The sequence below is a fragment of the Aggregicoccus sp. 17bor-14 genome (genome assembly GCF_009659535.1).
Lineage (GTDB): Bacteria > Myxococcota > Myxococcia > Myxococcales > Myxococcaceae > Aggregicoccus.
Genome location: NZ_VJZZ01000021.1, coordinates 53,016 through 97,190, shown reverse-complemented (window position 1 = coordinate 97,190; position 44,175 = coordinate 53,016). Strand labels below are relative to the sequence as shown.

The window sequence follows — 44,175 nt, the reverse complement described above, 5'->3', positions numbered from 1 at the left end:
CGCGGCGCCTCCTTTCTCGCTCGCAGAGTTAGGTCTAGACACCCCAACCCTACGGGAGACTGCGCGCCGCGCGGCTCTTACTTTCCTCCCCCCCTCGCGCCGCCCAAAAGGGCGAAACACGAGCCAGAGGGAGAGGGGACATTCAGCGCGGCTTCATGCCCTTCGCGTCGAGCTGGTACTTCTTCACCAGGCGCTCGATGGACTTGCGGTGCAGGCCGCTCTCGCGCGCGGCGCGGGAGAGGTTGCCCTCGCAGCGGCGCAGCACGCTGGTGATGTACTCGCGCTCGAAGTTCTCGAGCAGCTGCTCCTTCGCGTCCTTGAAGGAGAGGTGCTCGTTGAAGGGCAGCGGGCCCTCCTTCACCTGGCCGAGCACGCGCGGCGGCAGGTTCGCCGGGGTGACCTCCTCGCCCTCGCTGAAGGTGAGCACGTGGCTGAGCACGTTCATCAGCTCGCGCACGTTGCCCGGCCACGGGTAGGCCATCAACACCGCGAGCGCCTCGGGGCTGAAGCGCTTGCGCCCGTGCTTCTCCACCAGCTCGGGGTCCGAGAGCGCGCGGCGCAGGATGTGCGGGATGTCGTCGCGGCGCTGGCGCAGCGCGGGCAGCTGGATGTTGATGACGCTGAGGCGGAAGTAGAGGTCCTCGCGGAAGTTGCCCGCGCTCACCTCCTTCATCAAGTCCCGGTGCGTGGCGGCGATGACCCGGCAGTTCACGCCGATGACGTCGTTGCCGCCCACGCGCCGCACCTCGCGGTTCTCCAGCACGCGCAGCAGCTTGGGCTGCAGGTCGAGCCGCAGCTCGCCCAGCTCGTCCAGGAAGATGGTGCCGCCCTGCGCGCGCTCGAAGGCGCCGGGGCGGCTCGCGAGCGCGCCGGTGAAGGCGCCCTTCTCGTGCCCGAACAGCTCGCTCTCGATGAGGTTGGGCGGAATCGCGCCGCAGTCGAGCACCACCAGCGGGCCCTTCGAGCGCGGGGAGAGCTCGTGGATGGCCTGCGCCACCAGCTCCTTCCCGGTGCCCGTCTCGCCGCCGATGATGACGCTCACGTCCATGGGGGCGATCTTCTTGATGAGCCCGAAGATCTGCCGCATCTTCACGCTCTGCCCCACCATGCCGCACAGCTCACCGTCGCGGTCCGGCTCGACGGTGACCTCCTCGTCGATCGGCGCGAAGAGCATGGTGCTGGTGCCCGCGCGGATCTGCGAGCCGCTGGTGAGGTAGGCGCGCTCGATGCGCCGGCCGTCCAGGAAGGTGCCGTTGGTGGAGTTGAGGTCCACCAGCAGGTAGCCGCGCTCGGTGTACTGGATCTCGAAGTGGTGGCGGCTCGCGGTGCGGTCCTCCACCAGCACCAGGTCGTTGCTGCCGTGCGCGCCCACGCGCAGGCGCTCCTTGTCGCTCACCACCGAGCGCCCCTCGTCCGGGCCCAGCGTCACCTGGAGGCGACACTTGCGCAGCTTGAGCGTGGTGCGCGGCTCCACGACCTGGGTGGCTGGCTCCACCCCGTGGGGGTGGGCGAGCGCATCCAGGGAGAGGTCGCCTGGGTTGGTGAGGATCTCGTCCGGGTGGGCTTGGGCCTTGGCGTGCGTCATCAGCGTGGCCGAAGCGTAACAGAAGCGGCCCTCCTGCTCGCCTCCCCTCCGGGTCCAGAAGCCGTCCGGTGCAGGACGCTTTCGCACGGCGAACGCAGCGCTTCGCGGGGCTGTCGCGCTGTTCCGGAGTCGTGCGTGCGCGCGGGCGCTGCGGAAGGGACAGGGGCGCGAACGGTGCGTGTTACGGTGTTCGACCCCCTATGGCTGCGAAGAAGCCCAAGTCCCTGCGCAAGAAGTCGCCTGCGCCCGCGCGGCGCGCGGCGAAGAAGACCGTGGTCATCCTCAGCCGCAAGCGCTCGCTCTACAGCACGAGCCGGCTGGTCGAGGCGATCAAGGCGCGCGGCCACCGCCCGCTGGTGCTGGACACGCTGCGCTGCAGCATGATCCTCGCGCGCGGGCAGCCGCGCATGCTGTACCGCGGCGTGGAGATCCGCGGCGTGGACGTGGTCATCCCGCGCATCGGCGCGTCCATCACGGCGTACGGGCTCGCGGTGGTGAACCACTTCGACATGATGGGCGTGCCCGTGGTGAACAACTCGGTGCCCATCGCGCGCAGCCGCGACAAGCTGCGCTGCCTGCAGCTGCTCAGCCGCTTCGACATCGACATCCCGCGCACCGTGATGGCGCACGACCGCAGCAACGTGGGGCGCCTCGTGGAGGAGGTGGGCGGGTTGCCCGTCATCATCAAGCTCATCCGCGGCACGCAGGGCGTGGGCGTGATGATCGCGAGCACGCTGGCCGAGGTGCAGACCATCGTGGACACCTTCTGGGACCTGGGCCAGGAGATCGTGCTGCAGGAGTTCATCGCGGAGAGCAAGGGGCGCGACATCCGCGCGCTCGTGGTGGGCGACCGCGTGGTGGGCGCGATGCGCCGGCAGGCGAAGAAGGGCGAGTTCCGCAGCAACCTGCACCGCGGCGGCGAGGGCACCCCGGTGAAGCTCTCCCCCGAGTACGTGGAGACGGCGGTGAAGGCGGCCCACATCATCGGGCTGGAGATCGCCGGCGTGGACATGCTCGAGGGGCACGCGGGCCCCAAGCTGATGGAGATCAACTCCAGCCCCGGCTTCGAGGGGCTGGAGGGCGCCACGGGCGAGGACATCGCCGGCAGCATCGTGGACCACGCCCTCGCCTTCGCCGGGGCGCAGGCGGCCGGCTGGAGCAAGCGCCGCGTCATCTAGGGGAGGTGCTAGGGGAGAACCCGCTGATGCAGTGCGTGCGGCGCGGCTCCACTCCCGGTGAGCAGCCGTCCAGCCGAGCCCTGCGCCTCGTGGGTCGATGTGGCAGAGGGCATGGGCGCGCAGTGTCAGGGGGGATTGTTAGCGCGGCCCGAGCGCACTTACTCTCGGCGCCCGCCGATGAATTCCCTGCCCAAGCCGTTGCCGCTGATGCCGAAGCCGCTGCAGATCACGGTCTACCAGGACGTGCTGTGCGCGTGGAGCTACCTCGCGGACTCGCGACTCGACGTGCTGCGACAGGAGTTCCGCGACATCGTCCGCTTCCGCGTGCGGCCCTTCCCGCTGCGCGTGAACGACGTGCTGCCCACCGACAAGGAGCGCCGTGCGCTCGTGAAGGAGGTGGAGCGGGCGCAGGAGGAGCTGGACCCGGCCGCGCGCCTCATCACTCCCGAGCTGTGGAAGGGCTCGGATGCGCCGCGCAGCAGCGTGCCCGCGCTCGCGGCGCTGGAGGCCGCGCGGCTGCAGGGCCCCACCGCCCGCGCGCTGCTCGCCCGCGCCATGCAGCGCGCCGCGCTCGAGCAGGGCGTGAACGTCACCCGCAACGACGTCATCTTCGAGCTCGCCAGCCGCGTGGGGCTCTCCATGAACGCGTTCGCCGCCGCCTTCGCCAGCCCCCAGACGCGCCAGCTGGTGATGGACGAGCACCGGCTCGCCGCCGGCCGCGGCGTGCGCGGCGTGCCCACGCTCGTCATCGGCGGGCGCTGGATGGTGTGCGGCCTGCGCGAGGTGAGCGAGTACCGCGAGCACATCCTCGCCTGCCTCGGCAAGCTGCACCTGCCCAAGGCGGGCGAGACCGAGCGCCTCTTCCACTAGCGGCAGCGCGCGCCGTGGCCGCCGCGCCCTATGGACGCTCGACGTCCGCACCGTGGCGCAGCGCGAGGTACAGCCCGCCCATCAGCAGCTGCATCGCGGCCAACGCGGGGACCACGCCCACGCAGCAGGCCACCACCCCCGCGAGCATCAGGCCCGACGAGATGAACATGGCGGCCAGCGTCGGAAGGCGCTGTCCGTCGACCACCCGGTAGCAGTTGCGCAGCGGCTGCAGCATGCCCGGGTGCGCGCACAGCACCGTCTCGGGCACCAGGAAGTAGAGCGGCAGGGTGGCGTAGACGAACAGCACGAAGAGGCCCAGGCCCAGCAGCCCCAGGAAGGCCAGGGTGCCCCAGTTCCAGGCGAAGAGGCCCTGCAGGTACGCGAAGTAGCCCGCGCCCGCGAGCGCTCCCAGCGGTACCAGCATCGCGAGCATCGCCACGATCGTGAGGAAGAGGTAGCGCGGCGCCTGGCGCACCTGGCCGAAGAGCTGCCCGAGCTCCACCGGGGCGCCCCGCAGCGCCTGCAGCGCCATGGCCATCAGCCCCAGCGTGAGCGCGCTCTGCACCGCGAACTGCAGCAGCGCCTGCACCACCGTGATGGGGAGCACGAGCGCCTGGCTCAGCTGCCCTGCGATGGCCCCCGCGAGCATCCCGACCAACGAGACGCCGTACGGAATCAGCATCGTGAGCAGCGCGCCTACGCTCAAGAGGAGCCAGTCGCGCCGGAAGGCGTCCATGCACGCGTCCAGCAGCGCGCTGAAGTTCCAGCTGTCCCGCGTGAGCGCGAAGGCCTGTGCCCGCACGCCCGAGTCGTTGCCCTGATCCATCATCTCTCTCGTTTTCCTCGCGCCCTGGACGTCCGCCTCTGGAGCGGAGCGTGCCGACACGAGCCTACCTCAGCTCGCCCTGCCCCCTCGCGCGGAGACCCCGCAGCCTGGGTTAGGCTCACGCCAGGCGTGAATTTATTTCCTGCCTGCCCGTCTGCCCCCGCGACGTGATCGTGGCCGCTGCTCCCCAGCGCGGCCGGGAGATCCACACATGCGCCGCCTCCTCACCCTCCTCGTCCCGCTCGCCTTCTCCGCTGGCGCGAGCGGCTGCGTGGCCCACACCCACGCGTACTACCCCGCCGAGCCCGCGGCCTACGAGTACTCGTACTCGGGCATGCACCCGGTGCCCTACGACTCGGGCGGCGGCTGGTGCACCGAGTCGCACGTGCACGTGCACGCGTACGCGCCCAGCGCCCAGTACGTCTACACGGACAACGTCTACGCGTACCGCGGGCCCACCGTCGTCTGGTACGTCGACGTCCACCCCGACAACCACGGCGGCTACTGCAGCCTGCACGGGCGCCACTCGCACGACTACTTCCCGACCCGCGACTACAGCTGGGACCGCGGCCGCGATGTCTACGTCTACAACCGCCCGATCCCCGCCAACTACGGCGGCGGGAACGGCAGCAGCTACACCCCGCCCCCCACCGGCGTGGGTCATGGGTCCACGCCTCCCTCCTCCGGCGGCGGCTGGGGCAATGGCGGCGGGCATGGCAACGGCGGCGGCTACAACCCGCCCCCCGGCCACGGCGGCACGCCCCCGGGGCACGGTGGCACGCCTCCGGGCCACAACGGCGGCGGCTGGGGCAACGACGACGATGACGACGGGCATGGCCACGGCAGCGGCGGCCCCTGGGGTCACGGCAACGACGACGATGACGACGGCCACGGCAACGGCCATGGCAACGGCGGCGGGCACGGCAACGGCGGCGGCTGGGGCAATGGCGGCGGGCACGGCAACGGCGGCGGGAACGGCCACGGCAACGACGACGGTGACGATGACGACGACGATGGCCACGGCAATGGCGGCGGCTGGGGTCACGGCGGCGGCCAGGGCAATGGCAATGGCGGCGGCTGGGGGCACGGCGGTGGCCAGGGCAATGGCGGGGGCGTCGGCAACGGCGGCGGCTGGGGTCAGGGCAGCGGCGGTGGTCAGGGCCACGGCAACAGCGGCAACGGCGGTGGCAGCAGCGGCAATGGCGGCGGCAACGACAATGGCGGCGGTTGGGGCAACGGCGGCAATGGCGGCGGCAACGACAATGGCGGCGGTTGGGGCAACGGCGGTGGCCACGGCAACAGCGGCAACGGTGGCGGCAGCAGCGGTGGTGGCAACAGCGGCAACGGCGGTGGCAGCAGCGGTGGTGGCAACAGCGGTAACGGTGGCGGCAACAGCGGTGGGGGGAGCAGCAGCGGTGGTGGGTGGGGCAACGGCGGCGGCCACGGCAACAGCGGCAATGGCGGTGGCAGCAGCGGCAGCGGTGGCGGGAGCAGCAGCGGTGGTGGCTGGGGCAGCGGCGGCGGCAGCAGCGGCAGCGGTGGCGGCCATGGCAACAGCGGCAGTGGTGGCGGCAGCAGCGGTGGCGGTTGGGGGAGCGGTGGCAACAGCGGCGGTGGCAGTGGCCACGGCGGCGGCAACGGCGGTGGTGGTGGGCATGGCAACGGCGGCGGGTCCGGCGGCAGCTCGCGCCCGGCCTCGCACTCCGCGGGTCGCTCGTCCTCGGGTCGCGGGTGGCGTTAGGCACCCCGGGCTGAGCGCCCTCCCCTCACCCTGACGCTCTCGCACAGAGGGCAACAAAGGGGTCCCCAGCCATCGGCTCGGGACCCCTCGTCGTTTCTGGAGCACGGCTGCTCGCCTGCTGCCTACCTCCACTCCGTCGGGCACGGGACGATCCGTGCGCGAGGGTGGATTGCCAGCGCCCGCACCCGTGCCGATCTTGCCGCCAGGTCGGAGCCGGCGCTGGGACGGGAGGGGGCACCCAGCAGGCTGGCCCGCACAGCAGCACACCTCCACCCTTCACGCCCCGATCTCCATGACGCGCGCTGCCCTGCTCGCCACCTGTGTCCTCGCCACGCTCTGGGGGGGCTGCGGCTCCGATGGTCCTGGCGCCAGCCAGGCCGGAGTCGAGGAGGTGGACAGTGAGGATCTGCTCATCACCGTGAGTGGCCAGGCCGCGGTCTTCCCCGAGGCCGCGCAGTACCTGCGCGCGCGCAGCATCGACCTGCCCGCGCTCGATGGCCTCCCGGTGCGCATCGAGGAGCCCCTGCGCGTCGCCGTGAACGATCCCGACGCGCCGCTCGCCACCGGCAGCCTCGCCACCGACGGCGCCTACCGCGTCTCCGAGGTCCCGGTGCGCAACGTGCTGCTCAGCCTCGGCGCCGGCGTGGGCGACGGGAGCTTCAGCGGCAACCTGATGCACACCAGCACCATCGTCTTCGACACCGCGCTCACCCAGACGCGCCCGCGCCGCGACCTGGTGGACACGCGCGCCTACGTGCTGCCGATGCGCTACGTGCAGGCGCTCTCGTACCTCGTGGGCGAGCCGCGCATCCGCGCGCTGAGCAACGGCCTGCTCGCAGACCTGCAGGAGACCGGCTTCGTGCTCGGCCGCGTGGTGGACGCCGCCGGGATGCCCGTCGCCGGCGCCCGCATCTCCGCGGTGGACCGCCCCGACCTCGCGGGCCACGTCTTCTACCCGAGCGGCGACGCCGGCACGCTCGGCACCGAGGCCACCGACGCCTCCGGCCTCTTCCTCTACGTGCACTCGGGCGGCAACGTGGAGACCTTCCGGCTCGCCGTGGAGGGCGCCGCCGGCACCTATGTGCCGCGCAACGCAGGCGCCGCGCGCGGCCTCGGCGTGCTGATGATGATCTCGCCCAAGACGTAGCGCTGAGGCATACCGGCGAGGTGAAGCGCCTCGTCCTGCTCGGCCCCGGTCACCCCCACCTGCTGCTGCTCGCGCACCTCGCACGCGCGCGGCCTTCCGGCGTGGAGGTGGTGCTCGTCTCGCAGGGCCCCGCGCAGCTCTACAGCGGGATGCTCAGCGGCTGCCTCGCCGGGATGTATCCGCCCGCGGCGCTGCAGGTGGACCTGCCTGCGCTTGCCCGCGCCGCCGGCGCGCGCCTCGAGCAGAGCGGGGCGCAGGGACTCGAGGCCTCGGCCCGGCGCGTGCGGCTCGGCGATGGACGCGTGCTCGACTACGACGTGGCCAGCGTGGACGTGGGCAGTGCGCCGGCGCACGACGAGGTGCCGGGAGTTCACGCGCTCGCCGTGCCCCTCAAGCCGCTCGCTGGGGCGCTCACGAGGCTGCGCAGGTTGTCCGCAGGCCCCCTGCTCGTGGTGGGTGCGGGGGCTGCGGGCGTGGAGCTCGCGCTGTGCCTGCAGGCGCGGGCGCAGGTGCCCACGGCCCTGGTGGAGCGCGGCCCGTGCGCACTGCCCGAGCAGTCCGCACGGGCCCAGCGGCTCGCGGCCCGCGTGCTCGCTCGCCGCGGCATCGCCGTGCATGCGGGAGAGAGCGTCGCCGCGCTGGAGCCGGGAGAGGAAGGACTGCAGCGGGCGCGGCTCGGCTCCGGACGCACTCTGCCCTTCGCGACGTGCGTCTGGGCCACGGGGCCGCGGCCGCATCCGCTGCTCGCGAGCTGCGGGGCGGCGCTCGATGCGCAGGGCTATCTCGCCGTGCACGACACGTTGGAGAGCACCTCGCATCCGGGGCTGTTCGCCGCGGGTGACTGCGCGGGCTTCGTCAGTGGCCAGCATGTGCCGCGGGCCGGCGTGTACGCGGTGCGCGAGGCGCCCGTGCTGATTCACAACGTGAGCGCGCGGCTCACGGGCACCGAGGTGCTGCGGCGCTACCGCGCGCAGTCGGGCTACCTCGCGCTGCTGAACGCCGGCGACGGTACGGCGCTGGGAGCCTGGCGGGGCTGGGCTGCGGAGGGACGCGTGCTGCTGCGCCTCAAGGACCGCATCGACCGGCGCTTCATGGCCCGGTTTCCGCGCCGCTCGTCGGACTGAGCAAGGCACTCGTCCCTCACCTGCCCTCACTGGGAGCGAACATGAAGGTTGGCAGCGGGCGCGTATGAGGTAGAGGAGGTGCATGCGCCTCTTCGCAATCGGCGACACGCACCTTCCCTCCACGCGCAACAAGGACATGCACCGCTTCGGCTGGGACGAGCATCCCCTGCCCCTGCAGCGCGCATGGGACGAGAAGGTGCGCCCCGACGACGTGGTCATCGTCGCGGGCGACATCTCCTGGGCCACCCGCGCTACCGAGGTGCTCGACGACCTCAAGTGGCTCGACTCCCGCCCCGGCCGCAAGGTGCTGGTGCGCGGCAACCACGACTACTGGTGGGGCGACAGCGCGAGCAAGCTGCGCCGCCTGCTCGAGCCCTTCCCCACCCTCGAGGGCTTCCTCCACAACAGCGCCGTCGTGATGGGCCCCTGGGTCATCGCCGGCAGCCGCCTGTGGACCGCGCCCGAGGCCCCGCCCATGCCCGGCGGCGAGATGGGCGACGAGCCCGCTGACCTCGGCTACGTCGAGCGCGAGACGCGCCGGCTCGCCACCTCCTTCGAGGACGCGAAGAAGAAGGAGGCCGCGAGCCCCACGCCCCTCACCCGCGTCGTCGCCGTGCACTTCCCGCCGCTGTACGCGAACGAGAAGCCCACCGCCTTCACCGGCCCCATCGAGGCCTTCGCCCCCAAGGTGTGCGTCTACGGCCACCTGCACGCGGCCGGCATCGCCGCGGGCTTCACCGGCGAGCACGGCGGCGTGCGCTACGTGCTCGCCTCCTGCGACGCGGCGAAGTTCAGCCCCGTGCTGCTCGACGAGCAGTGACGCTCAGGCCTGCGGCGTGCGGGCGCGGGCCGCCTGCAGGTCCTCGCGCAGCTGCGATGGGCTCACCGGGTAGCCCTGCCCGTCCGGCGTGTTGAAGATGCCCAGCATCAGGCCTCCCGCCTCCAGCTCGGGCAGGAGCACGCTCTCCAGCTCCGCGAGCGTGATGGGGTGCGGCGCGTAGCCCTCCCACAGCCGCGTCGCGCACAGCACCGCGTACTCGGGCGCGGGCCACAGGGTGAAGACGTCGCGCCCCTCGGCGTCCACCGCCAGCGCCCAGCCGTCCTCCTGCAGCCCCCACACCTCGCCCGTGCGCAGCGCCTGCTCGAGGAAGTGCCGGTAGCGGCGGATGGCAGGCAGCTGCAGGACGGCGTCGACGGACACGGCATGGCTCCCAGGAGGCAGAGGTCCGGTCTCGCAGAGTCGAGGCGCCTTGCCCAGCGCAAGCTGTGCAATCCACCCGCGCCGCGCAAGAGGCAGCGGGCCATGCGGTTGATGAGGATTTCGTGAAGAAGCGGTGCGGAGCACATGCAACGCGCCCACCCGCAGAGGCGCAGGCTCGGGAGCATGAGAAGCGCCTGCGTGCTCATCACCCTCCTGGTGGCCTCGGCGGTCCAGGCCCAGTCTGGAGCCCTCCTGGGCAGCGTGCGCGACCGCCGCACGGACGCTGCCCTCCCGAGGGTGCGCGTCACCGTGCGTGCCTCCACCCTGCCCGCGCCGCTCGAGGTGCACACGGACGCGGAGGGCAACTACCGGCTCGCCTCCCTGCGCCCCGGCTCCTACCTCGTCACCCTGGAGCGCGAGGGCTTTGCCACCGCCACGCGCGCCGAGCTGCACGTGCGCGACGGCCGGGTGCTGCGCGTGAACGTGGCGCTCGAGCCGCTCGGTGAGGAGCGGGCGCAGGAGCACGACCTGCCCCACCCAGGGCGCCTCTGCGGCGGAGAGCGACGGCTCGCTCCGAGCCCTCCCGCGCGCGGCTTCGAGTCCCTCGTCGAGCTCGCGCCTCCCTCGGTGAGCGAGGCCTACGCGCTGTCGATCGGACCAGCCGCCTCCGAGCAGGGCTGGGTGCTGGAGGGCGTGGTCGAGCCGCCGGCGAGCGACGGATTCCGCCCCTCCACTCGCAGCGAGCCTCTGCACCTGCGCACCGTCCCCGTGCGCGAGGACGCCGGGTGGTGAGGAGGCGATGGTGCGCACGCGGAGCCATCGTTCCACGACCGGAGCGGGCCCCCGTCGCCGCGGTGGACTTCGGCCACCCTCCCCGGTTGAAGTAGCGCCTTCGCCCTCTCGCGCATGCTCCGCAGGCTCCTACCCACCCTCGTGCTGCTGTCGCTCGGACTGCTCGTCCTGGGCTGGGGCCTCTTCCGGCTGCAGCGCATCTTCGCCGCGGAGGCAGACAGGGCGCGCGCCTCGCTCTCCGCGCGCCGGGAGGCGCTCGCGCAGTACGCCTCCGAGTCCCTGCGCCACACGCTGCGCCAGGCCTACGAGCGCGTGACGCCGATGATGGAGGCCGCGCGCCAGGACCCGCTCGCGCCCGCGGAGGGCCTGTACCTGCACGAGCGCGGCGAGCAGGTGCTGCCGCGCGTGGCCCGCTGGGACCTCGAGGCCGAGGGCAAGGCGCGCAGCGCGTACGCGGCGCTGCGCGAGGGCAGCGTGCAGCCCGGGGACAAGTCCAAGGAGGGCCCCTGGGCCGAGCGCCTCGCGCTGCTCGCACAGCTGGGGCGCGCGCTGGAGCGCCACGACGTGGCGCGCACCGACCACCTCTTCTCCCAGGTGCTCCTGCACCGCGGCGCCTTCCGCGTCGCCACGCTCGAGGACCTGCCCTACATGGTGGTGCTGCTCGAGCGCCTCTACGAGGGCACCGAGCCCTTCCCCGACCTGATGCGCGGCCTCCTGCGCGACGGCGTCTCGGACGGCCAGGGCGGCCGCGTGGAGGGGCTGCAGCGCCAGCTGCTGCTGCAGCGCACGCGCTTCGGCCCGCGCGACTTCGACTTCCTGCGCGAGCACATCGCGCGCCTCAGCGAGCGCGCGGGCGCCCCGTACGCGGACTTCGAGGCGCGGGCGCGCGAGCTCGCTGACGCGCCCCTGCCGCTGCCGGGCGCGCTGAGCGAGGCGGTGGTGAACGGAGACTGGTACCTCGCGCCCTACCCGGACGGCTCGGTGCGCGGCGTGGCCATCGACCTGCCCTCGCTGGTGCAGGACCTCACCGAGGAGATGCGCGGGCGGGGGCTGATCGGCCCCGAGGGCGAGGTGGTGTCTCCGGCGGCGAACATGCCCCTGCGCCGCTTCGCCACGCTGCGGCTGCCGGTGGAGTCGCCCGAGTGGGAGCGCGACAGCGCGGACATCGCGCAGCACTACCGGCTGAAGACGGCGCTGCTCGCGGGCTGCGCGCTGCTGGGGCTCGCGCTCTTCGCGCTGCTCTTCCTCGCGCAGCTGCGCAAGTGGCGCTTCGTGGAGCTCAAGAGCGACTTCGTCGCCGCGGTGAGCCACGAGCTGCGCACGCCGCTCGCCTCCATCCGCCTCATGGCCGAGACGCTGGAGCGCAAGCTCTCGGGCGCGCCGGGCGCGAAGGACTACCCGCAGCGCATCGTGCGCGAGGCGGACGGCCTGAGCTTCCTCGTGGAGAACCTGCTGTCCTTCCACCGCATCGACAAGGGGCGCTGGGTGCCGCGCCGCTCGCGCGTGCGGCTGGAGGAGCTGGTGGGCGCGCTGCGCCAGGACCTCGCCGCGTGGAGCGAGCGCCCGGTGCAGCTGCGCGCGAGCGTGGGCAGCATGGAACTGGACGCGGATGCGCCGCTCCTGCGGCTGCTCTTCAGCAACCTCGGCCGCAATGCCTGCGCGTACAACACGCGCCAGCCGGTGGAGCTGGACATCGAGGCGCAAGCCGGCGGCCGCGTGCTGTTCCGCGACAACGGCGTGGGCATTCCGAAGGGCGAGTGGGAGCGCGTCTTCGAGGAGTTCCACCGCCTGCGCGGCAGCGGCCCCGAGGTGCACGGCAGCGGGCTGGGGCTCGCGCTGTGCCGCCGCATCATGGCCCTGCACGGGGGCACCCTGCGCATCGCCGAGTCCAGCCCCGCGGGCACCACCTTCGAGCTCACCTTCCCGGAGACCGCCTCATGAGCAACCCCTCCATCCTCATCGTGGAAGACGACACCAACCTGCGCCTCACCCTCACCGACAACCTGCAGGACGAGGGCTACCAGGTGCAGGGGGCCGCGAGCGCGAAGGAGGCGCAGGCGCTGCTCGCCCAGCGCACGTTCGACCTGCTCATCCTGGACGTGATGCTGCCAGACGGGGACGGGTACAGCCTGTGCCGCAGCCTCAGGGCCAAGGGCGTGAAGAGCATGGTGCTGATGCTCACCGCGCGCACGCTGGAGGACGACCTCGTGCGCGGCTTCGAGGCGGGGGCGCAGGACTACCTCGCGAAGCCGTACCGGCTGCGGGAGCTGCTCGCGCGCGTGGGCGCGCTCTTGCGGCGCGGCGGCGTGGCGCCGGTGCAGCAGAGTGTCGCGTTCGGCGGGTTCACGCTGGACCTCGCGAAGCGGCAGCTGAGCTCGCCCGCGGGCACGGGCATCGAGCTCACGCGCAAGGAGTTCGACCTGCTCGCGTTCCTCTTGAGCCACCGCGACCGCGCGCTCACGCGGGATGAGATCCTGGACGCCGTGTGGGGACAGGACGTGGTGGTGGACCCGCACACCGTGGACAACTTCGTGAGCAGCCTGCGCAAGAAGCTCAACTGGACGAGCGAGGCCGGCTTCGCCATCCACACCATCCGCGGCGTGGGCTTCCGGATGGAAGTCGCGTGACCGCCCCCTCTCCCCCTGGGAGAGGGTCGGGGTGAGGGATTGCCGAATGCGCGTGACCGTGAGGACGTGGGCAGTGGCGCTGCTCTTTTCATTCGGCTGCGCACATGCGCCAGCTCACAGAGCCGCGGAGCAGGACGACATCCAAGAGGCAGCGATTCGCAGGCTGACTGCCGGCTACACGGAAGTAGACCCGGTCCTTTGCATCGAAGCGTGTGACCAAGGTTCCTGGAGTTGCAGCCCAGTCCCCATGCCGTTCGTTCAGCGATTCGCCAAGGACAAGGCTCGCTTCGCACGCGGCAGCGACTGCGGGATGCGCAACGGGCGGCCTGTGGTTCAGAAGAGTGTAACCGCACCTGGAAAGACCCTCCACGCCCGGTGGGTCCTCGTCGAGCCGGTCGTGTTCGCCTCGGAGCACAGTGCATCTGTGAAGGTGCTCGTCAGCTCGGCGTTCCTCTCCTGCTCTCAACGGGTCGTTCACCTCGAACGTCAGGAGAAGCGATGGATCGCCATCTCCGACGAGGACACAGGCCTCGAGTGCTGAGCCAGGTCACGTGAGACGGCGCACATCCCTCAGGGGAGAGGGCACGGGCGCGTAGTACCAGCGGAGGAGAACGGCACTGTGCAGCCCGCGTGTTGACCGGAGCAGAACCCGGTCGTCACGCGAGGGCGCCATGAGTGAAGAGCCGGCAGGTGTTCTGGTGCTGGGTGCAGGCGGACACGGCAAGTCGGTGCTCGGCGTGCTCGTGGCCATGGGACGTCGCGTGCTCGGGGTGCTCGACGATGCGTCCGGGCTGTGGGGCACACGCGTGTGCGGCGTGCCCGTGCTCGGCGGGCTCGAGGAGCTTCGGCGGTTTCCCGATGCCGAGGCCGTGATTGCGCTCGGGGAGAATGCGGCCCGTCGCGATGCGGCGCGGAGATTTCCGGAAGCCCGCTGGGCCCAGGTGCTCTACCCCGGCGCGTACATCAACCCGCTCGCTCGCGTGGGCACAGGGTGCGTCGTGTTCCCCGGCGCGGTCATCGGCTCCGAGGCCTTCATCGGCGACCACGTCATCGTCAGCGCGCACACCACCGTGGGCCATGACGTGCGCATCGAGGACTTCGCCCAGGTCGCGCCCGGTGTGCAGATTGCCGGAGGCGCGCTGATTGGCGCAGGCGCGATGCTCGGCATCGGGAGCATCGTGTGCCCGGGCGTGCGCATCGGGGCCGGGGCCACGCTCGGCGCGGGGGCCTGTGCCGTGCGGGATGTGCCTCCGGGGGCCCGGGCCTTTGGTGTTCCGGCGCGCGTGGTGGGGGCGCAGTAGGGAACCTGGCTCCCTCACCCCGACCCTCTCCCAGAGGGAGAGGGAGGACACGGTCGGGCAGGTGGGGCTTCTTCAACCCTACTTGAGCGGGAACTCCGCTCGGCCTTCCACGCACTCCACGGCCACCGTGTTCGGCGGCGCGCGGCGCACGCTGTCGTCCTCGCGGAACTCCTTCATCGGGAAGTTGTTCTTCATCCCCTGCCCGATGACTGCCACGCGCACCGCCTTGTTCCCGTCGGCGATCACCGTGCACTCACTCCACGACTCGCGGTCCGCGTTGAAGATCGCCACGCTCTTGGAGAAGGCCCCCTCCAGCTTCGCGCGGCCCACCAGCTTGCGCGGCTGCGCAGCGGCCGGTGCGGGAGCCGCCGGCACGGGCGCCGCAGCGACCGGCGCGGGCGCAGGTGCTGCGGGACGCGCCGGCTCGGTGCCGCTCGCCAGCTGCGTGCCTCCCGCAGGCGCCGTCTCCGGCTGCGGACGGGTGCGCTTGCGCGGCGTCTTCGGCGCGGCGGCCACCGGCGCCGCGGGCTTCTCCGCAGGCGGCGCCTCCGTCACCGTCGGCTTCTCCTCTGTCGGCTTTGCGTCCGATGCAGGGGCTGCGGGAGGCGTCGCGGCTGCCTGCTCCTCGGGCTTCGGCGCCGTCTCGGCAGGCGGCGAGGTCGCGGCGACGCCCGTGGGCGTGGGCGCTGCCACCTTGTCCGCGAGCGCGGGCGGCGTCTTCGGCCCCGGCGCCACCACCGTGCCCGGCTTCACCGGGGACGGGGCCCCGCGCGAGTCCCAGTAGCGCAGGCCCGCGAGCGTGAGGCCGAACACCGCCACCGCCAGCGCCACCGTGAGGAGCGTGCGGCTCTTGCGCGGTGCGGCCACGGGCGCAGGCTGCGGCGCCACTTGCTGCGTCGGCGCAGCAACGGCGGGAATCCCCCCGTGCGGCGTGGAGGCTCCCGGCACGAGGTCGCGGAAAGAGGCGCGGCGCAGCAGCGTGGCGTCCATCCCGGGGTCCTGCGCACCGGGCGCAGGCGTCGTCAGCTTGATGGGCGCAGGCGACGCCGGGCTGCGGTGGTAGCCCGTGCTGCTGCTCAGGCGCGAGAGCAGGCGGCGCTGCGCGGCGAAGGCCTCGGGGCAGAGGTGGCGCACGAAGTTACCCACCTCCTCGGCGCCGAGGTTGCTGCCGGTCTGCATCAAGTGCGTGGCGAGCGCGCGCGCGAGGTCATCGGCGCGCGCGTAGCGGTCCGCGGGCGCGGTGGCGAGCGCGCGGCGCAGCGTCGCGTCCAGCTCGGGTGAGACGTCCGGACGCAGCTCACACAGTGAAGGAACGCGCGGGTTGGCCATCGCGGCGACCATCTCGCCGGTGGTGCCGTAGGGCACGAGCGACCGGCCCGCGAGCAGCTCCCAGAGGACGACCGCGCCCGAGTAGATGTCGCTGCGGTGGTCCAGCGGCTCGCCGCGCGCCTGCTCCGGGGACATGTACCCGAGCTTGCCCATCACCGTGGAGGGCATCGTGTACTTGCTGCGCGCAGCAGACTTCGCGAGCCCGAAGTCGATGACCTTGACCTCGCCCTCGTAGGACACCATCACGTTGTGCGGCGAGATGTCGCGGTGGACGATGCCCAGCGGCAGCCCGTCCGGGCCCGCCTTGCGGTGCGCGTAGCCCAGGCCCTCCATCATGCGCTGGCCGAGGTAGAGCACCACCGGCACGGGCAGCTGCGCCTTGCTCTGGCGCGCCTGCTCCTGCACCTGCGCGAGGTCCACGCCGGCCACGTACTCGAGCGCCATGAAGTAGGTGCCCTCGGCCTCCCCCATGTCGTAGACCTGCGCGATGTTCGCGTGCACCAGGTGCACGAGCACCTGCGCCTCGTGGTGGAAGCGGTCGAGGAACTGCCGGTCGCTCAGCAGCGCGGGCAGCACCGTCTTCACGATGCAGGGCTTCTCGAAGCCGGCGGCGCCGGTGATCTTCGCCAGGTACACCTCGCCCATGCCCCCCTGTCCGAGGGTGTGCACGAGCTCGTAGCGGCCCAGCCGACGCGTGGCGCTGGGGTCAGACGGGGGAGGCGCGTTCATCGTGCCTGCACAGCACCACAGCGGTCCGGGCAGGTTCAAGTCTCGGCGTCTAGAACAGCTTTCCCAGCATCCCGCCCAGGCCCCCGCCCTGTCCCTGCGCGCCGCCTCCCTGCAGAAGCTGCTGCAGCAGCGGCATCCCGGAGACGAGCTGCTGCGTACCCTGCGGCCCCAGCTTCGACTGCACGAACTGCAGCGCGAGCGGGAGCACCTTCATCGCCATCTCGGGGCTGACGCCGAAGCGGCCGAGCATGCCGGTGAGCGCCGCCATCTGCGTCGCTGCGCCACCGCCCGCGCCGCCCAGCATGCTGCCCGCCGCGGCGCCCAGCATCCCGGAGAGCCCGCCGCTGCTGCCGCCGCCGAGCGCCCCCAGGCCGCCGCTGCTCGCCGGCGGGACAGCCCCCGCGCCCTGGGCCCGGGACATCCATCCGGCCACCTCGGGCGCGGCGCCGAGCAGCTGCTGGAAGGCGCCCGCGGGTGCGTGCTGCTGGATGAGGCTGAAGAGCGAGCCCGAGGCGGCCTGCGCCGTGTCGGGCGCGAGGCCGAGCTGCTGGGTGAGCTGACCGATGAGATCCATGACGCGCCTGCCTCCGGGAAGCGGGGTGGAGCCCTCAGGCTTCGCACGCCGCGCGCCAGGCGCAGGCCCCGACACGCAAGGAGGACGAGCTGTGCAGCGCTCGTCCGCCCGCTCGCCCTGCACAGAGGGTGCTCAGGGGTGGCGCTCGAGCCGGTCCAGCACGCCGGCGGCCGCCGCGTCCTCGCCCTGGGCGCGCTGCACGTCGGGGACCTCGGCCCACCGGATCCACCCCTGCGCCGCCGCGTGGCGCGCCGCGGACACGCTGTCCTCCACCACGAGCAGCTCGCTGCCGTGGGCGCGCACGTCGGCAGCGAGCCGCGCGAGCTCCGCCTCGCGCCCGCGACGGCTGTGCACCATGCGGATGTAGATGCAGCGCACGCGCGAGGGGTACTCGCGCACGATGGTGGCGTAGTGCTCGGGGTCCTCCTGGCCGCTGTCGCCCAGCAGCAGGAAGGGCAGCGGCGCGAGCGTGTCCATCACCGCGCGGATTTTATCGAGCTTGTGGCCGTGCCCGCCGCCGGGCGCGAAGCCCTGCGCCGTGAGGCCCCAGTCGCGCAGCAGCAGGGGCCCCGCGGGGATCTCGTGCGTCTGGAGGTACGCATCCAGGTGCTCGTAGAGGTTCCACGGGCTGCTGGAGACGTAGAAGAGCGGGTTGAGCACGCCCTCGTGCCGGCCCGCCTGCAGCGCGGCGTAGAAGGCGCCCACGCCCTCGAAGGGCACGCGCTGGCGGTGGTCGGTGAGGAACAGCGCCCAGGCGCGCTTGAGCGGGTTGGTGACGCCGGTCTCGATGACGGTGTCGTCGAGGTCGCTGATGATGCCCAGCTCCGAGTCCGTGCCGCTCAGCAGCACCTGCCCCACCGCGTCCGCGCCGGGCTGGCCCGCAGCGTCCGGCAGGTGCAGGTGCACCTCGTGCCAGCCGGGACGGGCGTTCAGGGGAGGCGGCACCCAGAGGTCGAGGAAGCCCTCCTCGTCGGTGAGCCCCTCCCACTGCTTGTCCCCCCACCTCACCTGCACGCGCGCGCCGGGCACCTCGTGCGTCGCGTAGCGCTTGTAGGAGGCGACGGCGGCGCCCACGAGCGAGCGGCGCTGCTCGGGCGGGCGCACGTGGCGGTCCTCGAGCACCCGCGCCTTCACCACCGCGCGCGCTGGAGTGCCGTAGCCGCGGAAGGGCAGCACGTAGAGAGGCTTGGGAATGCCCAGCCGGGTGCGCAGGTCGCGCCGCAGCTGGCTCCAGCGCTGGTGGGTCTGGTGGGCGAGGCGGTAGACCACGGCGGCTGTCGCTCCGGGCGCTCAGGGGGTGATGCCGCGAAGATGACCACCTCGGTGCATGCGGGCAAGCACGCACGACAGGCGGGCATCCGCCGGGGGTACGATGTCCACCTCCCGCCCCGCTGCGCACGTTCCGCATGACGCAGGCGGGCAGGCCGGTTACAACGCGCCTGATCGCGCGCCGTCGCTCTGGAGGGCTCGGAGCCCCGGCCTTGCGCGCAGAGGGATGAGGACCATGAAGGGCTACGTGCGCCACAGCGCGGGGCGGATGTTCGACAACCCGGTGCTCGAGTGGGGGAGCAAGATTCACCCCGCCACGCCATTCGTCGTCTACGGGCCGCTGGTGCTGGGGCTTTTGGCCTGGGGCTTTACCCGCGGGCCCTTGCACGTGGCCTCCAGCGCCCTGCTGTTCGCCGTGGGGTACGTGGCCTGGCAGCTGATGGAGTACGGGCTGCACCGCGGCTTCTTCCACTGGGAGGGCACGGGGCCCTTCACCCGGCGGGTGCACGCCGTCATCCACGGCTACCACCACACCTACCCGGATGACGGCCAGCGCCTCGTCATGCCGCTGGGGGCGAGCGTGCCCTTGGCCCTCGTCATTGGCGGAGGGCTCTACCTCCTGCGCGCCCCCCACCTCACGCTGCCCTTCTTCTGCGGCCTCGTCACCGGCTACATGGCCTACGACTTCATCCACTACCGCGTCCACCACGGGGGGCTGCCGGGCGCCTGGGGCAAGGAGCTGCGGGCGCGCCACATGGCGCACCACTTCAACACCCCGGACAAGAACTTCGGCATCAGCCACATGTACCTGGACGTCCTCTTCGGCACCCTGCGCCAGCGGCCCCAGCGCGATGCAGGTGCGCAGCCCCCGCGGCAGCCGGACGCGGACGGCCACGGCCACCCGACGGCCTAGCGCCCCTCCCCCCGGGGCCTCCCGGCCCTGGGGGAATTCCGCAGGGTGGAAGCCGCCTGACCTCGGGTCGGGCCGGACTCCCCTGCGCAAGCCCCCACTCCTCGTGGCATCCTGCGGGCATCGCCGCGCGGGCGTCCTCTCCGCGCCTCTGGAGGGGAGCCGCTGGGGTGAAGTGCCTCGATGACGCAACGCTGGAGGAGCTGCTGGCCGGCAGGCTCGACGAGTCTGCCGTCACGCGCGCGCTCGCGCATGCGGACGGGTGCAGCGCCTGCACCGAGCGGCTCGAGGCGCTCAGCGGCGGCGCGCGCGGCGAGGACGAGCCCACCAACCCCATCGGGTCACCGGCGCCGCTGACGGAGGGCGTGGGGCTGCTGCCGCGCGGCACGCCCCTGGGCCGCTACCTCATCCTCGAGCGCCTGGGCGCCGGCGGGATGGGCGAGGTGTACGCGGCCTTCGATCCGCAGCTCAACCGCAAGGTGGCGCTCAAGCTGCTGCTGCCCGCGGGCAGCCCCGAGGCGCAGGCAGAGGCGCGGCTGCGGCTGCTGCGCGAGGCGCAGGCGATGGCGCGCCTGTCGCATCCCAACGTCATCCCCGTCTACGACCTCGGCGAGTTCGGCGAGCGCGTCTTCGTGGCGATGGAGTTCATCGAGGGGCGCACCCTGCGCCGCTGGCTCGAGGAGCGGCCGCGAGGCTGGCGCGAGGTGGTGGAGGTGCTGAGCGCGGCGGGACGCGGGCTCGCGGCGGCGCACGCGGCGGGCCTCGTGCACCGCGACTTCAAGCCGGACAACGTGCTCATCGGCCGCGACGAGCGCGTGTACGTGCTGGACTTCGGGCTCGCGGTGGGCCGCGGCGCCGAGGGCGAGGGACCGGCCTCGGCGCAGGCGATGGCGGCCGTGCCCGCGCCCTCCGAGACGCTGGGCACCCTGCCCCCCGGCGCCACACCGCGCGCGACGCCGCACTCGCCGCAGGCCGCGCTGGGCACGCCCGTCACCCGCCGCGGCGCGGTGCTGGGCACCCCGGGCTACATGGCGCCCGAGCAGTACCGCGGCGAGACGGCGAGCCCGGCGGCGGACCAGTTCGGCTTCTGCGCCACGCTGTACCTCGCACTCTACGGCAGCCGCGCCTTCGCGGGCGACAACGCGGCCGCCCTCTTCTACGCCGCGCGCGAGGGGCGCGTGCAGGCGCCGCCCGCCAACACGCGCGTGCCCGCGTGGGTGCACCAGGTGGTGGTGCGCGGCCTCTCGCCCGCGCCCGAGGCGCGCTTCTCGTCGGTGGAGGCGCTGCTCACGGCGCTGCAGAAGGACCCGGCAAGGCGGCGCCGGCGCCTGCTCGCGCTCGCGGGCGCAGGCGCCCTGCTGCTCGCCAGCGTGGGCTTCACGACGCACGCGGTGCGCGAGCGCGCGGCGCGCTGCCAGGGCGCGGCCGCGCGGCTCGAGGGCGTGTGGGACGACGCGCGCAAGGACGCCATCGCGAGCGCCTTCACGACCACCGGCGTGCCGTACGCGGCGCGGGCGTGGGAGGGCGTGCGGAGCGCGCTGGACGGGTACACGGGCGCGTGGGTGGAGATGCAGACCCAGGCCTGCGAGGCTACGCGCCTGCGGGGCGAGGCGAGCGAGAAGGTGCTGGGCTTGCGCACCGCGTGCCTCGAGCAGCGGCGCGGCGAGCTGCAGGCGCTCACCGAGGTGCTGCGCACGGCGGACGCGGACGTGGTGCAGCAGGCGCTCAGCGCGGTGCGCACCCTGCCCGAGCTCGAGGTGTGCGCGGACGTGGACCTGCTCTCCTCGCGCGTCCCGCCGCCCGCGGACGCGCACGAGGCCCAGCGCGTGGAGGCGCTGCGCCAGAGCCTCGCCCAGGCGCGCGCGCTGTGGGCCGCCGGGCGCTACAAGGCGGGCGTGGAGGCGGTGCGCCCGCTCGAGAAGGAGGCCGAGGCGCTGGGCTACCTCCCGGTGCGCGCCGAGGTGCTCCTGCAGCTGGGGCAGCTGGAGGAGGGCTTCGGCAACGCGGAGGCCGGCGAGCGCGCGATGAAGCGCGCGGTGTGGACGGCGGAGGAGGCGCACGCGGACGAACTGCGCGCCGAGGCGCTCACCGCGCTCACCAGCCTGCTGGGCTACAACGCCGCGCGCGCCCCGGAGGCCCACGACACCTTCGAGAGCGGGCGCGCGCTGCTCGCGCGGCTGCGCACCGGCGGGCGCCTGCTCGCGGAGCTGTACAGCGCGCACGGCCTCGCGCTCTCCAGCGAGGGGCGCTTCGCGGAAGCCGAGCGCGCGCAGCGCGAGGCGCTCGTGGCGGCCGAGCGCAGCCTGGGCCCGGAGAGCCCCGAGGTGGGGGTGGTGCTGCGCCGGCTCTCCAACACGCTCAGCGCCCAGGGGCGCCACGCGCAGACGCTGCCGGTGCTGCAGCGCGCGCTCGGCATCTTCCGCGCCGCACTCGGCGGAGAGCACCCGCGCGTGGGCAGCACCCTGGTGAACCTGGGCACCACCTACAGCGAGCTCGGACGGCGCGACGAGGCGCTCGCGACGCTGCGCGAGGGGCTCGGCATTCTCGAGCGCACGCTCGCGCCCAAGCACCCCTTCATGCCCAAGGCGCTCGACGCGTTGGGCACGGCGCTGTGGAAGGCGGGCCGGCACGAGGAGGCGCTGGTGCAGCTGCAGAAGGCGCTCTCGGCGAGCGAGGCCGCGCGCGGGCCCAACCACCCGGACGTGGCGCAGCCCTGCGTGAGTCTCGGGCTCGCACTCACGGACGCGGGCCGCCCCGCCGAGGCGCTGCCCTACTTCCGCCGCGCGCTCTCCATCCAGGAGCGCGCGCTCAAGAGCCAGCACCCCAGCCTCGCGGTCGCGCTAATGGGGCTGGGAGACGCGCAGCGCAGGCTGGGGCACTCCGCCGAGGCGCTCGCCGCCCTCGAGCGCGCGCTCGCCATCCGCGAGGCCGCGCACGTGCCCCCGCTGGAGCTCGCCGCGAGCCGCTTCGCCCTCGCGCAGGCGCTGTGGGAGGGGGGCAGCGCCGCGCACCCGCGCGCGCTCGCGCTCGCCGAGAAGGCCGAGGCGGACCTCGGCGCGCAGCCGGATGGCGCCGAGGCCCTGCGCCAGCAGCTCGCCGCCTGGCGCGCCGCGCACGCCAGTACCGAGTCCCTCACGTCCAACCACTGAGCCGCAGAGAAGAGGAGCACAGCGGGCGAAGATGTCCCCTGTCCCTCTGGGAGAGGGAAAGGATGAGGGACGAGGGCCGTACCCGCGTCCCCCACGTTCTCTACGCCGCCGCCGTCGGAGCCCCCGCCGCAGGAGCCCCCACCACCGCAGCAACCGGCGCCGCGAGCAGCGCCCGCGCCGCCTCCACCGCTGCCTGCGTGCCGGCGAGCGCGAGCAGGTCTCCCGCCTGCAGGGTCTCGTGTCCCGTGGGCACGAGCACGTCGCCCTCCCCGCCGTGCGTCAGCGCGAGCACGGTGGCGCCCGTGAGCCCGCGCAGGTTCAGCTGCGCGAGGGTGCGGCCGACAGCGGGGCTCGCGGGCTCGAGCCGCAGCGTCACCGGCTCGCCGAGCCCGGGTAGCACGGTGTGCACCACCTGCAGCGGCTCGTGGCCGGGCTCTGGGGCGTCCTCGGCCTGCGACTGGCGGGCGAGCACCTCGGCGATCATCTGCGCGCCGGCGCGCACGTGCCCGTGCAGGTTCGCGCTGCTGCGCCACACGCCCACGAGCGGCGGGACGAGCAGGAGCAGGAGCAGCACCGCGCCGGGCAGCGAGGGCAGGAAGGGCTGGGTGATGGCGAGCAGCGGCACGCCCACCGCGAGCAGCAGCGCCACCTGCAGCGTCACGGTGAGGGCGCGGCGAGGCGCGGCCGCGAGGTCCACCTTCCCGCGGCCCTTCACCGGCAGGGCCTCGGCGGCGAGCAGCGCGCCGAGCGAGCGCGCACAGCGCACCGCCCCCACCCAGAAGGGCAGCGAGAGCAGGGCCGCGGCCGCCATCACGCCTCCGCGCGCGAGCGGCGCGGCGAGCCCCACCGTGCGCTGCAGCGCGCTGGCCAACGCATCCAGCGCGAGCGAGCTGCCGATGAGCAGCGCGGCGAGCAGGGCCGCGTCCAGCGCGAGCAGGCGCACCAGCCTGCGGCGCAGGCTCAGCTCGGCGTGGTGGCGCGGGCGCGCGCGCAGCTGCTCGAGCCAGGAGCCGTAGAGCGCGGCGAAGGTCTGCAGCGGCCGGGGCAGGCGCCGGTCGATGAACTGGGCCACCGGGTCGCTCGCGCGGATGAGCCAGGGGGTGAGCAGCGTGGTGAGCGCGGAGACGGCCACCGCGATGGGGTAGAGGAAGGCGCCCGTCGCGCCGAGCGCGAGCCCCACGCCGGCGATGATGAAGGAGAACTCGCCGATCTGCGCGAGGCTCATCCCCGCCTGCACCGAGGTGCGGATGCCGTGGCCCGTGAGGAAGGCGCCCACCGAGACGCCCAGCACCTTGCCCACCACCACCACGAGCGTGATGAGCACGATGGCGCCCCAGTGCTCGAGCACGAGGGCGGGCTGGATGAGCATGCCCACCGCCACGAAGAAGATGGCGGCGAAGAGGTCCCGCACCGGCTGGATGAGGTGCTCCACCTGGCGCGCGTGCCCGCTCTCCGCGACGAGCGAGCCACCGAGGAAGGCGCCCAGCGCCACCGAGTAGCCGAAGGCGTGCGCGAGCAGCGCGAGCGCGAAGCAGACGCCCACGCTCGCGACCAGCGTCGTCTCCGGCCGGTCCAGCTTCAGGATGAAGCGCACGAGCCGCGGGATGAGCAAGAGCCCCAGCCCCACCACGCCCACGAGGAAGAGCGCGAGCTTGCCCACCACCGCCGCGACCGCGCCCGCGGAGAGGCCGGTGCCGGTGGCCACCGCGGTGAGCAGCGTGAGCAGGAGGATGGCGATGAGGTCCTCGACGATGAGCACGCCGAAGACCAGCTCGGCGAGCCGCCCGCCCACCTTCTGCTCGCCGAAGGCCTTCACGATGATGGTGGTGCTGCTGATGGCCACCAGCGCGCCCAGGAAGAGGCTCTCCAGGCTGCTCCAGCCGAAGGCCCGGCCCGCGAGGTAGCCGAGCCACAGCATGAGGCTGCACTGGATGAGCGCGATGAGGCCCGCGGTGGGCCCCACGCGCAGCAGCTTGCGCAGGCTGAACTCGAGACCCAGCGAGAACATCAGCAGGATGACGCCCAGCTCCGAGAGCGTGTGCGCGAGCTTCGGATCCGCCACCAGGGGAAAGGGGACGTGCGGCCCGATGAGCAGGCCCGCCAGCAGGTAGCCGAGCACCACCGGCTGGCGCAGCCTCTGGAAGAGCACCGTCGTGACCGCGGCCACGCACAGGATGAGGGCGAGGTTCGTGAGGAAGTCGTGGGCCTCGGTCATGGCGCTCGCTCCCTCAGCTCAGCACTTCGAAGAGGACGGCTCCGGCCACCACGAGCGCGCAGAGCACGCCGGCGATGAGCATGCGCGCCCAGTCCACGTCGTGGCCGGGGCCGCGCACGGCCTCCTGCGCAGCGGGGGCCTTGGCGGGCGGGCTGGACGGCGTGTGCGGCGTGGGGGCAAGGGGCAGGTCGGGCGTGGCGTGGGTGGAGGGAGGCTGGGAGGTCTTGAGCATGGGAGTACTCCGGCGCTCCTCGCCTGAAGGAGGCGCGCGTGCATGAGGGGGGAGAGGCGCCCGCGCGCACACGCAGGGTGCGCGCGCCACGGGCACGTCAGTGAAGGGAAGGTGAGGGAGACGGGCGCTTCAGCCGCGCGCCGGCGGTCCACACGCAGGGCAGGTGTGGACGTCCGGGTGGTCGGCGAGTCGGTTCACCGCGAGCGGCCGCTGCGGGTCCTGCGACGGCTGCAGCAGCACGGGCGCGGGGGGCGCGCGCAGCGCCGCGAGCGGGCCCGGGTGCAGCGGGACGGGGCCGGGCCCTCCGCTGCGCACCGGCGCCGGCTGCAGGCGCAGCGCGCCGGCGTCCGCACGCAGCGCGCCGGGATGCTCCTGCGGAGGCGCCGACTCGCGCCGCACCCCATCCTGAACGGGGGCCTGGAGGCGCGCGTCCTGGTGCAGGGCCAGGACCGAGCAAGCGAGCGCCGCCAGCAACGCAAGCAGCGCCGAGGGGCGCGCGGCGGAGCGGGAGCGGGAGGCGGAACGCAGGTGCACGCCCTGCCAGTAGCGGCTGGGGCGCGGAATGTAAAGCGCACCTCCTCGCATTCCCCCGCGTGACGGGGCGGTGTCCGCCCCCCTCGCCCCTCCCTCTCCTCCCGGTGGGGCGAGCACCGGCGGCCGGCCGATGCCCCCCTGCCCCTTCGTGCATAACGCGTCCGGCTGGAGCCCCTCCCGGGACCCCATCGGCGCCGCGCGAACCCCCGGCGAAGCTCGAGGTCCGGCCGCGCCAGGAGGCGCACCCCCGTGGCCACACCCGAGACTTCTGCAGGCGTGCTGCTGGTGGACGACCACCCCGCCAACCTGGTCGCGCTGGAGGCCACGCTCGCGCCGCTCGGCCAGCGGCTCGTCCAGGCCCGCTCCGGCGAGGAGGCGCTGCGCCAGCTGCTGCAGGACGAGTTCGCCTGCATCGTGCTGGACGTGCAGATGCCGCGGCTGGACGGCTTCCAGACCGCGAAGCTCATCAAGGGGCGCGAGCGCACGCGGCACACCCCGCTGCTCTTCCTCACCGCCTACCACCGCGAGAACGCGGACGTGCTCAACGGCTACGCGCAGGGGGCGGTGGACTACATCGTCAAGCCCTTCGACCCGGACGTGCTGCGCACCAAGGTGGCGGTGTTCGTGGACCTGTACCTGCAGCTGGAGCGCGCCCGGGGCCACCGCACGCTGCTCGCGGACGGGGAGCGCCTGGTGATGTCGCGCGAGACCTCCGTGCGCCTGCGCGCGGCGATGGAGGAGCTGCGGCGCGAGGCAGGTCCGCTGCCCATGGTGGACGCGGTGATGGCGGCGGCGCCCGTGGGGCTCGCGCTGCTGGACCCGCAGCTGCGCTTCCTGCGCATCAACGCGGCGCTCGCGGCGGTGCACGGGATGCAGGCGGAGGCGGCGCTGGGCCGCAGCCTCTGGGAGCTCGCGCCGCAGCTCGCGCCCGCGGTGCAGCTGCAAGTGCAGCGGGTGCTGCGCTCGGGCAGGGCCCGGCAGGGGGTGCCCGTCGCGCTCGAGGTGCCGCCGCACTCCGGGCACTGGCGCCACTTCCTCGCCAGCTACTACCCGCTGCGCTCGAGCGAGAGCGCCGCCGAGGGCGTGGGGGTCATCGTGCTGGACGTGACGGACCAGCGCGCGGCCGAGCGCGCGCTGCACCACAGCCTGGAGCTGCTCGCGCTCGCCGGCGAGCGGCTCTTCACCTCCCTGGAGCCGGAGGCGACCCTGGACAGCGTGGCCCGCCTCATCGTGGAGCGCGTGGCGGACGGCTGCCTCGTGGACCTGGTGGGCAGCGACGGGACGCTCGAGCCGGCGGCGCTCGCGCACGCGCACCCCCGGCAGGAGGCGCGGCTGCGCGAGCTGCAGCAGCGCCACGGGCCGGACCGCTTCGCGGACGCGCGCACCGAGGTGCTGCGCGAGCGGCGCAGCCGCGTGGTGCCCCCGCCGACCGAGGCCGAGCTCACCGCCGGCGCACACGACGCGGAGCACCTGCGGCTGCTGCGGGAGCTGGGGGCCCAGGGCGCGTTCATCGTGCCGCTGCGCGTGGGGCAGCGGGTGCTGGGCACGCTCTCGGTGCTCTACGACCGCGGGCGCAGCAGCTGGCGCCCGGAGGAGCTCGCGCTGCTCGAGGAGGTGGCGGCGCGCGCGGCGCTCGCCATCGACCACGCCCGGCTGTACCGCGAGGCGCAGGCCGCCATCCACATGCGCGACGAGTTCATCGCGGTGGCGAGCCACGAGCTGCGCACGCCCCTCACCCCGCTGCAGATGCGCCTGCAGTCGCTGCAGCGGCAGCTGGAGGTGCTGTCGCAGACGGACGGCGCGGTGCGCGGCATGCACGCGGCGATGGAGGGGATGAGCCGCCAGGTGCGCAAGCTGGCGGTGCTCGTGGACCGGCTCCTGGACGTCTCGCAGGTGTCCGCGCAGCGGCTGCACCTGGAGCTGGAGCCGGTGGACCTGCGCGAGGTGGCGCGGGAGGTGATCGCGCGCTCGCAGCCCGCCGCCACGGCGCACGACGAGACGCTGCTCCTGGAAGCACCCGAGCCGGTGGCCGGGCTGTGGGACCGCACCCGGCTGGAGCAGGTGGTGAGCAACCTGCTCTCCAACGCCATCAAGTACGGCGCCGGGCACCCGGTGCGCGTGCGGGTGGAGGCCCACCGCGGGGTGGCGCAGCTCTCGGTGCACGACGAGGGGATCGGCATCGCGCCCGAGCACCTCTCGCGCATCTTCGGCAAGTTCGAGCGCGCGGTGAGCGAGCGGCACTACGGCGGCCTGGGACTGGGGCTCTACATCACCCACCAGATCGTGGAGGCGCTCGGCGGCCACATCGGCGTGATGAGCGCACTGGGCGCGGGCGCCACGTTCACCGTCACCCTGCCCCAGCGCCTCGCCCCGGACGCGCCGCTGGAGGAGGAGGCGCGGCCGCACTGAGCGGCGCCTTCCAGGTGGTCCCCATCAGCGTGTCGAAGAGGGGGAAGGAGATGTTGAAGTTGTGGTGCCCCATGCGCCGCAGGTCGTGGTGCACCGTGTGGTGGCGGCGCAGCGCGCGCAGCAGCGGCGTGCGCGCGAGCGGGTGGGACTCGGGCAGGTGGTAGCCGAAGTGCAGCCACTCGTAGGTGAGGAAGTAGCCCATCGCGGTGGCCACGAAGAGCCAGCCCGCGTTGGGGCTCACCCACCAGAAGAAGAGCGCCCCGATGGGCGTCGCGAGCGCGCCGAGGAAGAAGAGCAGCAGCACCGGCGGGAACAGCACCATCTTGAAGTCGCGGCGCGACTCGAAGGCCATCGCCTCGTGGGTGAAGAAGTGGTGATGCTCGAGCGTGTGGCGCTGGTAGATGAGGCGCAGCCCGCGCGCAGGGCGGTGCATCGGGCCGCGGTGGCCGAAGTACTCGGCCGCGTTCGCGACCAGGAAGGTCACGGGGACGAGCAGCCACTCCAGGGGCCGCACGTGGGAGAGGCGCGAGAGGGCGAAGGCGATGACCCCCAGCGAGGCGAAGCTGGTGAAGGCCAGGTGGGCCGGGCCCACGTAGAAGCGGCCCATGCGCGCGCGGTAGCCGGCGCGGAAGGTGGCGACGGAGCTGGGGATGGGCTCACTCACGCCGCCCATTCTCGCACTTTCCGAAGCGGATGCACCGTGTCCTCCCTCTCCCCCTGGGAGAGGGTCGGGGTGAGGGAAGAGCGCTCCTACCTGTGCGCCTCCGACCAGCGTCCCACGCACTCCGCCACCTCCGCGGGCTCGCTCGCCAGGTGGTCAGGCGAGGCCTCGCGCAGGCGCGACTCGGCGTCGAAGCCCCAGCGCACGGCGATGACGCGCACGCCCACCTCGCGGCAGGCCTCCACGTCGCGGTGCTCGTCGCCCACGTAGACGAGCTGCTCGGGCGCGAGGCCCTCACTCTTCATCAGGCTGCGCAGCAGCCGCGCCTTGCCGAAGATGCGGCTGCTGCAGAGCACCGCGTCCACCCACGCTTCCATGCCCTGGCGGCGCAGGAAGGCGCGGATGTTCTCCTCGGCGTTGCTCGAGAGGATGACGAGGCGCAGGCCCCGCTCGCGCAGGGCGGCGAGCAGCTCGCGCACGCCGGGCTGGAGCTCCACGCGGTCCATGGCGCCCCGGTACCCGCGGCTCACCTCGAGCATCAGCGCGGGGAGGCGGTACACGGGGACCTCCAGGCGCTTGCAGCGCTCCAGGATGGAGAGCGCGCTGAGCTCCGCGAGGTTCTCCGGCGTGAGCGCGCCGTAGCCCTTGCGCTCGGCGACGGCGTTGTAGAGGCCGATGGCCACCGCGCGCGAGTCGGCGAGCGTGCCGTCGAAGTCGAAGACGACGTGGGTGATCATGCCAGCGCGCGCTCCACGCGGACGAAGAGGGAGATGTTCACCCAGGGCTCTCCCTCGCTGATGCCCTCGTGGCGCACGGTCATGGTGAGGCCGTCCTGCCAGAGCTCGCGGCGGATGGTGGAGGTGACCTCTCCGTCCTGCTTCAGGCGGTGCACCAGCGTGCGCTCGTCGAGCACCTCGGTGGCGTTGCGCTCGCCCTCGCCGAAGGGCCACAGCCCGTCCATGGTGATGGGTGCGCCGTGGGCGCCGACGATCTCCATGCGGATGTGCAGCGCGCCCTCGCGCTCCTCCAGCGTCATCAGCAGCGACTGCGGCACCTCTCCGTACTGGTACGTGGAGCGCTCGGGGTCGAGCTGCCAGTGGCCGAAGAAGCGGTGTGCGGGCTGCATGACGGGAGTCCTCGCGGCGGAAGTGTCGAGGCGTGGATTGCCGCAACTCGGCGCCGCACTCAAGCGCGGGATTGCGCCCACGGGAGGACGGGTTCCTTTGCTCGTCCACCCTGCCCCGCTGCGACCCGGGTACGCTGCGCCCCGCGCCTTCACGCTCCCGCCGAGGACTCCTCCGTGAACCGACTCGCCCTGCCCTTCACCGCGCTCGCCCTGATGCTCTGCGTGGCGCTGCCCTCCGCCCGCGCCCAGACGCAGCAGCCGCCTCCCGAGCCGCCGCCCATCAAGGAGCCGCAGGAGAACGACACCGCGCGCAAGAAGGAGGAGGCGCACGAGAAGGCCGCGCAGCAGAACGCGGCGGACGGCGGTACCGCGAAGGGCCTCGACGTGCAGCTGCCCGAGGGCGCGGGGAAGAAGGAGGCCGCCTGGGACGTGAACAACCCCGGCGGCCCCGGCCACGACGTGCCGCTCGACGTGCGCGAGGGCACCTGGCTCAGCGTGGACGTGAGCCCCAAGGGCGACGAGCTCGTCTTCGACCTGCTCGGCGACATCTACGTGCTGCCCATCGGCGGCGGCGAGGCGCGCGCGCTCACCAGCGGTGTCGCCTGGGACATGCAGCCGCGCTACAGCCCCGATGGGCAGAGCATCGCGTTCACCTCGGACCGCGGCGGCGGGGACAACCTGTGGATCATGCGGCGCGACGGCTCCTCGCCCTTCGCCGTCACCAACGAGAAGCTGCGCCTGCTCAACAGCCCCGCGTGGAGCCCGGACGGGCAGTACCTGCTCGGGCGCAAGCACTTCACCGCACGCCGCAGCCTCGGCGCGGGTGAGATCTGGATGTACCACCGCTCCGGCGGCGAGGGCGTGCAGCTCACCGAGCGCCCCAACGAGCAGAAGGACGTGGGCGAGCCCGCCTTCAGCCCGGACGGGCGCTACGTCTACTACAGCCAGGACATCACCCCGGGCCGGGTGTTCGAGTACAACAAGGACCCCAACACCGAGATCTACGTCATCCAGCGCCTCGACCGGGACACCGGCGAGACGACGCAGTTCGTGGGTGGCCCCGGCGGCGCGATCCGCCCCACCCCGTCGCCGGACGGCAAGAGCCTCGCCTTCATCCGGCGCGTGCGCGGCAAGAGCGTGCTCTACCTCGCGGACGTGGCCAGCGGCGCCGAGCGCCCGCTCTACGACGGGCTCGAGCGCGACATGCAGGAGACCTGGGCCATCCACGGCGTGTACCCGCAGATCGCGTGGACCCCGGACAGCAAGAGCCTCGTGTTCTGGGCGCGCGGCCACCTGCACCGGCTCGACGTCGCGAGCAAGCAGGTGAAGGACATCCCCTTCCACGTGAAAGCAGTGCGCCACGTGACCGAGGCCCTGCGCTTCCCGCAGGCCGTGGCCCCCGAGCAGTTCCCGGTGCGCATGCTGCGCTGGGTGCAGGTGTCTCCCACCGGCGACCGCGTGGTGTACCAGGCGCTGGGGCACCTGTACGTGAAGCAGCTGCCCAACGGCACGCCGCACCGGCTCACGAAGCAGACGGACCACTTCGAGCTCTACCCCTCCTTCAGTCGCGACGGGCGCAACATCGTCTTCACCACCTGGGACGACGACAAGCTGGGCTCGGTGCGCGTCGTCTCCGCGAGCGGCGGCGCCGAGCGCACCGTGACGCCGCACCCGGGCCACTACCTCGAGCCCGCCTTCAGCCCGGACGGGCGCTCCATCGTCTACCGCAGCAGCGGGGACGGCTACCTGCGCAGCGGCCTGTGGTCGCGGGACCCCGGGCTCTACGTGATTCCCGCGCAGGGGGGCGCCCAGCCGCGCCTGCTCACGAAGGACGGCCAGGCGCCGCACTTCGGCAAGGGCAGCGAGCGCGTGTACTTCCTCACCGTGGAGGAGGGAGAGAAGGAGGACAAGCGCGCGCTCAAGAGCATCGCGCTGGACGGCAGCGAGGAGCGCACGCACCTGACCAGCGGCGAGGCCACCGAGGTACGCGTGAGCCCGGACGAGCGCTGGGTGGCCTTCCAGCAGAACTTCAACGCCTTCCTCATGCCCTTCGTGCGCGGCGCGCGCTCGGCCGTGGCGAGCGCGGACGGCAAGGCGCTGCCGGTCGCGCGCGTGACGCGGGACGCGGGCTCGTATCTGCACTGGAGCGGCGACAGCCAGCGGCTGCACTGGGCGCTGGGGCCCGAGCTCTACACGCGCGAGCTGAAGGACGCCTTCCGCTTCATGCAGGGCGCGCCCGAGAAGCTCCCGCCCGCGCCCGAGCACGGCCAGAACATCTCCTTCACGCAGCGCGCGGATGCGCCCGAGGGCACGCTCGCCTTCGTCGGCGGCCGCGTCATCACCATGAAGGGCGACCAGGTGCTGGAGGACGGCACCGTGGTGGTGCGGGGCAACCGCATCGTCGCGGTGGGGCCGCGCGGACAGGTGCAGGTGCCCGCGGGGGCGCGCGTCGTGGACGTGAAGGGCAAGACGCTGATGCCGGGCATCGTGGACGTGCACTGGCACGGGCCCATGGGCTCGGACGGCATCACGCCGGAGCAGGGCTGGCCCCTGTACGCGGCGCTCGCGTTCGGGGTGACCACGATCCACGACCCCTCCAACGACACGGGCGAGGTGTTCTCCGCCGCGGAGCTGCAGCGCGCAGGCAGCATCGTGGGGCCGCACATCTTCTCCACCGGCACCGTGCTCTACGGCGCGTCGGGCGCCTTCCGCGCGCCGGTGGAGACGCTGGAGGACGCGCGCAGCCACCTGCGCCGGATGAAGGCCGTGGGGGCCTTCAGCGTGAAGAGCTACAACCAGCCGCGGCGCGACCAGCGGCAGAAGATCCTCCAGGCCGCACGCGAGCTGCAGATGATGGTGGTGCCCGAGGGCGGCAGCCTCTTCGAGCACAACATGACCATGGTCGTGGACGGCCACACCGGCGTGGAGCACTCGCTGCCGGTGGAGCGCGTGTACGAGGACGCGCTGCAGCTGTGGAGCGGCACCAAGGTCGGCTACACGCCCACGCTCATCGTGGCCTACGGCGGCAACTGGGGGGAGAACTACTGGTACCAGACCACGCACGTCTGGGAGGACCAGAGGCTCCTCACCTTCGTGCCGCGCCGGGTGGTGGATGCGCGCAGCCGCCGCCCCACGCAGGTGCCGGACGAGGAGCTCAACCACTTCAACGAGGCCCGAGTCGCGCGCGCCTTCAACGACCGCGGCGTGAGCGTGCAGCTCGGCGCCCACGGTCAACGGGAAGGCATGGGCGCGCACTGGGAGCTCCAGATGTTTGGCCAGGGCGGGATGAAGCCGCTGCAGGCGCTGCGCGCCGCCACGCTCGAGGGCGCGCAGTACCTGGGCCTCGACCGCGACGTGGGCTCGCTCGAGGTGGGGAAGCTCGCGGACCTGCTCGTGCTGGACCAGAACCCGCTCGAGGCGCTGAAGAACACGCAGAGCATCCGCTACACGCTCGCCAACGGGCGCCTCTACGACGCGCACACGATGAACGAACTCGCCCCTCGCCAGCGCGCCCGCGGCCCCTTCTGGTTCGAGACGCAGGACGGCAACGAGGGCTGGAGCGCCCCGGCGCGCGTGAGCGACGGACACGGGGCGTGCCATGACTAGCGTGCGGCTGCGCGAGGCGGGCGCCGCGGATGCGCCCGCGCTCGCGCGGCTCCTGCGCGAGGCCTTCGAGGAGTTCCGGGGGAGGCTGGACCCGCCCTCCAGCGCGCACGGCAAGACGGCCGAGGCCGTGCTGCGCGAGCTGGCGGGCGGCGGGGCGCTGATTGCCGACGTTCAGGGAGCGCCCGTGGGCTGCGTGTTCTTCCACCCGAAGGAGGACCACGTGTACCTGGACCGGCTCGCGGTGCTGCCGGCGTTCCGCGGCGCGGGCGTTGGTGCTGCACTGATGGATGCGGTGGAGGCGGGCGCCGAGGGACTGGGCGCGGTGCGGCTCAGCGTGCGGCTCGCGCTGACGGAGCAGCAGCGGTACTACGCGCGGCGCGGCTACGTGTTCCACGCGCACGGCACGCACGCGGGCTACGACGAGCCCACCTTCCTCGTGCTGCAGAAGCCGCTGCGGGCGGGATGAGCGCTCCGGAGCTGGAGGACTTCCTCGCCCGCTGGGAGCGCTGGTATCCCGGCGTCCCGCCCGTGCCCCACGTGCTGCGGCGCGCGGCGGAGCAGACCTGGCTGCGCGCGTACACGCTGTTCAACGTGCGCCACTGGGCCGACCTGGAGGAGGTGCGCTCGCGCTACCACGCCCTCGCGGACCACGTGCTGGGGCCGGGCGCCGCGTGCGCGCTCGTCACCCTGCGCACCACGGATGCGCTCACGCTCGCGCCTGCGTCACTCGAAGCGCTGGACGAGGTGCTCGGCGAGAGCGGCAATCCGCTCGCGGGCTACGGGCTGCGGCGGCTCACCCGGCTCACGGGCTCGCCCGCGCTGGAGGAGTCCTTCGAGGACGCGCAGGTGTGGCTCTATGGCGCGCGCGTGCTCTGGGTCGCCGGTGCGTGGGATGCGCTCTTGCGCGCGTGCGCCACCGGGGACGTGGGCAGCGTGATGTGGGTGGAGCTGCACAGCGGCCGCGCGTTCTCGCCCTTCCAGGGCGGCGCGGACCTGTTCCTTCCGCGGGCCCACGAGCGCGCGACGGCGCGGCTGCGCTTCGCGCCGTGGCTCGCGCCGCTCCCGGAGAGGTAGCGGCGGCGCGCCCCTCCCTCACCCCTTCCCTCTCCCAGAGGGAGAGGGGACCTTCACGCGGCTTCGCTCGTTACTCGCCGTCGGCGTTGGCCGAGGGGGCGACGGAGGGGGCGGCCTTCGACTGCTGCTGACCCAGCATCGAGCCCACCAGGTCGTTCACGTTCACCGTGGACACGTTCGTCGCCGGCACCAGCAGGATGCGCTTGCCCGCGAACTGCTTCGCGAGCTGCATCTTCACGTACGCGTCGCCGCCGAGGCGATTGAGCGCCTCCGCCTCCTTGCGCGTCGCATCCGACTCCGCGCGAGCGCGCGCGAGCAGCGCCTTCGCCGCGTTGCTCTGCGTCTGGAAGTAGCCGTCCGCCTCGTTGCGGATGGAGCCTGCGCGCCCGCGCGCCTCCTCCAGCCGCCGGTTCCACTCGGCGCGCTTCGCCTCCAGCTCGCTCGCCTTCTGCACCACGATGTTCTTCTGCTGCTCGAGCAGCGTCTGCACGTCCGCTTCCGCCTGCTTCTGGGCGTTGATCGCCTCCTGGTACTCCGGGTCGAAGCGGTGCTGCTGCACCTGCAGGCTGTCCACCACCAGGCCGTAACCCTCCAGCTCCTTGGCGAGCAGGTCGCGCGCCTTCTGCGCCACCTGGTTCTTCATCGCCACCTGGTAGTACTCCTCGCTGGTGATGGTGTTGAAGGCGTCCCGGATGGCGCTGCGGGCCATGGGGCGCACCACGCGCTCCTTGATCTCCTCCGCCGAGCGCCCCACCCGCGTCACCACCTCTCCGGCCTTCTGCGGGTTCACGCGCCACATCACGTTCACGTCGATGTGGACGTTGTTGCCGTCCTTCGTCTTGAAGGTGATGTCGTCCGGCACGGGGCGGTCGCCCTCGTCCGTGTTCGCGTTCATCAGGAGGTTCTGCTGGCTCAAGGGCAGCACGTCCCAGCTGTTGAGCAGCGGCATCACCAGGTACGTGCCGCCCGCGGGGTAGATCTGCTGCTCGCCGCGCTTCTCCATCAGTCCGAGCATGTTCGTGCGCACGCCCACCTCGGTGCTGCTGGTGGACTCACAGCCGCACAGGGCCAGCGCGAGCACGCAGCTCACGAGTACGCGCTTCACTTGGCACCTCCCGTCACGGCGGCGGGCTGCACGGACATGGGCGCCCCGGGCGAGAGCCCCACCAGCTGCCAGCTCTGGCGCACGAAGGTGATGTACTGCTCGGGCGTCATCACGCCCTGGCTCACGGCGTCGAACATCTTCGCGGTCTCCAGCGCCACCACGTAGCGGCCACCCGCGGCGTTCAGCGCATCCACCTTGAGCCGCTTGGCCTCCGCCTGCGCGAGGCCGAACTCGCGGTCCGCCTTCGCGCGCGTCTCGGCCGCGTTCAGCTCCGCCTCGCTCAGCACCTTGGAGATCTCCGCGGACACCTGGCTCTCCGCGATGGTGATGTCCGCGCTGCCCTTGGAGGAGAGCTGCTGCAGCTTCGCGCGCTCCTCGTTGACCAGGCCCTCCTTGCGGTTCTTCACCGTGAGCTGCACGGCCACCTTCTTGTCGTGCAGGCTCTTCTCGTAGTTGGGCGCGTAGCTGTAGCCGCCCAAGAGCAGGCGCTCCACGTGGAAGCCGCGCGCGGCGAAGCGCTCGCGCAGCAGCTGCTCCGCCTCGCCCAGCGTGCGGATGCGGTCCTCCTCGTGGAAGAAGCTCTCCGCGTTGAGCTTGCCCAGCGTGCTGAGCACGCCGTTGCGGAAGGTGTTCACGACGAAGCTGTCCACGTAGCCCTGCCCCAGCCCGAACTCGCGCGCCACCTGCACCGGGTTCTGGATGCTGTAGAGCAGCGTCACGTCCGCGCTCACCGCGTAGCCGTCCGAGGTCTGCACCGTGAGCGCATCCACCGTGCGGTGGGTGTCGTCGCCGAGCAGCTCGGTGCGGCGCAGGAAGTAGTCGTCCACCTTGCGCAGCCGGTCGCTGCCGCCCGCCTTGGCGCGGCTCTCGAGGCGGTCGTTGCTCGCCTCGAGGATGTGCACGGTGCGCGGGAAGCGGTGCAGCGCCATGCCGGGGCCCACGAAGTAGAGGCCCGGGCCGTACACCCGGTCCTCGATGTTCGCGCTCGAGGCGTAGCGGCGCTGCATCACTCCCAGCTCGCTGGGCTGCACGCGCGCGGTGCAGGAGCCGTAGAGCACGGCGAGCCCCACCAGCGTGCCGAGCGAGACGACGAGCAGGCGCCGTGCACCCTGCCTCAGCTGGGCGAGTGCGAGGCGACGACCGGGAACCTGGACCATGGCGCTTAGGTGCTCCTGTTCGGGTGACGCGGGGACATCGACGGAAGAGGCAGCTCTTCGGGCGCTGCGCTCAGCTCGGGCGCCGTGAGCAGGTGCCCGAGCGCGAGCCGGCTGGCCTCGCGGTCGGCGGCATGCACCAGCGCGTTCACCTCGCGCTCGTAGGTGCGCGTGGCTGCCCAGCGGCGCAGCTCCGGGTAGAGCAGCCCGCCCACCACGAAGAGCGCCACCCACTCCTTGCTCCAGAGCGGGATGAAGGGCGCCCAGACGACGAAGAGGCCCGCGAGCATCCCGGCGAGCGCGAGCCCCACCCGCTCGAGCGCGTGGAAGCGCTCCGGGGCGCGGTAGAAGTCGTTGCGCTCGCGCGCCGTGTAGCGCGCCGCGAGCCGCACGTAGGCGGGCAGCACCACGCCGCGCACCAGCCCCTCGGCCTCGTCCACGAAGCGCTGCGCGGCCGCGGGCGCCAGCGCCTCGCCGCTCTGGCGCGCCGCCTCGCGCAGCGCCGGCAGCTCCGCCTCCAGGTGCTGGAGGTAGAAGCGGCGCACGCCCTCCTCGTCCAGCAGGGCGGGCAGCGCGGAGCGCCGGTTCTCGAAGCCCTGGAGGAGGCGGTCCACCCACTGGCCCACGGCGGTGTGGGGGCCAGCGGCGTCAGAGGTCGGGGAGCGGGTGGGCACGGGTGTTCACCCATGAATAGCCCGTCCGGGGGGTGGGTGCCCAGCCCACCTCCGGAAAGTCGAGCCGCGGCGGGCGCTTGCGCGAGCTGAGCGCGCCCTCGCGGCGGCGCTTGCCACGCGCGACAGCGCGGAGCGGGAAGGGCACACTGGCGCCGCCATGCGCCCGCTCCTGCTGCTCCCGCTGCTGCCGCTGCTCGCCGCCTTCGGGGCGCGGCCGGCCTCGGAGGACGCGGAGCAGTCGCCGGTGCTGGTGTTCGCCGCGGCGAGCACTGCGGACGCACTGCAGGAGCTGGGGCGCGCCTTCGAGCACGAGACGGGGCGCACGGTGCGCTTCGCCTTCGGCGCCTCGAGCGACCTCGCGCGCCAGGTGGCCGCGGGCGCGCCGGCGGACGCCTTCCTCTCGGCGGACGAGGCGCAGCTGGAGCGCGCGGCGTCCAGTGGCCGGCTGGTGACGCGCACGCGCGTGCCGCTGCTGAGCAACCGGCTGGTGGTGGTGGTGCCCTCGGGCGCGCAGGAGGCACCGCGCGATGCGGCGGGGCTGCTGAAGCTGCCGCGGCTCGCGCTCGCGGATCCGCAGGCCGTGCCCGCGGGCGTGTACGCGCGCAACTGGCTGCAGGGGCGCGGGCTGTGGGCGCAGCTCGCGGCGCGCGTGGTGCCCACGGTGGACGTGCGCGCGGCGCTCGCGGCGGTGGAGACCGGGCGGGTGGCGGCCGCCGTGGTGTACGCCACGGACGCGGCGCACTCGAAGCGCGTGCGGGTGGCCTTCGAGGTGCCCACCTCCGAGTCTCCGCGCATCGTCTACCCCGCGGCCGCGCTCACGGGAGGCCACGCGCCGGCGGGCGGCGAGGCCTTCGTGCGCTTCCTGCAGAGCCCCGCGGCGCGCGCCGTCTTCCTGCGCCACGGCTTCGGGAGCGCGGCCCACCCTTGAGTGACGCGCTGAGCGACACGCTGCGGCTCGTCGGCTTCTCGCTGGGCGTGGCGCTGCTCGCGACGCTGCTGCTGCTGCCCCTCGCCGTGGGCGCAGGCTACGCGCTCGCGCGCTGGCGGGGCCGCGGGCGCGCGCTGGTGGAGACCGTGCTCTCCCTGCCGCTCGTGCTGCCGCCCACGGCGGTGGGCCTGCTCTTGCTGGAGCTGTTCGCGCGCCAGAGCCCGCTGGGGCGCCTGCTCGATGCGGCCGGCGTGGAGCTGCTCTTCACCCCGCGCGCGGTGGTGCTCGCGAGCAGCGTGATGGCGCTGCCCCTCTTCGTGCGCTCGGCGCGCAGCGGCTTCGAGGAGGTGGACCCGCGGCTCGTCGCGGTGGCGCGCACGCTGGGACTCTCGCCCCTGCAGGCCTTCTGGCGGGTGAGCCTGCCGCTCGCGTGGCGCGGGGTGCTCACCGGGGCGCTGCTGGCCTTCAGCCGCGCGCTGGGCGAGTTCGGCGCCACGGTGCTGGTGGCGGGCAACATCCCGGGCCTCACCCAGACGCTCTCGCTCGCCATCTTCCAGCACGCGCAGCTGGGCGAGGACGCCGAGGCGCTGCGCCTCACGGCGGTGGCCACGCTGCTCGCCTTCGCGGCGGTGTACGCGACGGAGCTGCTGGTGCGCCGGCGCGAGCGGCAGGTGCGCGCGTGAGCGCCCCGCTGCTGGAGCTGGACGTGCGGCTGCCGCTCGCTGCCTTCGCGCTCGAGGTGCAGGCGCGCTTCGGCTCGCGCAGCCTCGCGGTGCTGGGGCGCTCGGGCTCGGGCAAGACGAGCCTGCTGGAGGTGCTCGCGGGGCTGCGGCACGGGGCGAGAGGGCGCGTGGCGGTGGAGGGCCGCGCGCTGCTGGACAGCGCGCAGGGCCTGGAGGTCGCGCCCGAGAAGCGGCGCATGGGCTACGTGCCGCAGGACGCGCTGCTCTTTCCCCACCTGGGCGTGGAGGGCAACGTGCGCTTCGGCGTGCGCAAGGGGCAGCGCGGCGGACGCGTGGACGAGGCGCTGGAGCTGCTCGGGCTGGTGCCGCTGCTGGGGCGCAGCGTGCAGGGGCTGAGCGGCGGGGAGCGGCAGCGGGTGGCACTCGCGCGCGCGCTGGCGACGGACCCGGCGCTGCTGTTGCTGGATGAGCCGCTCGCAGCGCTCGACGTGGAGCTGAAGGAGCGCGTGCTGCCCTTCCTGCTGCGCGTGCGCGACGAGGCGCGCGTGCCGCTGGTGTACGTGACGCACCAGCTGGGCGAGGCGCGCGCGCTCGCCGAGGAGGCGCTGGTGCTCGAGCGCGGGCGGGTGCAGGCGGCGGGCAGCGCGAGCGAGGTGCTGGGAGCGCCCGCGCGTGCGGTGCTCGGCGCCGAGGGCGAGGAGAACGTGCTGGAGGGCGTGCTCGAGCGTCCCGAGGAGGGCGGCCTGCGCCTGCGGGTGACGGAGGCGCTGCGCCTCTGGGTGCCGGACGCGCCCGAGCTGCAGGCTGGCGCGCGCGCCGTCTATGCGCTGCTCGCCGAGGACCTGCTGCTCTCGGTGCATCCGCTCGAGGGCGTCTCCGCGCGCAACGTCTTCGCGGGCGCCATCACCGCGCTGGAGCCCGTGGGCGTGGACGGCGCGGTGGCCACCGTGCGCTGCGCAGGCGTGGGGCTCGCGGTGCGCCTCACGCGCGCGGCGATTGCGGAGTTGCGACTGCAGGTGGGCAGCCCCGTCTACCTCGCCGCGAAGAGCTCCGCCTGCCGCCGCTTGCGCTGAACGAAGAGAAGAAGAGGAGAACGCGGGCGAAGCCGTCCCCTCTCCCTCTGGATGTCCCTCGTCAGCCCGTGCGCCGCCGCAGGAACAGCGAGTCCCCCTCGCGCGCCACGTCGTACGCGAAGAGCCCTCGCTGCGCAGGCCCGCGCAGCAGCTGCCCCTCCTCGCTGAAGCGGCTGCCGTGGCACGGGCACTCGAGGCGGTGCGCGTCCGGCTTGTACTCCACCGTGCACGCGCCGTGGGTGCACACGCTCCACACCGCGCCGTAGCAGCCCTCGCTGCTGTGGAAGACGACGGCATTGAGGAAGGCCTCGGGCTTCTCCACCGCCGCGCTGCCGCCCACCTGCTGCAGCGCGGGGTAGTCCGAGAGCTTCAGCTCCACCCAGCCCGAGCGCCCGTCGCGGGGCCCGGGGACGCAGGCGGCGAGCGGCTCGGAGGGTGCGTCGTCTCCGCTTCCGCACGCGAGCACGAGCGCGCAGCCGCCGCCCACCAGGGTGCAAAGGGCGGCGCGGCGGGTGAGCGTCTCACATCCCTCACCCCGACCCTCTCCCAGCGGGAGAGGGGACGGCTTCGACACCTCGCTCACGGTGCAGGCCCCGTGAGTGGCGCGCCGTTCACCACCGCCACGGCGTCGAGGTCGAAGCCGCCAGAGGGAGCGAGGTAGCTGTTCACGCCGCTGTCCGTGATGCGCACGAAGCGCACGCGCGCGGGCGGGCTGGGGAAGTCGTCCAGGTCGAACGCATCGCCGCCGGCCGCGTCCGGGTCGGTGGCGCTCACCCCGTTGGTGCTGGAGGCGAACACCGGCTTCACCCCGGCGCAGCCCGGGTAGCCCCCGGCCTCGTCGCTCACCGCACAGCTGCGCTCGCTCCAGGTGACACCGTCCTCGCTCACCGCGACGCGGCCCGGCTCGGCAAAGGTGCCGCCACCTGCGCGCGCGAAGGCGTTCTCGAAGACGATGAAGTCGACGCCGGGGCCGTTCACCGCCACGGTGTCCGTGAACTCGAGCACGATGCTGCCGCCGTTGCCCAGCGAGAGCACGTGCAGCGAGCCATTCGCCGTGCCCGTGCCCTCGGGTGAGCCCAGCACCACGCTGGGGCACAGGTCCTGTCCGAAGCCCGCACCGGCGCCCGGCGTGAAGCTCACGATGCGGTCCGCGAAGGGGTCCGCCGCGTGCGTCACGGACGCCGGCCCGAGACAGGGGTTGAGGTTCTCCTCGGGCGGCGGCGTGCCCGCGTCGTCCTGGGGCTCCCCGCCGCCGTCACTGCCGCCACAGCCCGCTGCGAGCGCGAGGGCCAGCGTGAGTGGCAGCAGCAGCGTCTTTGCGAAGGAGGTGCTCACTGCGCAACCGGGACGGCCGTGACGGCGCCCACGCCCTCGGGCAGCGCGGCGGAGCTCTCCACGACGAAGCCGGTCTGCAGCTCGAGCGTGCCGAGCACCGGGTCGCGCTGGGCCGTGGCGCAGTCGGTGGCGGCGCTGCGGGTGGGGTTCTTCGCGTCCTTCTTGATCGCGATGCGCACCAGGTGCGCGTCCTTGCCCTGCGGATCCGAGATGCGCACGAGCAGGTCGTCACCCATGCTGCCCTCGAGCGACACGCGGCTGCACTGGTCCGCGAAGCGCAGCACCAGCGCAGTCAGGCCCGACGTCTTGACGAGATCCCCCTCCACCTTCAGCGGCACGCGCACGACGCCGTCATAGTGGCGCTTGAAGGTCTGGGGGTCCTGCGATCCCTGAAGCGCCGCGATTCCGTCGCGGAAGCCCGCGATGTCGAAGACGCCGCTGAGCCCAAGGGGACCGCTGAAGCTCGTCACCGCCGCCTTGTCCGGACCGTAGAGGCTGGGAGCCACGAGAGGCAGCACGTTCTCGTAGTTCGCACTCGCGTCCGCGTAGCCGAACACCGCCGCGCCGTTGGTGGCGATGGCGAGCGGGCCGCTCGCCGAGTCCTGGCTGCCCACCATCACGAGCTGCGGCGTCTGATCGCGCAGCGCATACACCGCGGAGCCCGAGCTGAACGAGGCGCCCTGCAGGCCGCTCACGTAGAAGGTGCCGTCGTTGCCCACCGCGGTGAAGTTGCCGGGGATGGAGACGTACTGGGTGCTGCTGCCCTCGAGCGTGTGCACCGCCACCTTCCCGGTGACGTCCGGCTTGGTGTAGCCGCTCAGCAGCCGCTTGCCATCATTCGCGAGGTAGCCGCCGGTGAAGATCTGGAACTTGTCCGGGTCCAGCTGCCGGTCCTCGGGCGCGAACACGTCGAACAGCGGCGTGGTTCCCGCGCTGAGGTCGGGCCAGGTGCCCAGGCTGTACACGCTGCGGCCGTCGTCCTTCAGGCCGTACACGGTGAACTGCTGCTTCGCCGCGTCGTCACCGCAGCCACTCGCGAGCGCCAGCAGCGCCGCGCCCAGGAGCATCGTCTTCGTCGCCTTCATGGTCCCCATCCCTTTGCCGGCCCCCGAGGGCCGGATGTGCAGACGCGAGGGGGAGCGTGGGGGGAGGCGCGGGGGAGAGGGGCTGTTGGAGGCAGACCTGACCTGTGCGCCGTCCGCCACCTCCCCTCGGAGGTCTCGGTATGTCCGGGAGGCGTGCGCGAGGCGCACGCCCACCGGGCCGTCGGCAGGTTTTCGGACTCACAGGCGCGGGAGACGCACGGGGCGCTCCCACCTACTGGCCGTCGCTTCCCAGTCCAGCTGCGGACCAGTGCTTCAGATGACGGCGTTCGTTCCTGCTCACCGCTGCGGGGCAGTGCCGGACTCTCACCGGCTTCCCTTGGAGCCCACCGCCACACTGCGCGAGGAGCACCGACGAGCGAGCGGGGGAATATGGCTTCGGCGGGCGCGTGTCAAACGCGCGGGCGCGCTAACGAACGAGGTACAGCGCCTCCTGGCGCGGCACGAAGAAGCGCCAGCCCTCGGGGGTGAGGTGGGCGGGGTCCTCCTCCATCATGTGCACCACCTGCCCGCCCCACTCCGGCACGGCGGTGCGCGTGGCGAGCTCGATGGCGATGTAGGAGCCGAGCCGCAGCGGCTTCGGGGGGCTCTTGCGGCTCGCGGAGCGGAAGTCGATGGCCGCGCCGAGCCCGTGGCCCTGCGCGCCGATGGGGTGGCTGTACACCTGCGCGTCGATGCCCCTGGCCTTCATCTCCGCCATGGTGGCGTCGTACACGTCCGCGCTCGAGCGCCCCGGGCGGCTCGCGCGCAGCATCAGCGCGTCCTGCAGGGCGTTGGTGTTGGCGAGCGCGCGCTTCATCCCCTCCGGCGCGTCCGTCTCGCCCTCCTTCAGCACGTAGGCCATCTTCTGCCAGTCGGTGTTGAGGCCGAGGTACGTGATGCCGAAGTCCACGTGCACGAGGTCCCCGCGCTGGATGACCACGCTCTCCTCGGCGGGCTCGAGGAAGCCGCGCGCCATGTTCCCGGTCTCGCCCTGGCGCTGCACGCGCACGTCCGGCTGGAACCAGGTGGTGACGCCGTGGGCGCTGAGGCCGTCGTAGAGGCGGCGGCGCAGCTGCCCCACCGTGGTCTTGCCCGGCTGGATGCCCGTGGACGAGAGCGCCTCCTTCACCAGCGCCTCGGTGAGCTGCACCATGCGCGTGTAGTGCGGCAGCTCCTCGGGGAGGCGCGTGTCCAGGTACTCCTCGATGAGCGGCTCGGCCGGCACAAAGCGCTTCTCCGCCTCAGGGCCCAGCGCCTTCACCAGCCACTCGTAGCTCGAGCGGGTGAGGCTGCGCGCGACCCCGCGCGTGCTGTCGATGGACAGCGCGATGTGCGCCGGGTGGAACTCGCGGTCGAGCGCCGCGAGCGTCTCGGGCTTGCTCGGCTCGAGCCGGAAGAAGCGCTCGAGGCCGCCTTCCGCGTAGTCCACCAGCGCCACCTTCTGCAGCCCGCGCTCGCCGCCGTCCACGAACACGAACACGTCCCGGTTGCCCGCGTAGGGGCGCGGCGGGGCGACGTACTGCGTGAGCGGGTCGTCGTGGAACTCCTCGTTGAGGACGATCCACATCCCCACCCCGTGCCGGCGCATCTGCGCGAGCAGCCCCGCGTGCCGCTGCTGCAGCCAGCCCTCGCGCAGCGCGAGCTGCTCGCTGAAGGGGGCGGTCCAGCTGCCGGCGGCCGTCCCTTCGGCGACGGGCGGGGGCCGCGTGGAGGACTTCCCCCCCGCGCAGCCGAGCAGGAGGACGGAGAGGAGCAGGGCGCGGTTCATGCGGGGCGGACCTCGAGGGGCAGCGGGGGCGCGGCCCACCTTAGCGGGGCAGCGGGCGGCCGGCACGCCCACTCGGCGGGGAGCCGCCCATGCGGGACGCGCCCGCCTGCCTCCTCCAGTCGGATGGCGCCGTCCCCATCTTGGGAGGGAGAAGCTGGCGC

Annotated in this window: 39 protein-coding genes and 1 riboswitch; of the genes, 20 read left to right on the top strand and 19 right to left on the bottom strand. The window is 73.0% G+C overall.

The window, feature by feature from the left end; genetic code table 11:
- Positions 1-142 precede the first annotated feature (142 nt).
- Complete coding sequence (locus tag FGE12_RS28110) at positions 143-1,585, bottom strand: sigma 54-interacting transcriptional regulator (protein ID WP_153869729.1); 1,443 nt, start codon at positions 1,583-1,585, stop codon at positions 143-145.
- A gap of 200 nt (positions 1,586-1,785) precedes the next feature.
- Between FGE12_RS28110 and FGE12_RS28105 the strand changes: the two genes are divergently transcribed.
- Positions 1,786-2,763: a RimK family alpha-L-glutamate ligase gene (locus FGE12_RS28105; RefSeq protein WP_153869716.1), complete on the top strand. Its 978-nt coding sequence runs from the start codon at positions 1,786-1,788 to the stop codon at positions 2,761-2,763.
- A gap of 207 nt (positions 2,764-2,970) precedes the next feature.
- Positions 2,971-3,633: a DsbA family protein gene (locus FGE12_RS28100; RefSeq protein WP_228531171.1), complete on the top strand. Its 663-nt coding sequence runs from the start codon at positions 2,971-2,973 to the stop codon at positions 3,631-3,633.
- 28 nt (positions 3,634-3,661) lie between these two features.
- Here FGE12_RS28100 and FGE12_RS28095 read toward each other — a convergent pair whose 3' ends face one another.
- The gene (locus FGE12_RS28095; protein WP_153869714.1) at positions 3,662-4,462 is read right to left on the bottom strand and encodes a hypothetical protein; all 801 of its coding nucleotides are present in this window, start codon (positions 4,460-4,462) and stop codon (positions 3,662-3,664) included.
- Between the two features lie 208 nt (positions 4,463-4,670).
- On the opposite strand from FGE12_RS28095, the gene FGE12_RS28090 reads away from it, so the two are divergent.
- The 4 genes from FGE12_RS28090 to FGE12_RS28075 all read left to right on the top strand — a co-directional run bounded on the left by FGE12_RS28090 (position 4,671) and on the right by FGE12_RS28075 (position 9,291).
- Positions 4,671-6,200, top strand: coding sequence for a hypothetical protein (locus FGE12_RS28090; protein ID WP_153869713.1), 1,530 nt, complete (start codon positions 4,671-4,673; stop codon positions 6,198-6,200).
- A 292-nt stretch (positions 6,201-6,492) separates the two neighbouring features.
- Complete coding sequence (locus tag FGE12_RS28085; RefSeq protein WP_153869712.1) at positions 6,493-7,347, top strand: carboxypeptidase regulatory-like domain-containing protein; 855 nt, start codon at positions 6,493-6,495, stop codon at positions 7,345-7,347.
- Between the two features lie 20 nt (positions 7,348-7,367).
- Entirely contained in the window at positions 7,368-8,471 is a 1,104-nt protein-coding gene (locus FGE12_RS28080; protein ID WP_194798357.1) for an FAD-dependent oxidoreductase, read from the top strand.
- 82 nt (positions 8,472-8,553) lie between these two features.
- Entirely contained in the window at positions 8,554-9,291 is a 738-nt protein-coding gene (locus FGE12_RS28075) for a metallophosphoesterase (protein WP_153869710.1), read from the top strand.
- A 3-nt stretch (positions 9,292-9,294) separates the two neighbouring features.
- On the opposite strand, the gene FGE12_RS28070 is transcribed toward FGE12_RS28075, so the two are convergent.
- Entirely contained in the window at positions 9,295-9,672 is a 378-nt protein-coding gene (locus FGE12_RS28070; protein WP_370459178.1) for a DUF2750 domain-containing protein, read from the bottom strand.
- A 198-nt stretch (positions 9,673-9,870) separates the two neighbouring features.
- On the opposite strand from FGE12_RS28070, the gene FGE12_RS28065 reads away from it, so the two are divergent.
- The 5 genes from FGE12_RS28065 to FGE12_RS28045 all read left to right on the top strand — a co-directional run bounded on the left by FGE12_RS28065 (position 9,871) and on the right by FGE12_RS28045 (position 14,392).
- Positions 9,871-10,464, top strand: coding sequence for a carboxypeptidase-like regulatory domain-containing protein (locus tag FGE12_RS28065; protein WP_194798356.1), 594 nt, complete (start codon positions 9,871-9,873; stop codon positions 10,462-10,464).
- A 114-nt stretch (positions 10,465-10,578) separates the two neighbouring features.
- Positions 10,579-12,405: a HAMP domain-containing sensor histidine kinase gene (locus FGE12_RS28060; protein ID WP_153869708.1), complete on the top strand. Its 1,827-nt coding sequence runs from the start codon at positions 10,579-10,581 to the stop codon at positions 12,403-12,405.
- The gene (locus FGE12_RS28055) at positions 12,402-13,091 is read left to right on the top strand and encodes a response regulator transcription factor (protein ID WP_153869707.1); all 690 of its coding nucleotides are present in this window, start codon (positions 12,402-12,404) and stop codon (positions 13,089-13,091) included. The genes FGE12_RS28060 and FGE12_RS28055 overlap by 4 nt, the downstream gene beginning before the upstream one ends.
- Positions 13,092-13,338: 247 nt before the next feature.
- Complete coding sequence (locus FGE12_RS28050; RefSeq protein WP_153869706.1) at positions 13,339-13,632, top strand: hypothetical protein; 294 nt, start codon at positions 13,339-13,341, stop codon at positions 13,630-13,632.
- A 130-nt stretch (positions 13,633-13,762) separates the two neighbouring features.
- Positions 13,763-14,392 carry a NeuD/PglB/VioB family sugar acetyltransferase gene (locus tag FGE12_RS28045; protein ID WP_153869705.1) on the top strand — a complete coding sequence of 210 codons (630 nt, stop codon included), beginning with the start codon at positions 13,763-13,765 and terminating at the stop codon, positions 14,390-14,392.
- 78 nt (positions 14,393-14,470) lie between these two features.
- Here FGE12_RS28045 and FGE12_RS30540 read toward each other — a convergent pair whose 3' ends face one another.
- The 3 genes from FGE12_RS30540 to FGE12_RS28030 form a co-directional block, all read right to left on the bottom strand.
- Positions 14,471-16,450, bottom strand: coding sequence for a serine/threonine-protein kinase (locus tag FGE12_RS30540; protein WP_228531169.1), 1,980 nt, complete (start codon positions 16,448-16,450; stop codon positions 14,471-14,473).
- 49 nt (positions 16,451-16,499) lie between these two features.
- Positions 16,500-17,024 (bottom strand): DUF2780 domain-containing protein, encoded by a 525-nt coding sequence (locus FGE12_RS28035; RefSeq protein WP_153869704.1) that lies wholly within the window; start codon positions 17,022-17,024, stop codon positions 16,500-16,502.
- Positions 17,025-17,156: 132 nt separating this feature from the next.
- A complete protein-coding gene (locus FGE12_RS28030) occupies positions 17,157-18,293 on the bottom strand; it encodes a phosphatase domain-containing protein (RefSeq protein WP_194798355.1) in 1,137 nt (378 codons plus the stop codon).
- Between the two features lie 235 nt (positions 18,294-18,528).
- On the opposite strand from FGE12_RS28030, the gene FGE12_RS28025 reads away from it, so the two are divergent.
- A complete protein-coding gene (locus FGE12_RS28025) occupies positions 18,529-19,206 on the top strand; it encodes a sterol desaturase family protein (RefSeq protein WP_153869703.1) in 678 nt (225 codons plus the stop codon).
- Between the two features lie 167 nt (positions 19,207-19,373).
- Positions 19,374-22,352, top strand: a complete 2,979-nt coding sequence (locus tag FGE12_RS28020) for a serine/threonine-protein kinase (protein WP_153869702.1) — start codon at positions 19,374-19,376, stop codon at positions 22,350-22,352.
- Between the two features lie 100 nt (positions 22,353-22,452).
- Here FGE12_RS28020 and FGE12_RS28015 read toward each other — a convergent pair whose 3' ends face one another.
- From FGE12_RS28015 to FGE12_RS28005, 3 genes are all read right to left on the bottom strand, one after another.
- On the bottom strand, positions 22,453-24,567 hold the full coding sequence (locus FGE12_RS28015; RefSeq protein ID WP_153869701.1) for a cation:proton antiporter: 2,115 nt from the start codon (positions 24,565-24,567) through the stop codon (positions 22,453-22,455).
- A gap of 13 nt (positions 24,568-24,580) precedes the next feature.
- A complete protein-coding gene (locus tag FGE12_RS28010; protein WP_153869700.1) occupies positions 24,581-24,799 on the bottom strand; it encodes a hypothetical protein in 219 nt (72 codons plus the stop codon).
- Positions 24,800-24,928: 129 nt separating this feature from the next.
- Positions 24,929-25,198: a hypothetical protein gene (locus FGE12_RS28005; RefSeq protein WP_153869699.1), complete on the bottom strand. Its 270-nt coding sequence runs from the start codon at positions 25,196-25,198 to the stop codon at positions 24,929-24,931.
- Positions 25,199-25,582: 384 nt separating this feature from the next.
- Here FGE12_RS28005 and FGE12_RS28000 point away from each other — a divergent pair, with 384 nt between their 5' ends.
- A complete protein-coding gene (locus FGE12_RS28000; RefSeq protein ID WP_153869698.1) occupies positions 25,583-27,742 on the top strand; it encodes an ATP-binding protein in 2,160 nt (719 codons plus the stop codon).
- Here FGE12_RS28000 and FGE12_RS27995 read toward each other — a convergent pair.
- From FGE12_RS27995 to FGE12_RS27985, 3 genes are all read right to left on the bottom strand, one after another.
- Positions 27,681-28,415: a sterol desaturase family protein gene (locus FGE12_RS27995; protein WP_153869697.1), complete on the bottom strand. Its 735-nt coding sequence runs from the start codon at positions 28,413-28,415 to the stop codon at positions 27,681-27,683. The genes FGE12_RS28000 and FGE12_RS27995 overlap by 62 nt on opposite strands.
- 77 nt (positions 28,416-28,492) lie before the next feature.
- Positions 28,493-29,140 (bottom strand): HAD hydrolase-like protein, encoded by a 648-nt coding sequence (locus FGE12_RS27990; protein WP_153869696.1) that lies wholly within the window; start codon positions 29,138-29,140, stop codon positions 28,493-28,495.
- Positions 29,137-29,529 (bottom strand): hypothetical protein, encoded by a 393-nt coding sequence (locus FGE12_RS27985; protein ID WP_153869695.1) that lies wholly within the window; start codon positions 29,527-29,529, stop codon positions 29,137-29,139. The genes FGE12_RS27990 and FGE12_RS27985 overlap by 4 nt, the downstream gene beginning before the upstream one ends.
- A gap of 213 nt (positions 29,530-29,742) precedes the next feature.
- On the opposite strand from FGE12_RS27985, the gene FGE12_RS27980 reads away from it, so the two are divergent.
- From FGE12_RS27980 to FGE12_RS27970, 3 genes are read left to right on the top strand one after another with little or no spacing between them, the layout of a single operon-like run.
- Entirely contained in the window at positions 29,743-33,135 is a 3,393-nt protein-coding gene (locus tag FGE12_RS27980; RefSeq protein ID WP_153869726.1) for an amidohydrolase family protein, read from the top strand.
- Positions 33,128-33,601 carry a GNAT family N-acetyltransferase gene (locus tag FGE12_RS27975; RefSeq protein WP_153869694.1) on the top strand — a complete coding sequence of 158 codons (474 nt, stop codon included), beginning with the start codon at positions 33,128-33,130 and terminating at the stop codon, positions 33,599-33,601. Before FGE12_RS27980 ends, FGE12_RS27975 begins: the two co-directional genes overlap by 8 nt.
- On the top strand, positions 33,598-34,209 hold the full coding sequence (locus tag FGE12_RS27970; protein ID WP_153869693.1) for a hypothetical protein: 612 nt from the start codon (positions 33,598-33,600) through the stop codon (positions 34,207-34,209). The genes FGE12_RS27975 and FGE12_RS27970 overlap by 4 nt, the downstream gene beginning before the upstream one ends.
- Positions 34,210-34,279: 70 nt before the next feature.
- On the opposite strand, the gene FGE12_RS27965 is transcribed toward FGE12_RS27970, so the two are convergent.
- The 3 genes from FGE12_RS27965 to FGE12_RS27955 are packed head-to-tail and all read right to left on the bottom strand — an operon-like array spanning position 34,280 to position 37,142.
- Positions 34,280-35,314 carry an SPFH domain-containing protein gene (locus FGE12_RS27965; protein WP_153869692.1) on the bottom strand — a complete coding sequence of 345 codons (1,035 nt, stop codon included), beginning with the start codon at positions 35,312-35,314 and terminating at the stop codon, positions 34,280-34,282.
- Complete coding sequence (locus FGE12_RS27960) at positions 35,311-36,471, bottom strand: SPFH domain-containing protein (RefSeq protein WP_153869691.1); 1,161 nt, start codon at positions 36,469-36,471, stop codon at positions 35,311-35,313. The genes FGE12_RS27965 and FGE12_RS27960 overlap by 4 nt, the downstream gene beginning before the upstream one ends.
- Before the next feature lie 5 nt (positions 36,472-36,476).
- Entirely contained in the window at positions 36,477-37,142 is a 666-nt protein-coding gene (locus tag FGE12_RS27955) for a hypothetical protein (protein WP_153869690.1), read from the bottom strand.
- A gap of 157 nt (positions 37,143-37,299) precedes the next feature.
- On the opposite strand from FGE12_RS27955, the gene modA reads away from it, so the two are divergent.
- The 3 genes from modA to modC are packed head-to-tail and all read left to right on the top strand — an operon-like array spanning position 37,300 to position 39,826.
- On the top strand, positions 37,300-38,070 hold the full coding sequence (gene modA, locus FGE12_RS27950) for a molybdate ABC transporter substrate-binding protein (protein ID WP_153869689.1): 771 nt from the start codon (positions 37,300-37,302) through the stop codon (positions 38,068-38,070).
- Positions 38,067-38,753 (top strand): molybdate ABC transporter permease subunit, encoded by a 687-nt coding sequence (gene modB, locus FGE12_RS27945; protein ID WP_228531168.1) that lies wholly within the window; start codon positions 38,067-38,069, stop codon positions 38,751-38,753. Before modA ends, modB begins: the two co-directional genes overlap by 4 nt.
- Entirely contained in the window at positions 38,750-39,826 is a 1,077-nt protein-coding gene (gene modC, locus FGE12_RS27940; RefSeq protein ID WP_370459177.1) for a molybdenum ABC transporter ATP-binding protein, read from the top strand. The genes modB and modC overlap by 4 nt, the downstream gene beginning before the upstream one ends.
- Before the next feature lie 61 nt (positions 39,827-39,887).
- On the opposite strand, the gene FGE12_RS27935 is transcribed toward modC, so the two are convergent.
- The 4 genes from FGE12_RS27935 to FGE12_RS27920 form a co-directional block, all read right to left on the bottom strand.
- Complete coding sequence (locus tag FGE12_RS27935) at positions 39,888-40,292, bottom strand: ubiquinol-cytochrome c reductase iron-sulfur subunit (RefSeq protein WP_370459176.1); 405 nt, start codon at positions 40,290-40,292, stop codon at positions 39,888-39,890.
- Positions 40,293-40,405: 113 nt separating this feature from the next.
- A complete protein-coding gene (locus FGE12_RS27930) occupies positions 40,406-41,161 on the bottom strand; it encodes a cell surface protein (protein WP_370459175.1) in 756 nt (251 codons plus the stop codon).
- A complete protein-coding gene (locus FGE12_RS27925) occupies positions 41,158-42,246 on the bottom strand; it encodes a hypothetical protein (protein ID WP_153869688.1) in 1,089 nt (362 codons plus the stop codon). The genes FGE12_RS27930 and FGE12_RS27925 overlap by 4 nt, the downstream gene beginning before the upstream one ends.
- A 165-nt stretch (positions 42,247-42,411) precedes the next feature.
- Positions 42,412-42,635: riboswitch (cobalamin riboswitch) on the bottom strand.
- Between the two features lie 38 nt (positions 42,636-42,673).
- Positions 42,674-44,014 carry a M24 family metallopeptidase gene (locus tag FGE12_RS27920; protein ID WP_153869687.1) on the bottom strand — a complete coding sequence of 447 codons (1,341 nt, stop codon included), beginning with the start codon at positions 44,012-44,014 and terminating at the stop codon, positions 42,674-42,676.
- Positions 44,015-44,175 lie beyond the last annotated feature (161 nt).

Bases quoted from the DNA above. Each gene is read 5' to 3' on its own strand.
- FGE12_RS28055 (WP_153869707.1), top strand. From the start codon at position 12,402: ATGAGCAACCCCTCCATCCTCATCGTGGAAGACGACACCAACCTGCGC.
- FGE12_RS27980 (WP_153869726.1), top strand. From the start codon at position 29,743: ATGCTCTGCGTGGCGCTGCCCTCCGCCCGCGCCCAGACGCAGCAGCCG.
- FGE12_RS28045 (WP_153869705.1), top strand. From the start codon at position 13,763: ATGAGTGAAGAGCCGGCAGGTGTTCTGGTGCTGGGTGCAGGCGGACAC.
- FGE12_RS27985 (WP_153869695.1), bottom strand. From the start codon at position 29,529: ATGCAGCCCGCACACCGCTTCTTCGGCCACTGGCAGCTCGACCCCGAG.
- FGE12_RS28050 (WP_153869706.1), top strand. From the start codon at position 13,339: ATGCCGTTCGTTCAGCGATTCGCCAAGGACAAGGCTCGCTTCGCACGC.
- FGE12_RS28110 (WP_153869729.1), bottom strand. From the start codon at position 1,585: ATGACGCACGCCAAGGCCCAAGCCCACCCGGACGAGATCCTCACCAAC.
- modA (WP_153869689.1), top strand. From the start codon at position 37,300: ATGCGCCCGCTCCTGCTGCTCCCGCTGCTGCCGCTGCTCGCCGCCTTC.
- FGE12_RS28035 (WP_153869704.1), bottom strand. From the start codon at position 17,024: ATGGATCTCATCGGTCAGCTCACCCAGCAGCTCGGCCTCGCGCCCGAC.
- FGE12_RS28095 (WP_153869714.1), bottom strand. From the start codon at position 4,462: ATGATGGATCAGGGCAACGACTCGGGCGTGCGGGCACAGGCCTTCGCG.
- FGE12_RS30540 (WP_228531169.1), bottom strand. From the start codon at position 16,450: ATGAACGCGCCTCCCCCGTCTGACCCCAGCGCCACGCGTCGGCTGGGC.
- FGE12_RS28105 (WP_153869716.1), top strand. From the start codon at position 1,786: ATGGCTGCGAAGAAGCCCAAGTCCCTGCGCAAGAAGTCGCCTGCGCCC.
- FGE12_RS28010 (WP_153869700.1), bottom strand. From the start codon at position 24,799: ATGCTCAAGACCTCCCAGCCTCCCTCCACCCACGCCACGCCCGACCTG.
- FGE12_RS28090 (WP_153869713.1), top strand. From the start codon at position 4,671: ATGCGCCGCCTCCTCACCCTCCTCGTCCCGCTCGCCTTCTCCGCTGGC.
- FGE12_RS28085 (WP_153869712.1), top strand. From the start codon at position 6,493: ATGACGCGCGCTGCCCTGCTCGCCACCTGTGTCCTCGCCACGCTCTGG.
- FGE12_RS27975 (WP_153869694.1), top strand. From the start codon at position 33,128: ATGACTAGCGTGCGGCTGCGCGAGGCGGGCGCCGCGGATGCGCCCGCG.
- FGE12_RS27960 (WP_153869691.1), bottom strand. From the start codon at position 36,471: ATGGTCCAGGTTCCCGGTCGTCGCCTCGCACTCGCCCAGCTGAGGCAG.
- FGE12_RS27925 (WP_153869688.1), bottom strand. From the start codon at position 42,246: ATGAAGGCGACGAAGACGATGCTCCTGGGCGCGGCGCTGCTGGCGCTC.
- FGE12_RS27990 (WP_153869696.1), bottom strand. From the start codon at position 29,140: ATGATCACCCACGTCGTCTTCGACTTCGACGGCACGCTCGCCGACTCG.
- FGE12_RS28025 (WP_153869703.1), top strand. From the start codon at position 18,529: ATGAAGGGCTACGTGCGCCACAGCGCGGGGCGGATGTTCGACAACCCG.
- FGE12_RS28100 (WP_228531171.1), top strand. From the start codon at position 2,971: ATGCCGAAGCCGCTGCAGATCACGGTCTACCAGGACGTGCTGTGCGCG.
- FGE12_RS27920 (WP_153869687.1), bottom strand. From the start codon at position 44,014: ATGAACCGCGCCCTGCTCCTCTCCGTCCTCCTGCTCGGCTGCGCGGGG.
- FGE12_RS27970 (WP_153869693.1), top strand. From the start codon at position 33,598: ATGAGCGCTCCGGAGCTGGAGGACTTCCTCGCCCGCTGGGAGCGCTGG.
- FGE12_RS28015 (WP_153869701.1), bottom strand. From the start codon at position 24,567: ATGACCGAGGCCCACGACTTCCTCACGAACCTCGCCCTCATCCTGTGC.
- FGE12_RS27995 (WP_153869697.1), bottom strand. From the start codon at position 28,415: ATGGGCGGCGTGAGTGAGCCCATCCCCAGCTCCGTCGCCACCTTCCGC.
- FGE12_RS28075 (WP_153869710.1), top strand. From the start codon at position 8,554: ATGCGCCTCTTCGCAATCGGCGACACGCACCTTCCCTCCACGCGCAAC.
- FGE12_RS28060 (WP_153869708.1), top strand. From the start codon at position 10,579: ATGCTCCGCAGGCTCCTACCCACCCTCGTGCTGCTGTCGCTCGGACTG.